We start from the raw sequence: 54,655 nt of genomic DNA on the forward strand, positions 1-54,655 counted from the left end.
GTGACCGCGGCGCGGTTGGGACCTGGCGCACGGGTGAGCACGACGACGTCGCGGGGCTCGACGGCTGCACGCGGGAGGTCGCCGACGGCCGCGTCGACCGCGGCGCGCGTGGGCTCGACCTCCCGGAGCCCGGCGACGTCGGGTGCGGTGCCGATGCCGAGCACGGTGCGTGCGCCCAGACGTTCGATCTCGGCCGGAACGGCGGGTCCGGGCAGCAGCATCGGCACGCCCAGGCGTCGCGCGGCCCGTTCGGCGAGCTCCTGGACCGCCGGGTCCGATGACGAGACGATCACCACCTCGGACCGGTCGAACAGGCGGCGACTCACCCCCAGGGCCGCGCTGGCGGGGGTCGCGACGTCGATGACGTCGACAGCCGTCGCGGGCGAGCGTGTGACCACCGGCCCGTCCTCGTCGCCCGCGGACCGTCCGCCGGTGCAGCCACCGACCACGAGAGCCACCACGACGGCGGCAGCCGTCAGCGTCGCGCCCGGGTATCGCATGCCCCGACCGTAACGACGCCGTCGCCGCAGGAGCGTGGCCGGGGCGGGTGGGCCGACGCGGGTACCCTCGGCACCGTGATCAGCGCCCTGTCGACCGCACTCGTGCAGTCCGCCACCTCCACGGGTCCCGACAGCGGCCTCGCCGGCTGGACCGTCGACCTGATGGACCGGCTCGGTCTGGTCGGCGCGGCCATCGCGGTGGGGGCGGACAACCTGTTCCCGCCGATCCCGAGCGAGATCATCCTGCCGCTGGCCGGCTTCGCCGCTGCGCAGGGGACGTTCTCCCTGGCTGGTGCGTTGTTCGCGACGACCGCGGGGTCGGTCATCGGTGCCGCGATCCTCTACTGGTTGGGTCGCGGCTACGGTCGCGACCGCACCGTGTGGGTGTTCGAGAAGGTCCCGCTGCTCAAGGTCAGCGACCTCGAGCGCACCGAGGCCTGGTTCGCCAAGCACGGGACGAAGGCGATCTTCTTCGGCCGGATGGTCCCGATCTTCCGCAGCCTGATCTCCCTGCCGGCGGGTGTCGAGAAGATGCCGTTCGCGCTGTTCCTCCTGCTCACGACGGCCGGCAGCCTGATCTGGAACAGCATCTTCGTCGTCGCCGGCTACCGGCTGGGCGAGAACTGGGAGCAGGTCGAGCCGTACGCCGACACGTTCCAGAAGGTCGTCATCCTCGGCGTGCTGCTCGTCATCGCGGTCTTCGTGGTCGTCCGGGTCCGCCAGCTGCCGCGCTTCCACCGGGAGCGCTGACCGTGGGCGACGTCGTGGCCGTCTCGCGGATCGCGTCGCTGCTGCCGTCGGCCACCGAGATCGTCTACGCCCTCGGCCTCGACGACCGGCTCGCAGCCGTCACCTTCGAGTGCGACGAGCCGGTCCGGGCGCGGCTGGACCATCGCGTGGTGGTGACCGGCGCCGACACCAGCGGCTGGACGCCCGGTGAGATCGACGCGTACGTCCGGGAACGCCGGGCGGCCGGGGTGGACCTGTACACGCTCGACGAGGGAGCCCTGGCCGACGTCGAGCCCGACCTGGTGCTCACCCAGGACCTGTGTCGGGTGTGCGCGCTGCCGACCGATCGGGTCGACGAGGCACTGGCGCACCTGGGCTGCAGCGCCGACGTGCTGACGCTGGACCCGCACACCCTCGAGGACGTGCTGGCCTCGGTGGAGCGGGTCGCCGCTGCGGCGGGGGTGCCCGGACGAGGGCGTGACGTCGTCGCCGGACTGCGTGAGCGACTCGCCGCGGTCGCCAGCGCGACGCAGGGTCGGCCACGGCCCCGGGTGGCCGTGGTCGAGTGGGTGGACCCGCTGTTCACGGGTGGTCACTGGATCCCCGACCAGGTCGCGGCAGCGGGCGGCGAGCCGGTGGGCATGCATCCGGGGACCCCGTCCGGACCGTCGGCGTGGGACGCCCTGCGGGCCGAGCGGCCCGACGTCGTCCTGGTGGCGCCGTGCGGCTACGGGCTCGACGGTGCGGCCGATCAGGCCGCGGTGGTCGTGCGGGAGCTGCCCGACGCCCAGGTGTGGGCGATCGACGGCAACGCCGTGGTGGTGCGGCCGGGTCCTCGGCTGGTCGACGGCGTCGAGGCCATCGCGTCGCTCCTGCACCCCGGTTCGATGCCTCCGTCGCACCTCGTCCGGCGTTGTTAGCCTGTCCCGGCGACGATCCGGCGTCACGCGCCTTCCCCACCGACACGAGGTTCCCATGGTCACCAGGTTCCCCCGAGCGCATCTCGTGGCCGTCGTCGCCGCGCTCCTCGCCGTCGCGGGCGTCGTCGGAGCGGCCGTCGAGACGTGGTCCGTCGTCGCGGTCGCGGTCGTGGGCCTGCTCTCGGTGCTCGTGCTGCTCACGTGGGAGACGCGCAAGGTCGCGCTCGTCGTCATGCGCCGCACCGAGAAGGCCCGCACGGTGCCTCAGCAGCTCACGGCCCTGCGCCACGACGTGGCCGGGGTCCGGTCCCTCCACGAGGAGACGGAGTCGCGCCGGGCCGCCGACTACTGGAACCTCACGGCCGTCGAGCTCGTCGAGGTCGTGCGGGACGTCGAGGCCATCCAGCAGCTGTACGCCGAGCTCCACCCACGGGCCGCGATGCCCCAGAGCGCCGGCTGGGCGCTGCGACCGGCGGACCTCCTCGTCCTCACCCAGCACCTGGCGGCCACACCCCCACGCCTCGTCGTCGAGCTCGGCAGCGGCACCTCGACGGTCTGGTTCGCCTACCTGCTCGAGTCGCTCGGGACCGGCCGCCTGGTCACGGTCGAGCACGCCGAGGAGTGGGTCGAGCGCACCCGCGGCGTCCTGGCCGACCACGGGTTCGCGGAGTCCGCGCAGGTCGAGGTGCGGCACGCTCCGCTCGGGCCCTCCGGCGTCCCCGGGCACGAGACACGCTGGTACGACCAGGCGGTCCTCGCCGACCTCCACGACATCGACATGCTCGTCGTCGACGGCCCGCCGGCCCGCACCGGACCCGGGGCGCGGTACCCGGCCGGTCCGCACCTGGTCGACCGCGTGCGGGTCGGCGGGATCGTGGTGGTCGACGACGCGGGCCGCGAGGAGGAGAAGTCGATGGTGGCCCGCTGGCTCCAGGAGCGCCCCGACCTCGAGCGGGTGCAGCTGACCGGCCCGTTCGGCAGCCACGTGGCGCTGCGCCGCACGGCCTGAGCGTCGTCGACGACGGCGTGCGTGGATCACGTCGGGGGCTAGCCTCGAACCATGACCTCCTCAGCCCTTCCTGACGTCCCCACGCAGCTCTTCATCGGTGGCTCCTGGCGCGACGCCGGTGGCGGATCGACGTTCGCGGTGGAGAACCCCGCCGACGGCTCCACGCTGGTGCAGGTGGCGGACGCGACGGTCGACGACGGCAAGGCCGCGATCGACGCCGCCGTGGCCGCGCAGGCGGGCTGGGCGAAGGTGCCGCCGCGCGACCGCGGCGAGATCCTGCGCTCCGCCTTTGAGACGGTCACGGCTCGCGCTGACGAGCTGGCCACGATCATGACCCTCGAGATGGGCAAGCCGCTCAGCGAGAGCAAGGCCGAGATCACCTACGGCGCCGAGTTCCTGCGCTGGTTCTCCGAGGAGGCGGTGCGCATCTCGGGCCGCTACTCGGTGGCCCCCAACGGCGCCACGCGGCTGCTCACGCTGAAGCAGCCGGTGGGCCCGTGCCTGATGATCACGCCCTGGAACTTCCCGCTCGCGATGGGCACGCGCAAGATCGCGCCGGCGATCGCCGCGGGCTGCACGATGGTCGTCAAGCCCGCCGGGCTCACGCCGCTCACCATGCTGTGGCTCGCGAAGGTCCTCGAGGAGTCCGGTGTCCCCGAGGGCGTGCTCAACGTCGTGACCACGAAGAGCACCGGCGAGGTGATGGAGCCGATCATCCGCGACCCGCGTCTGCGCAAGCTCACCTTCACGGGCTCCACCGAGGTCGGCCGGTCGCTGGTCGAGCAGAGCGCCGAGGGCTTGCTCCGGGTCTCGATGGAGCTCGGCGGCAACGCCCCGTTCCTGGTGTTCGGCGACGCCGACGTCGACGCTGCCGTCGAGGGCGCGATGCTCGCCAAGATGCGCAACATCGGCGAGGCGTGCACCGCCGCCAACCGGTTCATCGTCCACGCCGACGTCGCCGAGGAGTTCTCCACCAAGCTTGCCGAGAAGATGGCCGCGCTCAAGGTCGGTGACGGCCTCGAGGACGACGTCAAGGTCGGCCCCCTCGTCGAGGAGAAGCAGCGCGACAAGGTGGCCGAGCTCGTCGACGACGCCGTCGAGCAGGGTGCCACCGTGCTCACCGGTGGCCAGGTGCCCGACGGCCAGGGCTGGTTCTACCCGCCGACGGTCCTCACCGACGTCCCGCTGTCGGCGAAGGTCACCACCGAGGAGATCTTCGGCCCGGTCGCCCCGATCTTCACGTTCACCGACGAGGACGAGGCGCTGCGCCTGGCCAACGACACCGAGTACGGGCTCGTCGCGTACGCCTTCACCACCGACTACGCCCGGGCCGTCCGCGTGTACGAGGGCCTCGAGACGGGCATGGTCGGGATCAACCAGGGCATCGTCTCCAACCCCGCCGCCCCGTTCGGCGGCGTGAAGGCCTCCGGCTTCGGCCGCGAGGGCGGCGCCGAGGGCATCGAGGAGTACCTCGAGACGAAGTACGTGGGGCTCGGTGGACTCTGAGCCCGGCTCGGGGCACGTCCTTCGCCGTGAGCTGAGCTGGCGCGGGCGCACCGTGGCGTGGGACCGGTTCGGCGAGGGCCCGCCGCTCGTCCTGCTGCACGGGACCCCGTGGTCGTCGGCCCTGTGGCGTCCGATCGCGGACGCGCTGGCACGCGACTTCACGGTCCACCTGTGGGACATGCCGGGGTTCGGTTCCTCCTCGAAGCGGCCGGAGCACGCCGTCGACCTCGGCACGCAGGGTGAGCTGTTCGCCGACCTGCTCGAGGTGTGGGGTCTCGACCGGCCGCACGTCGTGGCCCACGACGTCGGTGGTGCCGTCGCCCTGCGCGCCAGGCTGCTTCACGACGCCCGGTACGCGTCGTTGTGCCTCGTCGACGTGGTCGCCCTGTCGCCGTGGGGGTCGGACTTCTTCACCCTCGTGCAGCAGCACGCAGACGTCCTCGAGCAGCTTCCGCCCGCGGTCCATCGAGGGGCGGTTGAGGCGTACGTTCGCGGCGCCGCGTCGCGATCACTGAGCGACGCCGACCTCGCCATGCTCGTCGACCCCTGGACCGGCGACCTCGGACAGCCGGCGTTCTACCGCCAGATCGCCGAGGCCGACGAGCGGCACACCGACGAGGTCGAGCCGTACTACGGCGACATCGACGAACCGGTGCACGTGGTCTGGGGGTCGGCCGACACCTGGATCCCCGTGGACCGGGCTCATCGGCTGGTGGAGCTCATGCCTCACGCCGGCCTCACCGTCCTCGACGGGTCGGGGCACCTCGTCCAGCTCGACGCACCGGAGGCGCTCGCCGTCGACCTGGCCCGTTGGCTGGCGTCGGTCAGACGCTGACGTCGGCCCGGCGCTCGTCGGGGCGGTGCGGCCCCCTGCCGGACTGGAACTGCTCGACGTAGAGCCGGGCGTACAGCCCGCCGGCGCTGAGCAGCTCGTCGTGGGTGCCCTGCTCCACGAGGACGCCGTCCTCGATGCCGAAGATGACGTCGGCGTCGTGGATGGTGGAGAGCCGGTGCGCGATGGCGATGGTGGTGCGGTTGGCGCGGGCCCGCTCGAGGGCCTGCTGCACGAGCCGCTCGGTCTCGGTGTCGAGCGCCGACGTGGCCTCGTCGAGGATGAGGATGCGGGGGTCGGCGAGGAGCACGCGGGCGATCGCGAGCCGCTGCTTCTCACCGCCCGACAGCCGGTAGCCGCGCTCGCCGGTGATCGTCTCGTAGCCCTCGGCGAAGCTGAGGATGCGGTCGTGGATGTTCGCGTCGCGGGCCGCCTGCTCGATCTCGGCGGCGGTGGCGTCGGGGCGGGCGTAGGCGAGGTTGTCGCGGATCGTGCCGTGGAACAGGTACGGCTCCTGCGTGACCATGCCGACGGAGCCGGTCACCGAGTCCAGGGTCAGGTCGCGCACGTCGTGGCCGTCGATCAGCACGGCACCGCGGGTGACGTCGTAGAACCGCGGCACCAGGTAGGTGGCGGTGGTCTTGCCCGACCCCGACGGCCCGACGATGGCCGCGAGCTGGCCGGGTCGGATCCGCAGCGACACGTCGCGAAGCGCCCAGGTGTCGTCGACGGACGGCGCCGTCGACCCGTCGGGTCGGGAGATCCGCACCGTCGACTCACCGAACCGGTCACCTCCGCGGCCACCGGTGAGGGACCTCGGCTCCGGGTAGCGGAACCAGACGTCCCGGAGCTCGACGTCGCCGCGCACCGTGGGCAGCGCCACGGCGTCGGGCTTCTCCGTCACGGCGGGCTCGAGGTCGAGGTACTCGAAGATGCGACGGAACAGCGCGAGCGAGGTCTGCACGTCGAGCGTCACGCGCATGAGCTGCAGCAGCGGCATCTGCAGGCGGGCCTGCAGCGTGGTGAAGGCGACGAGCGTGCCGGCGGTCAGCGCCTCCGACCCGCCCGGCAGGCCGCCGGTGATCATCAGCCCGGCCAGCAGGTAGATGAGCGCCGGCGTGATGGCGAAGAACGTCTGCACCGTCGCGAAGAACGTGCGGCCGGTCATCGCCTGCGCCACCTGGAGGCGCGCCTGCACCCGGTTCGCCTCGCGGTACCGCTCGGTCTCGGACTCGCCGCGCCCGAAGACCTTCGACAGCAGGATCCCCGAGACGCTCAGCGACTCCTCGGTGATCGCGGTCATCTCCGACAGCGACTCCTGCGTGCGTCGGGCCAGCTTCTGGCGGCGTCGGCCCACGCGCAGCTGGATGGCGATGAACGCCGGCATGAGGATCAGCGTGAGCACGGTGAGCTGCCACGAGAGCAGCACCATCGACACGACGGCCGCGATCACGGTGACGGTGTTCTGCAGGATCGTCGTGGCGGTGTCGGTGAGCACGGTGCGCACGCCCGCGACGTCGTTGGCCAGCCGCGACTGGATCGCGCCGGTCTTGGTGGCGGTGAAGAACGCCAGCTCCATCGTCTGCAGGTGCGCGAACAGCTGGCTACGCAGGTCGGCCATGGCCGAGTTCCCGATCGTGGCGGTCAGCCAGTTCTGGCCCACCGAGATGAGCGCGGTCACGACCGGGATGAGGCACATGAACGCGACGAGCTTCCCGAGCAGGCCGAGGTCGGCCGCGCTGCCGTCGGTCGGGAACAGGGCGTCGTCGAAGACCGCCCGGGTGAGGAACGGGATCACCGACGTGAGTGCGGCGGCGGCGACCACCGCCACGCACACGAGCACGAGCTGACCGCGGTAGGGGCGCAGGAGCGACGCGATGCGGCCGAGCACGGGTGCGTCGGCCGCAGCGATCTCCTCCTTCGTCAGGTGGGTGACCTGGGCGCCCCGCGGCATCAGGCGTCGACCCGCGACAACATCAGCTCCTCGCGGACGGAGACCAGCTCGGGCGTGCCCCACACGCCGACCTCGGTGCGCAGCATGGCCCACAGCCGCATGGCGTCGGGGTCGGGCACGAGCGCGGGGTCCGCGGAGAGCTCGAATCGGGTCGGGCCGTCGGTGGCGTTCACGGCGACGGCGGCCAGCACCTCGCCGTCGGGCGAGACGAGCTTGACCGAGAGCACTCCACCGCCGGGCAGGGCGATCTTCTCGCGGATCGCAGCGGTTCCGGTCACGGAGAGGACGTCGAGGGAGCTCATGGGTCGAGCCTAGGGCGTCAGCCCTGGGTGAACATCTCTGGCGCCGGGCGGTCCCGGCGTGGTCGGGTGGGGCATGGAACGGTGGCTGGTCCTCGGTGGCACGGCGTGGCTCGGACGCGAGATCGCCCGCGAGGCGCTCGCGCGGGGCCACGAGGTGACCTGTCTGGCGCGCGGCGAGAGTGGCGCGGTGGTCGAGGGTGCGCGGTGGGTGCGGGCCGACCGCGACGACGCCGACGCGTACGTCGACGTCGAGGGCCCGTGGGACGCGGTGGTCGACGTCGCCCGCCAGCCGGGCCACGTGCGGTCGGCGCTCGCCGCTCTCGGCGCCGACGCGCGGCGGTGGACCTTCGTCTCGACCGCCAATGTCTACGCCGACCCCGCCCTCCCGATGCACGAGGACGACCCGCTCCGTCCGCCCGCTTCCGACGACGTCGTCGACCCGGAGCTGTACGGCGAGGGCAAGGTCGCGTGCGAGCAGGCGGTGCGCGCCCACCCCGGCGCGCTCGTGCTGCGTGCCGGGCTGATCGCCGGACCGGGCGACCCGTCGGACCGCTTCGGCTACTGGTCCGCACGCCTCGGCTCCGCCGGCGAGGACGACGTGCTCGTGCCCGACCCGCCCGACGGTCGGTGCCAGGTGGTCGACGTCCGCGACGCCGCGGCCTTCGCCGTCGACGCCACGGAGCGCTCGGTCACCGGTGCGCTCAACCTGGCCGGGGAGTCGGTGCCGCTGGGCGACGCGCTCGTGCGGATCGCCGCTGCGGTGGGCCACCGGGGCAGGCTCGTGCCGATGCATCCGGCGCGGCTGGAGGAGCTCGGCGTGCAGCCGTGGTCGGGTGAACGGTCCCTGCCGCTGTGGCTCCCCGACGAGGACGGCGGCATGGTCCGCATGGACACCACCCGGGCCGAGCGGGCCGGGCTCCGTCGTCGGTCCCTCGAGGAGACCGCCGTCGACACCCTCGCCGACGAGCGGGCCCGCGGCATCGACCGGCCGCGCAGGGCCGGACTGACCCGGGCCGAGGAGCGGGAGCTGCTCGGACTCTCCTAGCGCGCGATCGCGTCCGCGAACGTCGTGGCCGGTCGACCGAGGAGGCGCGGGACGTCGTCGCTGACGGCAGCGAGCTCGCCGTCGCGGATCGCCGTGTAGGTGCTGATCCACGCGTCGAGCTGCCAGTCGGGCGCGCCGTAGTGGGCGCGGCTGGCGCGGGCCTCGTCGAGGGTCTCGTCCTCGAAGCGGTGCGGACGTCCGGTCACCTGGGTGAGTGCGGCGGCCACCTCGTCGAGCGTGAGCGCCTCGGGACCGGTCAGGTCGTAGGCGCGGCCGGCATGGCTCGCCGGGTCCTGCAGCACCTGCGCGGCCACGGCGGCGACGTCGCGCTGGGACACCGCGGCCACCCGACCTGAGCCGGCGGGTCCTCGGATCACGCCGTCGGCGTCGGCGAAGTGGGTGAACACCTCCGCGTAGAAGTTGTCGCGCAGGAACGTCCAGTCCAGGCCGGACTCGCGCAGCAGGTCCTCGGTGGCGCCGTGGTCGCGGCCTAGCGTGAAGGTGCTGTCGGCGGCCGCTCCGACGAACGACGTGTAGACCACGTGCCCGACGTGCGCGTCCTCCGCGGCCTCGATGACGGACCGGTGCTCGTCGACCCGCGCGTCGCTCTCGTGGGCCGACACGAAGAAGAGCGTGTCCACGCCGGCGAGCGCCTCGCGCAGGTTGGGGCCGTCGGAGTAGCTGCACTCCCACAGGCCGAACCCGAGCTGGGGGGCGCGGCTCGGGTCGCGCACGAGGAGCCGTACGTCGGCACCGCCGGTCGACGCCGCGTCGGCGAGGTGGCGGGCGGTGAGCCCGCCGAGGGTGCCGGTGGCCCCGGTGACGGCGATGGTGGTCATGCCCTGGTCAACGAGTGGCGAGCGTGGCCTGTTCCCGGCGTCAGTCGACGGCGACCGTCGCGAGCCGCTCGAGCGCCGACGTCAGCAGTGCGTCGAGCCGGGTGTCACGGGCGTAGGACGCGACCGCGGCGGCCGAGAACGCGGCCATCGTGCGCGCCCGCAGGACGGTGTCGTCGTCGACGCTGCCGTACTCGGCCCAGAAGGCCGCCCGGTGCTCGGGTGCCAGCGCGCTGAACACGAAGGCGAGGTCGACGCTCGGGTGCGCGACGCACAGGTCGCCCCAGTCGATGACGCCGCACGCCTGGCCGGCGTCGTCGACGAGCACGTGCCGGGCGTAGAGGTCGCCGTGGCTGGTGACCACGCGGTCGGGTGCGGGAGGCGAGTCGTCCGCGCGCTCCAGCAGGGCGTCGAGTGCGGTGTCTTCGCTCCAGACCCCGGCGGACCGCAGGTCCGTGAGCATGACCCGTGTGCGGTCGGCGCGGTCGACGGCGTCGGCCCGCCCCATGGGGTCGACCGGGAGGGTGGGGTCGAGTGGCACGTCGTGCAGGGCTCGCACGAAGCGGCCGAGTGAAGCGGCGACGGACTCGACGTCGGCGTGCGGGGTCACGGCGAGCTCGGTGCCGGGCAGCACCTCGGCGCCCCAGAACGGCCAGGGCGGCTCGCCGTAGGTGCCGTGGTGGCGGGGGATCGGGATCGGCAGCGGCAGCAGCGGTGCCAGACGCGGAAGGTGGAGCGCCTCCCGCTCCACCCCGGGCAGCGCGATCGAGCGCCGCGGGAAGCGGAACAGCCACGTGTGGTCGACGGCGACGATCGAGTTGTCCCACCCCGCCGCGACCTGGCGGACGTCGTCACCGGCGAGGCCCAGCCCGCGCACGGCAGCGGTGGCCTCGGCGACGGTGATCTCGCGCTCGGGACGCCACGGGTGGGTCATCGCGTCAGTATCCACCCGTCGAAGGTGCAGCGTCACGGATCCACCTGGCACGATCGCCCGGTGAGCATCGCCGACCTCCTCGTCCGTCCGGCCAGGGCCGCCGACGACGCCGCCCTGCTCGAGATCGACCACGGCACGTGGAGTCCCGAGGCCTCGCCCGGAACCCGACCGGACCGGGAACGGGACCCGGTGTTCTTCCGCGAGCAGCACGGCGGGCCCGAGGGCTTCCTGGTGGCCGAGCTCGACGGCGTCGTCGTCGGCTACGTCGCCCTGCATCCTGCGGGCGACCTGGCGACCCACGCCCACGTGCGGATCATCGACGGGCTGGGCGTGCTGCCGGCCTCGCGGGGCCGCGGCGTCGGCGAGGCTCTCGTGCGCGGCGCCGTCGAGCGGGCCCGCGCCGAGGGTGCGGCCAAGGTGACGCTGCGCGTCCTGGGCACCAACCCGACCGCCCGCCGCCTCTACGAGCGGTGCGGGTTCGGCGTCGAGGGCGTGCTGGTCGGCGAGTTCGTCATCGACGGCTCACCGGTCGACGACGTGTGGATGGCGCTCCACCTCGATCGGTGAGGCGTGCGGCCCGGTCTCAGATCGTCTGGGCGACGACGTCGAGCTCGAGCGGGACGGCGCGGGCGCTCGAGCCGGCGCTGATCCACAGGCCCACGGTGCGGGCGACGTCGGGCTCGCTCGGCATCCACTCGGCGATCCACGCGGCGACGGCGCGGTCGGCGGCGCCGGGCCACACCCGGTGCACGGTCACGCGCGCCGGGGTGTCGAGCTCGGGCAGTGCGACATCGGGCTCGATCTCCACGACCACCTGGCCGTAGACGTCGGACGGGAGCATCGCGAGCACCGACTGCAGGACCACCAGGTCGTCGGCGCAGCCGGCCAGCAGCACGTGCTGCAGCGGGGTGCGACGGCGGTGGGACCTCATGAGGTGAGTATAGGCTTACCTGCCTCGTGTGAGGCAAGGGTGGCCTATGTCACCTTCTGACTTCGGCCCAGGGTTGGTGGGGCCGGGCCGGGGGCGCGTCGTTCCGGCTGGTGCTGGGTCCGGGGCTGCGTCGATCCGGCTGGTGCCGGGCTCGGCCTCCGAAAGGGCCTCGACCGGATGACTCCATGCGGTCTCCTCGAGCCTGCGGGCTGCCGTCGGGCCGCCCCCTCCCTTCATCGGTGGATCCTCAACCGCAGGGCGCCGCGTGAGGTTGCAGATCCACCGACGGGTCGGCCTGGACCCACCCATCGGTGGATCCTCAACCGCAGGGTCGGTCCTGATGTTGAGGATCCACCGATGGGGGCGGAGGACGGGAAGCTCGACCGCACTGTGCGCCCCTGCTCCGTCGAGGCCCTTTCGGAGACCGACCCCAGTACCGGGCGAGGCGGCGCAGCGCCGACCCGCATCAGGCCGCAGCCGGCTGTGCCGAGGCAGGGGAAGCAGCTGCTGCTCGACCGCAACGCAGCGAGCCCGACCCGCAGCAGCGGATCGGGCTCGACGAGCGGGCGAGGCTCAGGCGGCGATGTGCGCCTGGAGCAGCCAGCGGTCCTTGGTGAGGCCGCGCTCGATCTCGATGGCGACGTCCTGGCTCGACAGGTCGATGTCGTCGAGGCCGGCCACGGCGGCGCGCACGGTCACGAGGGCCGCGTCGATCTGCGCGACGGTCTGCGCGACGGTGGTCTGCCAGGGCTGGAAGCCGTCGGACAGCGCCGGCAGCGTCGACTTGGCGGCGACGGTGGCCAGACGCGAGTCGAGCGGGAGGCCGAGGGCGACGATGCGCTCGGCGGCCGTGTCGGCGAAGTCCTGCGCGTGGGCGACGAGGTCGTCGAGCAGTGCGTGGACGCCGGCGAAGCTGCCGCCGCGCACGTGCCAGTGGGCCTGCTTGCCATCGACGACGAGGGCCTCGAGGTCGTGGACGACGGGGGTGAGGAACTGGGCGACGCCGGCCGCGATCTCCGACGTGGTCGCGAGGGCCGAGGGGGCGTCGGTGTGGGTGGTCGAGGTCATGGGGTGCACGTCCTTCTCAGTCAGGTTCTTCCTTCTACAACCACCACCCTCGCGGGAAATTCCATCGTGCGCAACGAAGATCAGGCTCCCCTCACGGAGCCCAGGCTCACCTGTCCTGGCCGCGGAAACGGCGCAGGCGGAGGCTGTTCGTGACCACGAGGACGCTGCTGGCGGCCATCGCCAGGCCGGCGATCATCGGGTTGAGCAGGCCGGAGACGGCGAGCGGGATCGCGGCCACGTTGTAGGCGAACGCCCAGAACAGGTTCGTCTTGATCGTCCGCAGGGTCGCGCGGGCCAGCCGGACCGCGTCGACCGCGGAACCGAGGTCGCCGGAGACGAGTGTCAGGTCGGACGCGGCGATGGCCACGTCGGTGCCGGTGCCCATCGCGATGCCGAGGTCGGCGGCGGCGAGCGCGGCGGCGTCGTTCACGCCGTCGCCGACCATGGCCACCACACGGCCCTCGGCCTGCAGCCGTTGCACGGCGCGCAGCTTGTCGTCAGGCGTCACCTCGGCCTCGACCCGCTCGATGCCCACCTCCTGCGCCACCGCGTCGGCGACCACCCGTGCGTCACCGGTGAGGAGGACGGGCTCCAGTCCCAGCTCGCGCAGGTCGGCCACGGCCTGGCGCGACGTGGGCTTGACCGTGTCGGCCACCGTCACGGTGCCGACCAGCGCGCCATCGGCCTCCACGGCGATGGTGGTGCCCACGTGCGCCGACGGCGCGACGTCGTGGCCGAGCCACCCCGGACGACCGGCCCGGACCATCACACCGTCCACGACACCGCTCACGCCCATGCCGGGGTGGTTGGCGAAGTCGGTGACCGGAAGCGGCTGGTCGACGAGCGCGGCGACGGCGCGCGCCACCGGGTGCTCCGACGCGTGCTCGACGCCGGCGGCGAGCGCCCGGAGTCGTCCGATCTCGACGCCCGGTGCCGGGGTAACGTCGACGACCCGCATCTCACCCGTCGTGACGGTGCCGGTCTTGTCGAGCACCACGGTGTCGATGCGTCGGGTCGACTCGAGCACCTGCGGGCCCTTGATGAGGATCCCCAGCTGCGCGCCGCGACCGGTGCCCACCATGAGGGCGGTCGGCGTGGCCAGCCCGAGGGCGCAGGGGCAGGCGATGATGAGCACGGCCACCGACGCGACGAACGCCTGCGTGAGGGTCCCGCCGACCACGAGCCACCCGGCGAAGGTCAGCAGCGCCAGGCCGATGACGCCGGGGACGAACCAGGCGGACACGCGGTCGGCGAGGCGCTGCACCTCGGCCTTGCCCTCCTGCGCCTCCTCGACGAGCCGGGCCATCTGCGCCAAGCGGGTGTCGGAGCCGACGGCGGTGGCGCGCACGACGAGCCGGCCCCCGACGTTCACGGTCGCGCCGGTGACGGCGTCGCTCTCCCCGACCTCGACGGGCACGGACTCGCCCGTGAGCATCGACTCGTCGACCGCCGACGCACCGTCGACGACCTCGCCGTCGGTGGCGATCGTCTCGCCGGGCCGCACCACGAACACGTCGCCGACCGCGACGTCGTCGACGGGGACCTGCTCCTCGCGGCCGTCCCGCAGGAGCGTGACGGTCTTCGCACCGAGGTCCATGAGGGCCCGCAGCGCAGCGCTGGACTGCTTCTTGGCGTTGGCCTCGAGGTAGTGCCCGGCGAGCACGAAGGTGGTGACCACGCCGGCGACCTCGAGGTAGATCTCGTGGGACCCGCCTCCGGTGAACGACCACTCCATCCGCATGCCGAGCATCCCGGCACCGCCGAAGAACAGCGCCCACAGCGACCACAGGTAGGCCGCGCCGACGCCGACGGACACGAGGGTGTCCATGGTCGCGGCGCCGTGTCGGGCGTTCGTCGCCGTGGCGCGGTGGAACGGCCAGGCGCCCCACGTGACGACGGGCGTGGCGAGCGCCAGGGCCACCCACTGCCACCCGGTGAACTGCGTGGCCGGGACCATCGACAGCACGAGGACGGGCAGGCTCAGGACGGCCGACACGACGGCCCGCCGCCGCATCGACGCCGCCCCGTGGAGGCCCTCGTGCCCGGCGTGGTCGCCGTGTCCGCGGTGGGCATCCGGCAGCGTGGCCTCGTAGCCGGTGGCCGCGACCGCGTCGAGCAGCACCTGGTGGTCGGTGCCCTCCGGCACGTGCACGGTGGCCTTCTCGGTGGCGTAGTTGACGCTCGCCTCGACGCCGTCGAGCTGGTTGAGACGCTTCTCGACGCGCATCGCGCACGACGTGCAGCTCATGCCGTGCACGTCGAGGCGGACGGTCTCGGTCTCCTGGGTGGTCACGACGCCGGTCCTTCCAGGGTGTAGCCCGCCTCGGCCACGGCCGACGCGACGGCGTCGCGCGACGGCTCGGCGGGGCTGGTGACCGTGACCTGCGACGTGCCGTGAGGCACGAGCGCGACGGCGACGTCGGTGACGCCCTCGACGGACGAGAGCTCCTGCGTGACCGCGGCGACGCAGTGCTCGCAGGTCATGCCGGTGACGGCGTAGGTGGTGGTCATGTTCTCCTCCTTCAGGAGCGGACGAGCCGGGCGATCGCGGCCGAGGCCTCGGCGACCTTGGCGTCGGCCTCGGGTCCGCCCTTGCGGGCGGCGTCGACCACGCAGTGCGCGAGGTGCTCGTCGAGCAGCTTGAGTGCGACGGCCTCGAGGGCCTTGGTCGTGGCGCTCACCTGGGTGAGCACGTCGATGCAGTAGGTGTCGTCCTCGACCATGCGGGTGAGCCCGCGCACCTGGCCCTCCACACGACGCAGCCGGGCCAGCACGGCCTTCTTGTCGTCGGAGTAGCCGGGGACGACGCCGGCCTCGGCGGTGGGATCGTGGGTCTCGGTCATGCCAGCAGCCTCGTCATCTCGGTGATCTCGGCGCGCTGGGCATCGATGATCGCCCGCGCGAGGGCCTTGGCGCGGGAGTCCTGACCGTCGGCGATCTCGGTCTCGGCCATCTCCACGGCGCCCTCGTGGTGCTCGATCATCATCTGCAGCCACATCCGGTCGAAGTCGGTGCCGGTGGCCTGCTCGAGGGCGCCCATCTGGTCGCCGCTCATCATCCCGCTCATGTCGCCCATGTCGTGTCCTTCGTGGTCGTCGGGCTCGACGCCCCAGCCGTCGAGCCAGCCGGTCATCTCGTCGATCTCCGGCTGCTGGGCGTCGCCGATGCGGGTGGCCAGGTCGCGGACCGGCTCGGAGGCCCCCCGCGACGGGTCGAGCGCCATCTCCGCCATCTCCACCGCCTGCTGGTGGTGCGGGATCATCTGCTGCGCGAAGGTCACGTCGGTGGGGTCGGCCGCGATGGTGTTCGGCGAGCCGCAGCCCGCGAGCGCCACGACGGCGAGAAGGGCGAGGAGGGGTCGGTACATGTCTCCTGTATACCCCTAGGGGGTAGGGGTTTCAAGTCGGCCGCCGCGCGCGACGCAGGAGGGAGGTCCTACGCTCGCCCCATGAGCGACGTTCCCGGCCTCGACGGTGTGCTCGGCGTGGAGCACGTCGAGATGACTCCCGACAAGGTGGTCGTGCGGTTCACGATCACCGAGCACCACCTCCAGCCCTTCGGCATCCCGCACGGCGGCATCTACTGCGCCGTCCACGAGTCGACCGCGAGCGTGGCGGCGCAGATCTGGCTGGGTGAGAAGGGCGTGGTGGTCGGCACCAACAACTCGACCGACTTCATCCGTCAGGCCAAGGTCGGCGACACCATCACGGTCACCGCCACGCCCATCCACCGCGGGCGCACGCAGCAGCTCTGGCACCTCGACTCGACCGGGGTCGACGGCAAGCTGATCGCGCAGGGCCAGGTGCGTCTGGCCAACCTCGACCAGCCGATCCCGCCCGAGACGCTGGAGAAGTTCGTGGGCGCGTACCGCACCCCGTAGACTGGGGTGGTCGGCGCGACTGGCGTTGAGGTGGACATCCACCAGGGAGCCCGACCTCCGCACGACTGCACCAGACAAGGGACCGTTCGCCTGGGCCCCGCGTCAGCCCCGACACCGCTGACCCGAGGACGTCCCCCATGATGATGACCGTGAACCCCCACGCCACCCAGCCGGCCACGACGATCGACGATGCCGACGTCAAGGTCCTGCTGCTCGAGAACATCCACGCCGACGGACGCGACTTCCTGCGCGGCAAGGGATACGACGTGCAGACGAACGCCGGCGCACTCGGCGAGGACGAGCTGATCGAGGCGATCCAGGGCGTCCACCTGCTCGGCATCCGCTCCACCACCTACATCACGCCGAAGGTGCTGGAGGCCGCTGAGGACCTCATCGCCATCGGCGCCTTCTGCATCGGCACCAACCAGATCGACCTGGAGGCCACGAGCGCCAAGGGCGTGGCCGTCTTCAACGCGCCGTACTCCAACACGCGCTCGGTCGTCGAGCTCGCGATCGCCGAGATCATCTCCCTCGCCCGGCGCCTGCACGAGAAGTCCACCGACATGCACCGCGGCGTGTGGAACAAGTCCGCGGCCGGCAGCCACGAGGTGCGCGGCCGCACGCTCGGCATCGTCGGCTACGGCAACATCGGCAGCCAGCTGTCGGTCGTGGCCGAGGCGCTCGGCTTCAAGGTCGTCTTCTACGACATCGACGACAAGCTCGCCCTCGGCAACGCCCAGCGCTGCTCGACCATCGAGGAGCTGCTCGAGCAGGCCGACGTCGTCACGTTGCACGTCGACGGTCGCCCCGGCAACGCGGGCCTCTTCGGTGACGAGCAGATGCGGCTCATGAAGCCGCGCGCGCTGTTCCTCAACCTCAGCCGCGGCATCGCCGTCGACACGACCGCGCTGCGTGCGCACCTGGAGTCCGGTCACATCGCCGGCGCCGCGCTCGACGTCTTCCCGGTCGAGCCCAAGCGCCAGGGTGACCCGTTCGAGTCCGAGCTGCGCGGCATCCCGAACGTCATCCTCACCCCGCACGTGGGTGGCTCCACCGAGGAGGCGCAGCAGGACATCGGCCGCTTCGTCGCCTCGAAGCTGCGCTCCTACGCGGCGTTCGGCAGCACGTCGCTGAGCGTGAACTTCCCGGAGATGAACCTGCCGGCGGACAACAGCCGGCAGCGGATCGCGCTCGTGCACCAGAACGCGCCCGGCGTGCTGGCCACCATCAACGGCCTGCTCGGCGAGCGCGGCGTCAACATCGAGGCGCAGTCGCTCTCGACCCGCGGCCAGCTGGGCTACGTCGTGACCGACGTGGCCGAGGCCGTCACGGCCGACGTGCTCGGCGAGCTCGCCGCGCTCCCCGAGACCGTCCGGCTGCGGCAGCTCAGCTGATCGGGTGAGCCCGCTGCCGGTGGCGCTGCGCCCCAACCTGATCGACCACTTCTACCGAGGTGGTGGTCGGATCGCGGCGCTGCGCGGCATCGCGACCACGTCGGACCACCAGCCGGAGGAGTGGATCGCCGCCACGGTCTCCCGCGAGGGCGACACGCGCCTCGGACTGTCCAGCACGCAGGACGGCACGCTGCTGCGCGACCTGGTGGTCGCCGACCCGCAGACGTGGACCGGAGGCGCCGGCGCCTGGCCCGGCGACGTCGGCCTGCTGCTCAAGCTGCTCGACGCCGGACAGCGTCTGCCCGTGCACGTGCACCCGGACCGCTCCTTCGCCGCCCGCCACCTCGACTGCCCCTACGGCAAGACCGAGGCGTGGCTGGTGCTCGACGCCGAGCCCGGTGCCGCGGTGCACCTCGGCTGGATCGACGACGTGGACCCAGCCGACGTGGTCCGCGCCCGCGACGAGCAGGACGGGGCGTGGATGCTGCGCCACATGCACCGCATCGAGGTGCGGCGCGGGGACGGGATCTTGGTGCCGGCCGGCATGCCGCACGCCATCGGCGAGGGCGTCTTCGTGGCCGAGGCGCAGGAGCCGACCGACTTCTCGATCCTGCTGGAGTGGTCGATCACGACGTCCACCCGCGACGAGTCGCACCTGGGGCTCGGCTTCGACCTGGCCATGCAGGCGCTCGAGCACGCCGCGACGTCGACGGGGCGTCTGGCCGAGCTGTCGGTGCACCGCGACCTCGACGCCGCCGCGGACCCGCTCACGTCGCTGCTGCCGGCGGAGGCCGACCCGTTCTTCCGCCTCGACCTCGCGGTCGACGGTGCTCTCGTCCCGGCCGGCTTCGCCGCCCTCGTGGTGCTCGACGGCGCTGGGACGCTTCGCTGCGCCGCCGGCGACCTGCCGATCGTCAGGGGTCAGACCTACGCCGTGCCCGCCGCGGCCGGCGACTGGCACCTGACCGGCTCGGCCCGCGTGCTGGTGGCGCGTCCCGGCACGGCCTGACCGCGAGGCGTCACCGCTTCCGCCGCTTCCGTGCCCTGACGACCAGCACGCCGCACAGCACGACCAGGGCGAGGACGACGACGACCACACCGAGGGCGATCTCTGCTGCAGTGGGCGCCAGCCGGGACTGCTCGACCGTCACCAGATGCTGTCCCACCAACGTCTCAGCGCAGGCTGAACGGCGGGTAGTCGTCGGTCAGCAGGTAGGCGTAGGCCGAGACGCGCTGGTTCCAGCGCAGGTAGCCGAGCACGAACTCGCGCAGCCCGTCCGGCCAGCGGCCCAGGACGATGACGGCGAAGAACGCGATGAACCAGACGACGCTCGCGGCGATCGAGACGAAGAGGAGCACGATCATCTGCGGGATCAGCATGAAGTACCGGAAGAAGATCGTGAGCCGGCTCCGGTCCTCCTCCTGCGGCACGACGTCGACGTGCACGTGCGGGTCCTTGCCGGGGTCGGCGGTGGACGAGTCGATCGCGAACGGCGGGTAGGTGCTGTGCAGGAACCCGGCGTAGGCGTTGACGCTCGCCGAGTAGCGCAGGTACATCGCGATGAGGTCGAGCAGCGTGCGGGGCACCTTGCCGAGGATCACGCCGGTGAACCAGGCGATGACCACGACGATGCCGGCGACCACGCCGAGCGCCCACAGCACCACGAAGTGCGGGATCGCCAGGATCCACTGGACCAGCGGACGCCAGCGCGCCACGCGATCCGGCAGGGCGAAGGTCATCGTGACCGGGTAGCCGCCGGGCGCCGACGACGTGGGCGGTGTGGTCGGGGGAGGGGGCGGCTGCATGCTCATGCTGGATCCTTCTCTCGGTTCACGCGAAGGCTATCGCCAGATCGCCGAGCGTCTCGGCACATCCGGCGTCGATCTTCACGGTCGCGAGCGGGTCGCCGCGCGTGGGCCCGCGGTTCACGACCACCACGGGGGTGCCGAGGGCCGCGGCCCGACGCACGAAGCGCAGCCCGCTCATCACGTGCAGGCTCGAGCCCAGCACCAGCACGGCCGAAGCCTGCGCGACGAGGTCGAAGCAGTGCTCGACCACCGGCTTCGGCACGCTGCCACCGAAGAACACGACGTCGGGCCGCAGCCGGCCACCGCACGCGAGGCACGGGGCGACGACGAAGCCGGACGTGTCCTCGAGCTGCACGTCGCCGTCGGGTCCGTGCACGACGGTCTGCTCGCTCCACCCGGGGTTGAGCTCCTCGTGCCGGCGCTGCACCTCCTCGCGCGGGGTGACGTCGCCACAGTCCATGCAGAGAACTCGATCCACCCGACCGTGCAGGTCGACGACGTCCCGGTGGCCGGCGCGCTCGTGCAGCCCGTCGACGTTCTGCGTGACGAGACCGACCAGCCGACCGTCGCGCTCCCACTCCACGAGGGTGTGGTGGGTCGCGTTCGGCTCCGCGTGCCCCATGCGCGCCCACCCGAGGTGCGCCCGCGCCCAGTAGCGCTGCATCGCCTCGGGGCCCGACCGCAGCTGCTGGATGGTCATCGGCGTGGGCGTCGCAAGGCGGCCCGGCCCCCGGTAGTCGGGGATGCCGGAGTCGGTGGACACGCCGGCCCCGGTCAGGACCAGGAGGCGCCCGGCGGACACGATCCGCGCGGCCTGCTCCACCCCACCGCGATCCGCGCCGACGTCCACGCCGTCGAGCCTACGTCCGGCCCGGCGTCAGCGCCCGGTCCACACGGGCGGTCGCTTCTCGGCGAACGCCGCCACCCCTTCGCGGGCGTCGTCGGACAGCAGCACGGGGCTGGCCAGCTCGCTCTGCCGCGCGAACCCCTCGTCGGGCGACCACCCGGGTGCCTCGTCGACCAGCCGCTTGCCCACGGCCACCGAGAGCGGTGCGTTGGCGGCGATCCGGTGCGCGAGGGCGAGGGCGCGCTCCAGCGCCTGGCCGGGTGGGACGACGGCGTTGACGAGCCCGACCTCGGCCAGTCGGCCGGCCGGGAGCGCGTCCCCGACCAGGGCCAGCTCGAGCGCGACGGCGCGGGGCAGTCGGGTCGACACGCGCCAGAGACCGCCCGCGGCCGCGAGCAGTCCCCGCTTCGCCTCGGGCAGGCCGAAGGTGGCGTCGTCGGCCGCGACCACGAGGTCGGCGCACAGGGCCAGCTCGAACCCGCCCGCCAGGGCGGCACCCTCCACGGCGGCGACCGTCGGCTTCGTCGGTGGCTCGGCGGTGAGCCCCAGCGGACCGCGCCGGTCCGTCACGGGCACCTCGCCCCGGTTCGCCCCGGCCAGGTCCATGCCCGCGCAGAACGTTCCCCCCGCACCGGTGAGCACGATGGAGCGGATGGTGCCGTCGGCCTCGGCGTCGTCGACGGCACGGTGCAGCAGCTGGGCGGTGAGCCGGTCGATCGCGTTGCGCACCCGCGGGCGGTCGAGCGTGACCACCCAGACGTCGTCGCCGTCGCGCTCGGTGCGCACGGGAGCCGGCGGCGGGTCGGGCAGCGGCTGCCGGTCGCCGACGAGAACCAGCCGGTCGTCCTCGATCCGGACCGTGCGACGCAGGGGATCGGCCGACGTGAGCAGGGCGATGTCGTCGGCGCTCTCGCGACGCAGCAGCACCCGGGCGCCGTCGGCGGTGAGCGCCGCGACGATGGCGGCCTCCGCGCTGCCGTCACGGCCACGCAGGACCGTCACCGCCTCGACGACCGCGTCCTCGTCCAGGTCGGTGAGGGCGGGCCGTGGTGCCGGTCGGTCGAACGCCGGACGCAGGTGCGCGAACCGTCGCTCCGGAGGCCGGGCGGAGTAGACGCCCAGGGCGTGCTTGGTGGCGTACCAGCCGAGCGAGCTCGACAGGCCGTACGCGTCGGTCTGCTCGCGGAGCAGCGGCACGAGGGACGCCACCGCGTGCAGTCCGTAGCCGTTGCCCGGTCCGCCGGCCGACGTCAGTCCACCGGTGACGCTGAGCGGACGGGTCGGGTCGTCCCACGGCAGGCCGAGCGCCTGCGCGCCCAGCTGCACCGCTGCGGGGAAGCACGAGTACAGGTCGACGGGTCCGAGGTCGTCGGCGGTGATGCCGGTGTGGTCGAGCACGGCGGCGCCTGCGGCCGCGATGGCCGGCGACGCGGCGAGGTCGGCACGTTCGGAGACGAACCACTCGTCCGTCGCGCTGGCCCCGGCGTGCAGGAAGACCCACTTCTCCTGGGCGATGCCGAGCGCGTGCGCGGCCGCGACGCTCGTGACGACGACCCCTGCGGCGAGGTCGACCTGAAGGTTCGCGCACATCAGCTTCGTGTACGGGTCGCTGACCGCGCGGTTGTCCGAGGTCGCGGTCGCGATCTCCTCGGCGCTGCGCTCGGTCGGGTCCCACGCGTACGGGTTGTCGGCGGCCACGGCGCTGTGCCGGGCCCAGAGGTCGGCGATGCGAGCGCGGTGCTCGGCCTCGTCGGTCCCGGCGGCACCACGCAGCGCCGACTCGATCAGTGCATAGGCATAGATGGGCGCCCCGAGTCCCACGCTGGTCTCGACCTCGTTGTTCGCGGGACGGTCGGTGCCGATGACCCGGTCCGGTGCGGCGTCGTCCGGCTGGCGGGTCCAGTCCGGCTCCCGCCCCTGCGCCTGCAGGGCGGCGACGGTGGCTCCGGCCTCCGCGCCGCTCACCAGCACCACGTGCGCACGACCCTCGGCCACCTCGTGGGCCGCGTCGTTCAGCGCGAGCTGTCCACCGTCGCCGCCGTACGGCGAGGTCTGGACGGTGCCGGCGTCGTTGGCCTCCACGAGCCCGGCCACGAGCCCGGCCTGGTCGGGGTAGGTCCACGAGGCGCTCGGCACGGCGTGCACCAGGTCGGCCCGGGCGAGCAGGTCGGGTCCGATGCCGCTGTCCTCGGCCGCGGCGCGCAGGGCCCGTGCCGCCATGGCCGCCGGTTCGATCGGGTCCGTCAGGTCCGGCGTGCGGACCACGACCTGGCCGACGCCGACGAGGACCGGCGTCGTCGGGTCGAGCAGTCGCCCGCTCGACTCGTGCAGCACGGGCTCGTCGGGGATGCGCGCGGGACCTCCGGCGCCGGTGAGCAGTCCGGCGAGCGCGTCGAGCGACGAGGCCAGTCCGGTCTCGACGCTGCGCACGGCGGTGAGGCCCACCGGCCCCCGCACCGGTGGTCCGTCGAGCGCACCGTCGAGCCGGACGGCCGAGCCGCCACCGTGCGCCACGACCGTGCACCACAGCCCGACGGTGATGCCCATCGGGCCGGTGCCGCGCAGGGCGAAGCCGTCGGCGTCGGCGCGCTCGACCCGCCAGCGCGCCTGCGCCGGGATGTCCATGAGCGAGATCTGCTGCACGAACTCCGCGCCCTCGAGCATCCGGTCCGGTCGGTCGCCGCGCCAGCTGAGGTGGAGGGTGAGCCACTCGTGGGCGCGGTCGAGATCGGTGGCGAGGGCGACCACGTCGGCCGGTGAGGCGGCCACGTCGCGCTGGGCGTGCACGTGCCGTGCGTATCCGTGGGCGCCGGCGGGCGCGGGAACGTCGACCGTCGGTGCCGGTGGGGCCGACGCCGGCCGCACGCGCGCGACCAGGTCGGTCGCCACCACCTTCGCGGTGCTCGCGAGCACCGGCGCGACCGTGCGTGCGCCCTCGATCCATCGCGTCCCACGGGACCTCGACGCCATGACCACTCCCTTGATTCCGTCCGACCAGACTGTTTTGTTGATCATCCCTGGTCGGCAGCCCGCGCGCAAGACGCCCGGCCCACGCTGCCCGGTAGGGTCGCGGCCATGTCGACGTCCCGGCGCCCCCAGCAGGAGCGGTCCGTCGCCACGCGTGAACGTCTGCTGGAGGCAGCCTTCACCTGCCTGCTCGAGCGCGGCTACGGAGCGACCACGGTCGGCCACGTGCAGCAGCAGGCCGGTGTCGCGCGCGGGACACTGCTGCACCACTTCCCGACCCGCAGCGCGCTCATGGGCGCTGTCGTGGAGGACGTGATCGAGCGGCGGCTCGAGCTGCTCACCACCGCACGTGAGGACGACCCGGCCCCCGCCAGCTGGGACGACGTGGTCGACCTGGTGTGGCGCGAGCTGCAGTCACCGGCCTTCGCCGTCGCCCTGGAGCTGTGGGTCGCCGCCCGGACCGACGACGACCTTCGCGCCGCGCTGCTGCCGCTGCAGGAACGCATCTACCGGACGGTCCACCGGGGCGTCACGCGTCTGGTCGGCGCCGACCACCCCCGGAGCCCGATGCTCGTGCAGTTCACGATCGACCTGCTCACCGGTGCGCACCTCGCCGGGATCCTGCACCCGCGGGCTGGGACCTCCGACGTCGTCGACGCCTGGAAGGTCTCACTGCGTGAGCTGGCGACCTCCGGTCAGTCGGAGGCGCGCCGGCTGTAGGCGATCGCCGCCGATCCGAGCGCCACGAACACCGCCGTCAGCACGACGCACACGACGGCCACGGCACCCGCGCTGGACTCGGCAGCGTCGAGGAAGCCGTAGGGCACCGGAGCGGTCTGGGTGGGCGTGAGCAGGAACGTCGGCTCGGCGACCTGCGCGCGGACGAGCGTGTAGACGAGCCACAGCACCGGGAACGCCAGTCCACCCAGCGCCGACCAGTCGAGTCGGGTGCGGGGTCGCAGCACGAGGAATCCGACGACCGTGAGGATCGGGACGGCATAGTGGAAGATCTTGTCGAGCCACCACTCCACGCCCGTCATGTCGACGTTGCCGGCCAGCACCGTCGCGTAGACGACGCCGGTGACGGTGATGCCCGTCAGGCTCGCCAGCCTGAGCATGCCGAAGACGCGGCCACCCCGGTCGGGCCGGATCGCGAGCAGCGTGCCCGTGACGACGACCAGGATGTTCGACTCGATCGTGAAGTAGCTGAACAGGTTCACGAGGCTGCGACCCTCGCTGGCCGTCAGGATCGTCTGCCCGACCAGGGCGACGAGGCCGAGCGCTGCGGTGGCGGCGTGCCAGAGGCGGGTCACAGCGCCACGGTCCCACGGATCCCGACGACGGTGCGTCCGCCGACCCACGTCGTGTCCCCGTCACGCTCCACGTGCACGCGACCGCGTCGACCGAGGGCGGTGCCCTGGGCGGCCACGTAGCGGTTGGGCAGGGTCCCTTCGGCGACGAGCCACTGGGCGACCGCGGCGTTGAGGCTCCCGGTGACCGGGTCCTCGCCGACCCCGCCGGGGAAGAAGGCACGGACCTCCAGCGCCACGTCGCCGTCGGGGTGCAGGCCGACGAGACCGACCTTGTCGTGGGCGCCGCTCGCCCCGAGCAGGTGGGCGCGGGCACCGTCGACGGCGAGCACGGTGGCGGCGTCACGCAGCAGCAGACCCATCCAGCCGGGGCCGTTGTCGCACCAGTGAGTGGCCACCACGTCGTGAGCGCGCAGACCGAGCACCGACGTGACGGCCTCGACCTCGACGGGGTCGACGGGTCCGGAGCGCATCCGCGGTGGTGCTGCGAAGGACAGCAGGTCGTCGTCCTGGCGCACCGTCACCAGGCCCACCCCACACTCCTGGACCACGGCGGCGCCGCGGGGGACGCCGCCCGCTTCCAACCACGCCCGAGCCGAGCCGAGCGTCGGATGGCCCGCGAAGGGCAGCTCATGTCCCGGGGTGAAGATCCGCACGCGGTAGTCGGCGTCCGGGACGGTGGGACTGAGCAGGAAGGTGGTCTCGCTCAGGTTGGTCCAGCGCGCGAATGCCGCCATCGCCTCGCCGTCGAGGTCGTCGGCGTCGTGGACCACGGCCACCGGGTTGCCGAGCCCGAGGGTGTCGGTGAAGACGTCGACCTGGGAGAAGGGGAGCATGCTCGAACCCTAGGCGTCCGCGAGCTCGACCAGCTTCGCGACGGTGAGCAGGTTGCGCCCGGTGCCGTGGTGCCCGAGCAGCTTCGCGATGCGGGCCGCTGTGAGCTTCGTGCCGGCCACGCCGTCGGAGTAGCGGATGTGCAGGTCGCGGCCGACCACCCGCACCTCGTCACCACCCCAGTCCGTGCTCTCGAAGGCCTCGATCGCGTCGGGAGCGGGCTCGGCGAGGAGGAAGTAGACGTGCGAGAACTTCGGCTCCACCACCTCGAACGGGTGGGCCTGCAGGGCCCTGCGGAGCTCGTCGACGTCGCGGGAGATGACCTCGCGGAAGAACCCGAACCGCTCCTGCACGGCCTGCTCGAGCGCCCGGTCGAACGACGCGGGATCGCCGGGTGGGCTGCACAGCAGGTTGCCCGACGCGATGTAGGTGCTGACGTCGGTCGCACCGAGGCCGGACGCGAGGTCCCGCAGCTCGGCCATGGGCAGCTTCGCGCCGCCGACGTTGACTGCCCGAAGCAGGTGGATACGCGTCACCGCCTCAGTATGCCCACCCCGGTACCGCGTGCGCCAAGATGCGGATCGCCGCGAAACCCGTACGTTGAAGGGCGCCCCACGACGAAATACGTCAGGGCAGAGGGAGGGAACCGCATGATCATCCTCGGAGTCATCCTGCTGATCCTGGGCGCAGTCCTGGACATCTCGATCCTGTACACGATCGGTGGCATCCTGCTGGTCGTCGGAGTGATCCTCTGGATCCTCGGCGCCACGGGTCGCGCGGTCGGCGGCCGGAACCATTGGTTCTAGGCCCGACGAGCACGACGACGCCCCCGCACCGAATCGTGCGGGGGCGTCGTCGTTGTGTCTGCTCAGGCGCGAGCGCGCACCTGACGGTAGATCAGCAGGGCGACGATGGCGCCGACGATCGACAGGATGAGACCGCTCGTGGAGAGGTCCGTGACACTGCGGTCGGACGAGAACAGCGCGCCGATGAGGCCGCCGACGAACGAGCCGACGACGCCGAGCACGATGGTGGCGAGGATGCCCATCGAGTCCTTGCCGGGGACGATGGCGCGGGCCAGGAGGCCGGCGACGAGACCGATGATGAGAAGCCAGATGAGGCCCATGATGGGGGTCCTTTCGGTTGGGTACGGACGGATCACGTCCGACGGTCAACGCTAGGGATTCCTGGCGAACTCGCACCTCGAGAGCTCGGGCGCGTGGGTGCGACGACGAGCTCGATGGCCTCGAGGTCGTCCGCCTCGGCACGAGCCGGCCCCCGTGAACCTCGACGAGGCCCGCCTGAGTCTCATGCGGCAGGTGCGTACTCGAGGTCGACGGGCGGGTGGAAGCGGTCGACGACGACGATCCCGGGGTCGGTCCTCCTCGTCCAGGCGCGGGTGAAGGCGGTGCGTCCCGTCACGGCGCGGGTGGGTAGGTGCCAGCGGGTGGTGCCGTCCTCGTCGTGGTCGACGGGGAGGGCTCCGCGGGTCTTGAGTCCGTGGTGGGAGCGACATCGTGGGTGGAGGTTCGCTGCGGTGGTGGGCCCGCGGTCTGGGTGGTCGGGATCCCAGGGTTGCTGGTGGTCGAGGTCGCACTGTTCGGCCGGTTTGTCGCAGGTGGGGATGTCGCAGACGCCGTCGACGAGCTCGAGGGCGCGGCGCAGTGGGGCGGTGGGGAAGCGGCCGAGCTCGGTGACGTCGAGGATCCCGCCGGCCTCGTCGGTCAGGAGGCGACTGAACAGGGTGCCGGGGGTGGTGGCGAGCTCGCGGACCAGGGCGGGGTCGATGGCGTGCTGGCCGTCGCCGGTGGTGGCGGGTTCGTCGTCCAGGCCCAGCAGGGTGGCCAGCGCGACGGTGATGCCGACGTGGAATCGGCCTCGGCCGGGGGTTTCGGTCGTGCGGCCCAGGAGCCGGTCGGTGAGGACGTCGGCGCGGGCCTGGGACAGGCGGCGTGCGTCATCGGGGTCGGTGGCGCGGGAGGTCTTGGCCGACAGGAACAGCTCGCGGTCGATGAGCAGCGCGTCGTGGGTGGGGATGACGGCCTGGAGCAGGCTCATCCCGTCGTCCATGGCCGTGATGGTCACGTGGCGCTGGGCGGTGGCCTCGCGGCGGCGGCGGGCAGCGTGGTCGGCCTCGACCCGGATCACGAACCGGCGCAGCCAGCTCTTGAGCTGGGACAGGGTGTGGTCCGTGGCGTAGGGGACGACGGACGCGTCGAGCAGCTCCACCGACGCGTCCTCGTGCAGGCGCCACCGGGCCGAGGCGATCGCGCGGGTCTTCGCCCGGTCGATCCGACCCTCGGAGTGCGCGGCCCACACGGTGGGCAGGTCGCCCGTGAGGGTTCTGGTCGCGGCGACGAGGTGCGCGACGAAGCCCGACGCGGTCTCGAGCTCGACCGCGACCTCCAGGATCGCGACCTGGCGGGCGTCCTCGGCCGAGGCAGCACTGCGCCCGGCCGCGACCGCGTCGGACCGACGCCCGTCCACGAACGCCAGCACTGCCGCGGCCTGTGCCGCCTCGGCCCGCCACAGCATCCGCGACGCATCGGTCGCGATGCCGAGGAGAGAGTCCGTCGAGGTCATGTATCGAACATACACACGACTCCGGACGTCGTCTCGACGCTCTCCACAGGCCCCGCCGAAGGGGTCAGCGGGTCGGGTCGTCCCCGACCTTGACCAGCAGCTTGCCGACGTTGCGACCGGTGAGCAGACCCCGGAACGCGTCGACGGCGTGGTCGAGACCCTCCACGACGTCCTCGAGGTAGGCCACCTCGCCGTCGGAGACCCACTGGCCCATCTCGCGGGCGAAGTCGGCGCCGTGGCTCTTCGTGAACTCGTCCTGGATGAAGCCGCGCACGGTGAGGCTGCGCGACAACACGAGGTTCATGAACCCCGGGAAGCTCAGCGACGACTCCGGTGCCGACGTGGCGTTGTAGTTGGCCACGAGCCCGCACACCGGCACACGCGCGTAGGTGTTCGTGCGGCGCAGCACCGCCTCGCCGACCGGTCCGGCCACGTTCTCGAAGTACACGTCCACGCCGTCCGGGGTCGCGGCCTTGAGGTCGTCGGCGAACGTGGGCGAGCGGTGGTCGAGCGCGACGTCGAAGCCGAAGTGCTCGCGCAGCAGACGCACCTTCTCCTCGCCGCCGGCGATGCCGACCGAGCGGGCGCCCTTGAGCCGCGCGATCTGCCCGACCGCCGAGCCGACCGGGCCGGCGGCCGCGGCGACGACGACCGTCTCGCCCTCCTTCGGCTTGCCGATCTCGAGCAGTCCCGCGTAGGCGGTGAAGCCCGGCATGCCGAGCACGCCCAGTGCCGTCGAGATGGGCGCGACCGACGGGTCCAGGCCCTTCATCTGGCGCGCGTCGACGACGGCGTGCGTCTGCCAGCCGATGAACGCGAGCACGAGGTCGCCGACCTTCCGGTTCTCGGCGCGGGACTCCACGACCTCGCACACCGTGCCGCCGAGCACCACGTCGCCCAGCGCGAGCGAGGCGGCGTACGACTTGGCCTGGCTCATCCGGCCGCGCATGTACGGGTCGAGCGACAGGTACACCGAGCGCAGCAGCACCTGGCCCTCCTGCAGCTCGGGCAGGTCGATGGTGACGGTCTCGAAGTCGCTGTCCTTCGGCTCGCCCACCGGGTAGGCGGCGAGGCGGATCTGGGTGGTCTGCCCGGAATGGTTCGACATGGTGTTCTCCCTCGATGTGGATGGTTCAGATGCGCGCGGCGAGCTCGGTCGCCTGCTTGATGGCGCGCTTGGCGTCCAGCTCGGCGGCGACGTCGGCGCCGCCGATCACGTGCGTGGTCACGCCGGCGGCCTCGAGCGGCTCGACGAGGTCGCGCACGGACTCCTGACCGGTGCACACCACGATGGTGTCCACCCGGAGCAAGAGCGGCTCCCCGGTCTCGTCCTTCTCGTCACGACGGACGGTCACGTGCAGGCCGTCGTCGTCGATGCGGTCGTAGGTGACGCCGCCGACGAACTCGACGCCGGAGTCCTTCAGGGTCTGGCGGTGCACCCAGCCGGTGGTCTTGGCCAGGCCCTTGCCGTGCGCGGAGTGCTTGCGCTGCAGGAGGTACACCTGCCGGCGCGGCGGCGCCTGCACCTTGGTCGTGAGCCCGCCCCGCTCCAGGGCGGGGTCGGTCACGCCCCAGCGCTGCATCCAGTGCTCGAGCGACTCGTGCACGTCGTGCAGCAGGAACTCCGACACGTCGAAGCCGATGCCGCCGGCACCGAGCACGGCCACCGTGTCGCCGACGGGCGCACCGTTCACGACCTCGTCGTAGCGGAGGACGGACGGGTGCTCGATGCCCGGGATCGACGGGATGCGCGGCTCGACGCCCGTGGCGAGGACGACCTCGTCGAAGGCGCCGCCGTTCTCCGCCTGTGACCCGGAGCCCCCGCCGGTCAGCGCCTCCACGTCGGCCCGACGCCCGAGGTGCACCGTCACGCCGCGGACCTCGAGCATGCGTGTGTAGTAGCGGAGGGTCTCGACGAACTCCTCCTTGCCGGGGATGCGTGCGGCGAGCTTGAACTGCCCGCCGATCGTCGCGTCGGCCTCGAACAGCTCCACGGCGTGGCCGCGCCCTGCCAGCTCGACCGCGGCGGCGAGCCCGGCCGGCCCTGCGCCGACGACGGCCACGCGCTTGGCCCGCTTCGTTGGCAGCAGCACCAGCTCGGTCTCGTGTCCGGCCCGCGGGTTGAGCATGCAGGTGGCGCGCTGGTTCTTGAACGTGTGGTCCAGGCAGGCCTGGTTGCAGGCGATGCAGGTGATGATCTCGTCGCTGCGGCGCTCGGCGGCCTTGGCCACGAAGTCGGGGTCGGCGAGCAGCGGGCGGGCCATGGAGACCAGGTCGGCCTGGCCGGACGCGAGCACCTGCTCGGCCACCTCGGGGGTGTTGATCCGGTTGGACGCGACGACCGGCACCGCGGCGCCGTGCTCGGCCAGTGCCTCGCGCAGGCGTCCGGTGAGCGGCGCGAAGGCCGCGCGCGGGACCGACGTGACGATGGTGGGCACGCGGGCCTCGTGCCAGCCGATGCCGGTGTTGATGATCGAGACGCCGGCCTCCTGCACCTTGAGGGCCAGCTCGACCGTCTCGTCCCACGACTGGGCGTCGTCGACGAGGTCGAGCAGGCTCTGGCGGTACATGATGATGAAGTCGTCGCCGACCAGCTCGCGGGTGCGCCGCACGATCTCGACGGGGAACCGCATGCGCTTCTCGGCGGTGCCGCCCCAGGCGTCGTCGCGCGTGTTCGTGCGGGCGGTGATCATCTGGTTGATCAGGTAGCCCTCGGAGCCCATGATCTCGACGCCGTCGTAGCCGCCGCGCTGCGCGAGCGCCGCGGCCTTCGCGAAGTCGGTGGCCGTGCGGTCGATCTCCTTGGCCGAGAACGCGCGCGGCCGGAAGGGGCTGATGGGCGACTTGCGGCGCGACGCGCTCTTGACCAGCGGGTGGTAGCCGTAGCGGCCGGCGTGCAGGATCTGCATGGCGATCTTGCCGTCGTGCTCGTGCACGGCGTCGGTGACCACGCGGTGGGCGTCGGCGAACGAGCCGTTGTTCATCGTGCCGCCGAACGGCAGCAGCCACCCTGTGCGGTTGGGCGAGAATCCGCCCGTGACCGACAGTGCCACGCCACCCTTCGCGCGCTCGGCGAAGTAGGCGGCGAGCTTCGGCAGGTCCTTGCGCCGGTCCTCGAGCTTGCTGTGGATCGAGCCCATGATCACCCGGTTGCGCAGCGTCGTGTGGCCGAGGTCGAGGGGGCTCAGAAGGTGCGGGTAGTCCGGGTGGTCGGGCTGCGTGAACGGGCTGCTCATACTGGTCCTGTGATCTCGAGGGTGTCGGCGTGGGTGCTGGTCGTGGCAGGCGTGTTCAACGTGGTCATCTGGCCGCGGTTCGCGAAGGCGATCGTCGACGACGAGCGCGCGTGGGCCGGCGAGGCCTGGAGCAGCGCGCCCACCGCGTTCTTCTGGGTGCACGCGGTGCTCATCGGCACGGCGGTGACCCTCGGACTCTGCGTGCTCGTCATCGGCTTGCGCGCCCTTCGAGCCGGTCGAGGATCTCGTCGCACCAGCTGATCGCGGTCTGCTCGCCGAGCATGCCGCCGCGCAGCACGAGCCACGGGCCGACGTCGGCGGCCTCGAGGGCGTCGGGGTCGGGGTAGAAGCGCTCGGCGCTGGCCTCGTAGTAGGCGAGCTTCTCGGCGTGCTGGGCGCGCTTGCGGTGCACGTCGGCCAGGATCGCGTCGCGGTCGCCGTGCTGGAGGGCACGCAGCTTGACCGCGAAGGCCGAGCGCAGCGGCTCCATGGTCGACGGCTCGGTGGTGAAGCGGGCCAGCTCGGCGCGGCCGGCGTCGGTGATGGCGTAGACCTTCTTGTCCGGCCGTCCGTCCTGGGCCACGACCTGCGACGTCACGAGGTCGTCGGCGTCCATGCGGCCCAGCACCTTGTAGATCTGCTGGTGGCTGGCCTTCCAGAAGTTGCCGATCGAGGCATCGAAGCGGCGCGCCAGCTCGTAGCCCGTGGCGGAGCGTTCCGCGAGGGACACGAGGATCGCGTGCTCGAGCGCCATGGTCTGAGAGTACATATGCAACCAGTTGCACAGCAACTGCGACGCCTAGAGTGAGGTGCATGTCGATCTTCGCCGTGACCTACACCTACGGAGCGCCCGAGGAGCAGCTCGCGACGCTGCGCACCGAGCACCGCGACTACCTCGCGAACCTGCCCGAGCTGCTGATCAGCGGCCCGGCGTCCGACAGCCGCGAGGCGGTGCTGGTGTTCCGCGCCGACTCGCGCGAGCAGGTCGAGGCCCTCGTGGCCGCCGACCCCTTCGTGGCTGCAGGGTTCGTCGGTGAGCACGTGGTGCGCGACTGGAAGCCGATCCTCGGCTCACTGTCCGGGCACTTCACGGCCTGACGACGGGCGCGCCGTACGATTTCGCCCATGCGCCTGACCCCCCTCCCCATGGCCGCTGCTGCCGCTGCTGCAGCCACGCTCGCCCTCGCCACCGCCTGTGCCCCCGCCGACGAGTCGGACTCCTCCGACGACTCCGCCGGCGCCGTCTCGCTGGACCAGTGCCAGGGCGACGACCTCGACCTCCACGAGGCCGGCACCCTGACGATCGCCACCGACACCCCCGCCTACGAGCCGTGGTTCACCGACGACGACCCGACGAACGGCAAGGGGTACGAGGGTGCCGTGGCCCGCGCGGTCGCCGAGAAGCTCGGCTTCGGGCCCGACGAGATCACGTGGATCACCCAGGGCTTCAACGAGGCCGTGAAGCCGGGCGACAAGGCCTTCGACTTCGACATCAACCAGTTCTCGATCACGAGCGAGCGGGAGAAGGTCGTCGACTTCTCCAGCCCGTACTACAAGGCCCAGCAGGGCGTCATCACCCTCGAGGACTCCGACTACGCCGACGTCACGAGCCTGGCCGACCTGAAGGACGCGAAGGTCGGCGCCCAGGTCGGCACGACGTCGCTCGAGGCCACCGAGCAGCTCGACCTGGCCTCCGACCCGCTGGTCTACGACGACACCTCCAAGGCCGCGCAGGCCCTGCAGAACGGCCAGGTCGACGCGATCATCGCCGACGTCCCGACCGCGTTCTACCTCGTGGGCGCCGAGCTCGACGGCGCGACGCTCGTCGGTCAGTTCGAGCCGCGCACGGGTGAGTCCGAGGAGTTCGGCCTGCTGCTCGACAAGGACTCGCCGCTGACCCCGTGCGTGAGCGCCGCCGTCGACGCGCTCGCCGACGACGGCACCCTCGAGAAGCTGCAGACGCAGTGGCTGTCGACCGAGGTCGACGTGCCCGAGCTGAGCCAGTCCTGAGCACCCACCACCAGACCAGCGAGCGCCAGCAGGCCCGCGAGCGGTTCCGCCGCGCGCGGGCCCTGCGGCGTGGTGGTGTGGCCGCGGGCTCCACGCTCGTGGTGCTTGCCGTGCTGGCGGTCGTGGTGCTGAACGCGCCGGGCTGGGAGCGGGTGCAGCGCACCTTCTTCGACTGGCAGGACGCGAAGGACTCCGCCGGGCCGATCGCCGAGGCCTTCTGGCTCAACGTGCGGCTGTTCCTCGTCTGCGAGGTGCTCATCCTGGTGGTGGCCCTCGTGGTCGCCGTGGTCCGCGTGGTCCCGTCGCCGGCGATGGCGCCGCTGCGCCTCATCGCGACGGTGTACACCGACGTCTTCCGTGGTACCCCGACGCTGCTGGTCGTGCTGCTCGTGGGGTTCGGCGTCCCGGCGCTCAACCTGACCGGACTGCCGACCAGCCTGTTCTGGCTCGGTGTCGTCGCCCTGACGCTCAGCTACGGCGCCTACGTGGCCGAGGTGATCCGCGCCGGCATCCTGTCGGTCCACCCCACGCAGTGGGCGAGCGGCCGCGCGCTGGGACTGTCGTACGGGCGCACCCTGCGCCACGTGGTGCTGCCGCAGGCCTTGCGCCGCCAGGTGCCGCCGCTGCTCAACGACTTCGTGTCGCTGCAGAAGGACACCGCTCTGCTGTCGACCATCGGCCTGGTCGAGGCGCTGCGGCAGGCCAACATCATCTCGAACCGCGACTTCGTGTTCACGCCGCTCGTGGTCTCCGCCGTGCTGTTCATCGCGGCGACCATCGTCATCGCGCGGGTCGCCGACTGGCTGTCGATCCGCAGCATGCGCAGGGAGGCGGGTGCCTGATGCTGAGGATCGAGCAGCTGCGCAAGTCGTTCGGCTCCACCGAGGTGCTGAGGGGCATCGACCTCGTGGTCGAGCCCGGCCAGGTCGTGTGCCTCATCGGCGCGTCCGGCAGCGGGAAGTCGACCTTGCTGCGGTGCATCGACCTGCTGGAGACCGTCGACGACGGGACCGTCTGGCTGGCCGACGACGCCGGGTCCGAGCAGGACGTCACCGATCCCCGCGTGGACGTCGACGCGATCCGACGCCGCATCGGCATCGTCTTCCAGGCCTACAACCTCTTCCCGCACCTGAGCGTGCTGCAGAACCTCGTGCTCGCACCGACGAGGGCAGGGGGCGTGTCGAAGGGCGACGCCCGGACGCGGGCCCTCGCCCTGCTCGACCGCGTCGGTCTGGCCGACAAGGCGTCGGCGTACCCGGACTCCCTGTCCGGTGGCCAGCAGCAGCGGGTCGCGCTGGCCCGCGCCCTGGCGATGGATCCCGAGGTCCTGCTGCTGGACGAGATCACGTCGGCCCTCGACCCCCTGCTGGTCGGTGAGGTCCTCGACGTCGTCCGCGGTCTGCGCGCCGACGGCATCGCCGTGGTCATGGCCACGCACGAGATGTCGTTCGCGCGCGAGGCGAGCGACGTCGTGGCCTTCCTCGCCGACGGCGAGATCGTCGAGATCGGCCCGCCCGAGCAGCTCTTCGACGCCCCGCAGGACCCGCGCACGGCGGCCTTCCTCGCGCGGTTCCGCGCCTGACCTAGCCTGACGGCATGGAGGATCTCGAGGACCTGCTGGGCGCGGGAGCGCACGGCTACTTCGCGGGCGGGGCGGGCGACGAGATCACGCTGCGCGCCAACGAGACCAGCTGGAGCGACGTGCGCCTCGCACCGCGGGTGCTCGTCGACGTCGGCGAGCGGGACCTGTCGGTCGACCTGCTGGGCCGACGTCGCGCGCACCCGGTCGTGGTGGCGCCGATGGCCTACCAGCGGCACGCCCACGAGGACGCCGAGCGCGGCACGGCCCGGGCCGCGGCCGCCACCGGCTCCACGTTCGTGCTGTCGTCGCAGACCACCACGTCGCCGGCCGACGTCGCCCAGGTGGCGGGCCCGGACCGCTGGTTCCAGCTCTACGTGTTCAAGGACCGGCAGGTCTCGCTCGACCTGGTGGCCGAGGCGAAGGAGTCCGGCTACGAGGCGCTCGTGCTCACGGTCGACTTCCCCGTGGCGGGGTGGCGCGAGCGCGACAAGCGCACCGGGTTCAGCGTCACGCACCCGATCGCGCTCAACCCCGGCGGCGCCCCGCTCACCACCGAGCAGATCTTCGCCATGCACGACCCCACGCTCACCTGGGACGACGTGCACACCTTCGCCGAGGCCGCCGGGATGCCGCTGCTGCTCAAGGGGATCCTGCGCCCCGACGACGCCGCTCGGGCGGTCGACGTGGGGGCGGCCGGCGTGATCGTGTCCAACCACGGCGGTCGCCAGCTCGACACCGTGCTGACCGGGGCCGAGGCGCTGCCCCCGGTCGTCGAGGCCGTCGACGGTCGGGCCGCGGTGCTCGTCGACGGAGGCATCCGGCGGGGCTGGGACGTGGCGAAGGCGCTGTGCCTCGGTGCCGACGCGGCGCTGGTCGGACGGCCCGTGCTCTGGGGCCTGGCGCGCGGGGGTGCGGCGGGCGCGCAGGCCGTGCTGGACCAGCTGGTGGCCGAGCTCGACTCGACGCTGGCCCTGCTGGGCTGCCCTCGCGCCGAGGACCTCGACCCCTCCTTCCTCGTCAGGCGCTGAGCCGCTCGCCCGACGCGGTGTCGAACACGTGCACCGCCGCGGGGTCCGCGACGAGGGTGACCTTCTCGCCGGGGGCGATCCCGGCACGCCCGTCGATCCGGGCCACGACGCGTTGACCGCCGGCGGGCGGACGGCCGTACAGGTAGGCCTCGGACCCCAGCTCCTCGACGAGGTCGACCACGACGTCGAGACCGGTCTCCTCCGGCCCGGCGAGCCGCAGCGCCTGGGGCCGCAGCCCGAGCGTCACGCCGTCGGCACCCGCGCGGGCGACCGCCGCGCGGTCGAGGGGCAGGTCGAGGACGTCGGGCTGGAGCAGGTTCATCGACGGTGACCCGATGAACCCCGCGACGAACAGGTTCGCCGGCCGGTCGAACAGCGCGAGCGGGGTGTCGACCTGCTGCAGCACGCCGTCGTTCAGCACGGCGACCCGGTCGCCCATGGTCATCGCCTCGACCTGGTCGTGGGTGACGTAGACGGTCGTGGTGCCGAGGCGACGCTGCAGGGCCGAGATCTGGGTCCGGGTCGAGACCCGCAGCTTGGCGTCGAGGTTCGAGAGCGGCTCGTCCATGCAGAACACCTGCGGCTGCCGCACGATCGCCCGGCCCATCGCGACCCTCTGGCGCTGGCCGCCGGAGAGGGCCTTGGGCTTGCGGTCGAGGACCTTCGTGAGGTCCAGCATGGTGGCGGCCTCGGCCACCCGTGCGGCCCGTTCGGCCTTGGGGACGCCGGCGACCTTGAGGGCGAACGCCATGTTCTCGCCCACGCTCAGGTGGGGGTACAGGGCGTAGGTCTGGAAGACCATGGCGATGTCGCGGTCCTTCGGCGCCACGTGGGTCACGTCCCGGTCACCGATCCAGATGCTGCCGCCGCTGATCTCCTCCAGCCCGGCCAGCATCCGCAGCGACGTGGACTTCCCGCAGCCCGACGGACCCACGAGCACGAGCAGCTCGCCGTCGTCGACCGTGAGGTCGAGGTCGTCCACGGCCGGGCGCTCGGCACCCGGGTACGTGTGTCGGGCCTGGACGTACCGCACCTGTGTCATGGCTCACAGTGCATCACATCGGGCGGCGAAGTGGAAGCGCTTCCATTCATTTTGTGGTGAGCGTTGACAAATCCCCGTCGAGCGCGGCACAGTGACGGCCATCACATCATGGAAGCGCTCTCACCCGACTGGGCGAGGGGTGTTTCCCCACCCCGCCCCCAGGAGACCATCGTGCGCACAACCACCCACCGACTCGCCCTCGGGCTGGCCACGGCCGCCCTCGGCCTGACCGCCGCCTGCGGTGGTGGCGGCGGCGGAGACGACGCCACCGGCACCATCGAGCTCACCACGTTCGGGGAGTTCGGCTACGACGACCTCGTGAAGCAGTGGAACGAGGACAACCCCGACACCCCGGTCAAGCAGACCAAGGTCTCCAAGTGGGACGACTGGAAGAACGAGCTCAACACCATGCTGCAGGCCGGCACCGGCCTGCCCGACGTCGTGGCGGTCGAGGGCGACTTCATGCCCGCGATCGTCGCCGCCCCCGACCGCTGGGTCGACCTCGCCAGCGACGACGTGAAGGGCCGCTGGCTCGACTTCAAGGAGAAGGAGGCCACCACCGCCGACGGCGCCCTGCTCGGCTACGCGACCGACGCCGGGCCCGAGGCCATCTGCTACCGCGCCGACCTGTTCGAGGAGGCCGGCCTCCCGAGCGACCGCGAGGAGGTGGCCGCCCTGATGTCCACCTGGGACGACTACTTCGCCCTCGGCGAGCGGTTCACGAAGGCCAGCCCGGACGTCGCCTGGTACGACGCGTCCGGCTCGATCGCCCAGGCCATGCTCAACCAGGTCGAGTACCCGTTCGAGCAGGAGGACGGCTCGGTCGACGTCGACAACCCCGAGCTCGAGAAGGTCTGGGAGGACGTCACGAGCCGCTCGGACTCCCTCTCCACGCAGACGGCGCAGTGGAGCGACGACTGGAACGCCGGCTTCGCGCGCGACGGCTTCGCGACGATCCCGTGCCCGGGCTGGATGCGCAACCCGATCAAGGACAACACCGGCGACCCCGCCCCCGACGGCGTCGTGTGGGACATCGCCGACGTGTTCCCCGGCGGTGGTGGCAACTGGGGCGGCTCCTACCTGGCGGTCCCGCAGACGTCGAAGAAGCAGGACGCGGCCCGCGAGTTCGCCGCCTGGATCACGGCGCCGGAGCAGCAGCTGACGATCTTCGAGACCCTCGGCAACTTCCCGTCGCAGGTGGAGGCGCTCGAGAGTCCCGACCTGCTGTCGGTCACCGACGAGTACTTCAACGACGCGCCGGTCGGTGAGATCTTCTCCTCGCGCGCCGACGCGATCGACGTGCAGCCGTTCCACGGACCGCTCTACTCCGACATCCTGACCAAGTTCCAGGACGCCATCAACCGGGTCGACCAGGGCACCGACCCCGACGAGTCGTGGGCCTCGTTCGTCTCGGAGGTGAAGGCACTCCAGTGACCACGACCCTCGAGCGCCCGGTGGAGGAGCGACGTCTCCTCCGCCGGGCGCGGCGGTCCCAGTGGGACGTGCGCCTGGCGCCGTACCTCTACGTCTCGCCCTTCTTCGTCCTGTTCGGGCTCGTCGGCCTCTTCCCCCTCGTCTACACCGGCTTCCTCGCCGTGCACGACTGGGACCGGCTCGCGTACTCGCGCGGTGAGTTCGTCGGCCTCGACAACTTCCGGTTCGTCCTCGCCGACCCGGTGTTCCGCCGGTCCATGGTCAACACCTTCAGCATCTTCGTGCTGTCGACGATCCCGCAGGTCGTCATCGCCGTGCTGGTGGCCGCCCTGCTGAGCACCCGGCTGCGGGCGAGCGGGCTGTGGCGCATGAGCGTGCTGCTGCCCTTCGTGGTGGCCCCGACCGCGGCGGTCCTGATCTTCGGCAGCCTGTTCGCCGACCGGTACGGCCTCGTGAACGCCGCCCTCACCGAGCTGGGCCTCGAGCCGATCCGCTGGCACGTCGAGCGGCTGTGGAGCCACGTCGCCATCGCCGGCATGGTCAACTGGCGCTGGACCGGGTACAACGCGCTCATCTTCCTGGCCGCCATGCAGGCCATCCCGCGCGACCTCTACGAGGCGGCTGCGCTCGACGGCGCCGGTCGGGTCCGCCAGTTCTTCTCCGTCACGCTTCCGCTGCTGCGCCCCACGATGATCTTCGTCATCGTCACCAGCACGATCGGCGGACTGCAGATCTTCACCGAGCCGCGGCTCTTCGACGACACCCCGGCACGCGAGGGCGGCCCGAGCCAGCAGTACATGACGACGACGCTCTACGTGTACGCCCGCGGGATCGAGGACCAGTTCTACGGACGTGCCTCCGCGGCCGCCTGGGTGCTGTTCCTCGTGATCGTCGCGATCGCGCTGGTCAACTTCCTCGTCGTCCGAGCCGCCACGCGAAGGAGCGAGCGATGACCAGGCGTCCGGGCTTCCTCACCTACGGCCTGCTGGCCGCGTTCGTCATCGGCTCCGCGCTGCCGCTCTACTGGTCCGTCGTCATCGGCTCCCACACGCGGGAGCGCGCCACCTCGTTCCCGCCGCCCCTGCTGCCCGGCGGGCACTTCCTCGAGAACGCCGCCCGCGTGCTCGACACCGTCGAGTTCTGGCAGGCCATGGTGAACAGCCTCGTCGTGTCCACGGCGTGCGCGACGTCCGTGGTGTTCTTCTCCACGCTCGCCGGCTACGCCTTCGCCAAGCTGCGGTTCCGCGGCAGCAACGCGCTCATGGGCTTCGTGGTGCTGACGATGGCCGTGCCGACGCAGCTGGCGATGGTGCCGCTGTTCATCCTGATGCGCGACTACGCGCTGCTCGACACGCTCGTCGCGGTGGCGCTGCCCACCTTGGTGACGGCCTTCGGCGTCTTCTTCATGCGCCAGTACCTCGTGGACGCCGTGCCCGACGAGCTGCTCGAGGCCGCCCGCATGGACGGCTGCTCGATGCTGCGGACCTTCTGGACGGTGGCGGTCCCGGCGGGGCGGCCTGCGATGGCGATCCTGTTCGTCTTCACGTTCATGACGGTCTGGACCGACTACCTGTGGCCGCTCGTCGCGCTGCAGCGGACCGAGACCCTGCAGCTGGCGCTCGACCGGCTGGCCCTGACCGGGCAGGGGCAGTCGACCGACTACGCCCTGGTGCTCGCCGGGTCGGCCATGTCGACGGTGCCCCTCCTGATCCTGTTCGTCCTCGCCGGCCGACAGCTCGTCGCCGGCATCATGCAAGGAGCCGTCAAGGGATGACCGAGACACCTTTCCCCACCAGCTTCCTCTGGGGGTCGGCCACCGCCGCCTTCCAGATCGAGGGAGCCCACGACCAGGACGGCCGGACGCCGTCGATCTGGGACACGTTCGCGCGGGTCCCGGGAGCCGTGCTCGACGGCGACACCGGCGACGTCGCGTGCGACCACTACCACCGGGTCGAGGAGGACGTCGACCTCATGGCATCGCTCAACCTCGACGCCTACCGCTTCTCCACGTCGTGGGCACGCGTCCGGCCCGACGGCGGGGAGCCGAACCAGCGCGGTGTCGACTTCTACGCCAGGCTCGTGGACACGCTGCTCGACCGGGGCATCACCCCGTGGGTGACGCTCTACCACTGGGACCTGCCGCAGGTGCTCGAGGACGCCGGCGGCTGGACGAACCGCGACACCGCGCACCGGTTCGCCGACTACGCCCTGACACTGCACGACGCCCTCGGCGACCGCGTGCCCTACTGGACCACCCTGAACGAGCCGTGGTGCTCGGCCTTCCTCGGCTACACCGGCGGCCAGCACGCGCCAGGACGGCAGGAGGGTGTGGCGGGACTCGTGGCCGCGCACCACCTGATGCTCGGCCACGGCCTGGTCGTCGACGAGCTGCGCCGCCGCGGGGTCGACGGGCGGGAGGGCGGGCAGGTGGGCATCACGCTCAACCTCACCGTGCCGGAGCCCTTCGACCCGACCGAGCCGGCCGACGTGTCCGCGTCGCACCGGGTCGAGCACCTGTTCAACCGGGTGTTCCTCGACCCGATCTTGCGCGGCTCCTACGCCGAGGAGATCCACGAGCTCACCGAGGGCCTGTGCTGGCGCGGGCACCCGTGGCAGTCCGCGATCCGCGACGGCGACCTCGCGCTCATCGGTGCACCGATCGACGTGCTCGGCGTGAACTACTACCACGGCGACGCGGCGTCGGGCCGTCCTCACCGCGACGCCGACCTCCTCGGCTCCCGCATCCGGCACCCCTCCCGGGAGACCACGTCGCCCTATCCCGGCGGCGAGGCGATCACGTTCCCGCGGCGGGGGCTGCCCGTGACCGGTCTGGACTGGGAGGTCCAGCCCGAGGGACTCACCGACCTGCTCGTCGCGCTGAACGACGACTACGACCTGCCGGCCGTGTACGTGACCGAGAACGGCGCCGCCTACCCCGACGTCGTGGCCGACGACGGCACGGTCGACGACCCCGAGCGCCTGGCGTTCGTGGCCGGACACCTGCGGGCGGTCCACGCGGCGATCGAGAAGGGGGTCGACGTGCGCGGCTACTTCGTGTGGTCGCTGCTCGACAACTTCGAGTGGGCCTACGGCTACGACCAGCGGTTCGGCATCGTGCACGTCGACTACGAGACCCAGCAGCGCACGCCCAAGTCGAGCGCTCTCTGGTACTCCCGCGTGGCGGCGGAGGGAATCCTCTAACGTGCGACGGGTGAGCGAGGACCTGACGGCACCCGGTGGTGCCCCGACGCTCGACGAGGTCGCCCGGCTCGCGGGCGTCTCGCGTGCCACCGCGTCGCGCGCCATCAACGGCGGTCATCGGGTGTCGCCACGGGCGCTGACCGCCGTCGAGGAGGCGGTCCGCACCCTGGGCTACCGGCCCAACCCGGCCGCGCGCAGCCTCGTGACGCGTCGCACCGACGCGGTCGCGCTCGTGGTGCCGGAGCCCGACGAGCGCGTGTTCGCCGACCCGTTCTTCGGCCACACGCTGCGCAGCGTGAACCGCGTGCTCGACGAGCGCGACCTGCAGCTCGTGCTGCTGCTCGCCCGCCCCGGCGAGGAGGGCCGCCTCCTGCGGTACCTGAGCCGACGCAACATCGACGGCGCCCTCGTCGTCTCGCACCACCGGCACGACCGGCTGGCCGAGCACCTCAGCGGTCTCGGCCTCCCGGCGGTCTTCGTGGGTCGGCCCTGGGCCGCGGTGCAGACCCTGTCGTGGGTCGACACCGACAACGTCGCGGGTGGACGGCTTGCGGCGCAGCGACTGCTCGACGGCGGTCGGCGCCGGCTCGCGACGATCGCCGGACCGGCGGACATGGCCGCGGGCGCCGACCGGCTCGCCGGGTGGTGCGAGGTCGTGGAGGGCGCCGGTCTGTCGGCCTCGGCCGTGCGGCGTGGCGACTTCACCGAGTCCGGGGGCCTCGCGGCGGGTCGCGCGCTGCTCGCCGAGCACCCCGACCTCGACGGCCTGTTCGCCGCCTCGGACCTGATGGCGGCCGGTGCCCTGCGCGCCCTCGCCGAGGCGGGCCGCAGCGTTCCCGGTGACGTCGCCGTGGTCGGGTACGACGACCTCGAGGTGGCCGAGCGGACCTCGCCGACCCTCACCACGGTGCGCAACCCGGTGGGCGAGATGGTCGAGCGAGCCACCCGGCTGCTGCTCGACCAGCTCGCCGACGTCGGGGAGCGCGAGCCCGAGCAGGTCGTCTTCCCTCCCGCGTTGGTCTCCCGCGACAGCGCCTGAGCCCCTACGATGCGGGCGTGAGCACGTCCGACCAGCCAGCGTTCGACCCGAGCCTGCTCATCGACGTCGCGGCCGACTTCCTGTTCGACGGCGGCCCGACGCTCACGCAGCGCGAGGTGGCCGAGCGGTCCGGCATGGACCTCGACCTCGCGAACGACCTGTGGCGCTACCTCGGCTTCCCGGAGGTCGAGGACGACAAGGTCGCGTTCACCGAGGCCGACGTCGCGGCGCTGAAGGTCACGAAGCGACTGATCGACCTCGGGGTGCTCGAGGAGGACCGGCTGCCGCAGTTCGTCCGGTCGCTCGGGCGCACCTTCGCCCGGCTCGCCGACTGGCAGACGCGGCTCCTGCTGGGGGTGCTGCAGACCGAGGACGGGGGTCAGCCGCCGCTCGACGTGCTGGCCGAGGTGATCCCGATGGTCGAGGAGGTGCAGGGCTACGTGTGGCGGCGGCACCTGCTGGCCACCGCGTCGCGGATCGCGCTGCGCGACGTGCGATCGGAGTCCGAGCGCCAGCTCGTCGTCGGGTTCGTCGACATCGTCGGGTACACCTCGCGCAGCCGGCAGATGAGTCCGCGCGCGCTCGGTGCGATGGTCGAGTGGTTCGAGCGGGTCGTCACCGAGCTGGTGGTGCAGCACGGCGGACAGGTGATCAAGACCATCGGTGACGAGGCCCTGTTCACGGTGGACGACCCGACCGAGGCCGCGCTGCTCGCGCTCGAGCTGGTCGAGCGTGCCGAGGCCGACGAGCAGTTCCCCGACGTCCGCGTCGGGCTCGCCCACGGGCCCGTCCTCGCCCGCCTGGGCGACGTGTTCGGCTCGACGGTCAACATCGCTGCGCGGCTCACCTCGGTGGCGCGCCCGGCGCGCGTCCTCGTCGACCACGACCTCGCCGAGCTGCTCGACCACGACGACTTCCGGCTGCGTCGCACGCGGCGGGTCTCGGTGAAGGGCTACGAGCACCTGGAGCCGTGGTCGCTCAAGCGTCCACGCGAGAGCTGAGCGTCCGCACCACCGCGTTCGCGGCCGCGCGTCCGGCGCGGTTCGCCCCGATCGTCGAGGCCGACGGGCCGTAGCCGACCAGCTGCACCCGCGGGTCGGCCGTGGACGTTGTCGACGTGGCGAGCGAGGCACCCAGCTGGATGCCACCCCGGGGTGAGCGCAGGTGCAGCGGCGCCAGGTGGTCGACGTCGGGGCGGAAGCCGGTGGCCCAGAGGATCACGTCGACGGGCTCGAACCTCGTCGTCTGCCGCCCGCGGCCCGGTGGTTCCTGAGCTCCGTCGAAGGGCACCCCCGCCGGGTGGTCGCCCCACACGGCGCCGTCCGCCACGAGCCGGTCGAACATCGGCAGCCGCTCGTAGGCGCCGAGCCGCTCGGCCTCGGCCTCCTGCTCGCGCAGCATCAGCCCGGTCACGCTCACGACGCTGCGTGGCGGGAGCCCGGCCCGGACCCGCTCCTCGACCATCGCCACAGCCTCGCGGCCCGCCTCGGGGTCGAAGGGCTCGGTGCGCCACACGGGCTCGCGGCGAGTCACCCACAGGGTGTCGGTGACCGGCCGCAGCGCGCCGAGGAACTGCACGGCCGAGGCGCCGCCGCCGACCACCATGACGCGCCGGCCGCGGAAGTGCTCCGGTCCGGGGTAGTCGACCGTGTGCAGCTGCTCGCCGGCGAAGACCTCCTGGCCGGGGTAGCGCGGCACGAACGGCCGCCGCCAGGTCCCGGTGGCGTTCACCAGGGTCCGGGTGTGCCAGGTGCGGTCACCGGCGTGGACGACCAGGAGGTCGCCCCCTGCTCCTGGTACCGACTCGACCCGGTCGACCGCCACCGGTCGCTCGACCGGCAGGTCGTGCGCCCGCTCGTACGCGGCGAAGTAGGCGGGCACGAAGACGTTGGCCCGCTCGTGACCCTCGGCCGGGGGCACGGGCGCGTCGGGCAGGTCGGCCACGCCGTGCACGTCGGCCATGGTCAGCGCGTCCCAGCGGTGCTGCCACGCACCGCCCGGCGCGTCGTCGGCGTCGAGCACGACGTGCCGCACCCCGCGTCGGGCCAGGTGGTACGACGCGGACAGCCCGGCCTGGCCGGCGCCGATCACCACGCTCTCGAGGACCTCCACGTCCACGAGAACACCCGCCGATGCGGGTCTATGCCCGTCAGCCGTGCAGTCGGGAACCCTTCAGCGACTTGTCGACCGCGTTCTTCGGCCCGTGCACCGCGATCCCCACGAGGTCGAGCGCGTCGGTCGGCACGGCCGCGACGGCCGCGCGGTTGGCGGCGTCGTGGCCGGTCGAGAACATCGCGTGGGTGTAGACCGCGAGGGGCAGTCCTCGGGACACGACCTTCGCGTGGGCGCGCGACAGGGTCGCGGCGTCGGCGGTCAGGACGACGACGGGCTGGCGCAGCAGCGGCAGGTAGCGCTGCCCGTCGGCGTCCTCGTACGGCTCGCCGAGGAGCTCGGGGTTCGCGGCGATCCCGCTCACGAGGAACGCGGTCACGTTGAGCTCCTGCCAGGGGAGCAGGTCGTCGCGCAGGACGACGGCGATCTTGGTGTCGAAGCGGATGTCCTCCATGACCACCACGATCCGCCCCCGACCCGGGTGCGGTCTTGTACGTTCCTGACATGGCCGAGCAGGTGCGTGCCTGGGCGCCGCAGGCCCCCCTGGTCCGCGAGGTGTTCCACGCGACGATGATCTCGCACGCCTACCCGGCGCACACCCACGACACGTGGACGGTGCTGCTGATCGACGAGGGATGCGTCGCGTACGACCTCGACCGGCACGCGCGCACGGCGCCCGAGCGGCACGTCAGCCTGCTGCCGCCGCACGTCACCCACGACGGGCGGTCCGCCTCGCAGGACCACGGCTTCCGCAAGCGGGTCCTCTACCTCGACGCCGCCTGGCTGCCGGCGTCGGTGACCGGCCACGCCGTGGACCGTCCGGTGCTGCCCGGTGCCGCGGCCCGGGCACTCACCGAGGAGCTTCACGAGGTGCTCGCCCGACCCGAGGACACCTGGCAGGCGGAGTCGCTGCTGCTGGGTCTGCGCGACGTCGTGCTCGGCTCGGGCCGGCAGGCGATCCCCGCTGCTGCCGACGTCCCGGCCGCGCGGGCACTGCGCGACGTGCTCGACGACCACGTCGTCGACGGGATCACCCTCGAGGAGGCCGCGGGTCTGCTCGGCCGCTCACCGGCGCACCTGGCGCGGGCGTTCCAGCGGGCCTACGGTCTGCCGCCGCACCGCTACGTCGTGGGCCGACGGGTCGACCGGGCCCGCGCGCTGCTGCTGCACGGCGTCCCCGCGGCGGAGGCCGCCACCGCATCCGGGTTCTGGGACCAGGCCCACCTCACCCGGCACTTCCGTCGGACGGTCGGCACCACGCCCGCCCGATTCGCCGGGCAGGCCTAGTGCAGCTCGGCGTGGTGGTGTGATGCGTCCCGGCGGCTCCGGTATGCGGTAGGTAAGGTCGGCTCGTGCAGACCTGGGACGCGCAGTTCTTCCGGCGCCTCCTCATCGCCATCTGCATCGTCTTCGCACTCGTCGGCGTGGTCCAGCGAGACGGTTTCCAGGTCGCGGTACGTCTGATCGGTGGCGTCGCCACGTGGTTCTTGAAGCCTGACGAACGTTGAATGGGTGCCATGGAGCGTGACCCCGGGGGCCCTCGCTTTGGCCGTGGGGGGCCGTGAACGTCCGCGTCGGTACGGGAATGAGGCGCTAGGGCCTCCTGCATGTCTAGACCGCGGTCTGGCGGATCAGCCTCAGGACGAGCTCGGGGTCGTCGGCCATCGGCACGTGACCGCAGCCGGGCAGGGGCTCGTGACGGGCCTGGGGCAGGCGCGACTTCGCGACGGCGGCCTGGGCGTAGGGCAGCAGCCTGTCCTTCGTGCCCCACGCGACGGTGGTGGGGACCGGCACCTGTCGGTCGAAGCGGTACACGACGCCCTCCTTCGCGGTGCGCTCGAAGGCCGTCGCGTGCTTGAGGGCCAGCGAGTCGCCGTAGGTGTGGTCGGCGTCGTGGCGCTCGGGCCGGGCGTACAGGATCGCGCCGATGGCCCGCCGCCCGCGCAGGTCGGCGGCCAGGCGCTGGAGCAGTCGAGCCGGCGTGAGGAGCGCCGACAGCCGCATGAGCAGCAGTGGCAGGAGGGCCTGGAACCGGTTGACGGGTCCGAAGAACCCGGCGGGGCTGAGCGCCGTGACCGACGAGACGAGACCGCGGGACCCCAGCTCGAGCGCGATGGCGCCCCCGAGCGAGTTGCCCACGACGTGCGGCTTGGAGACGCCCCACCGCTCGAACTGGCTGAGCATGTGCTCGCACGCGTTCTCCATGGAGTACCGGACGCCGCCGGCGAAGGCGGGGGACTCGCCGAACCCGGACAGGTCGGGGGCGATCACGTCGTAGTCGCGGGCGAGGTCGTCCAGGACCGGGTCCCAGGCCTGGCGACGGTGGCCGATGCCGTGCAGGAGGACGAGCGGGGGAGCGCCGGGCGTGCCGCGTCGGGTGTAGGCGAGATCAGGATGCACGGCAGCATGGTGCCACATACCGACGGTATCTCGACACCCTCTCGACACTGTGACAGTAGAACTGTCACAATGGTGCTGTGACGATAAATTCCGGTACAGGGCCTCTGCAGGGCGTGCGCGTCGTCGAGATCGTGGGCATCGGCCCCGGCCCCTTCGCGGCCATGATGCTCGCCGACCTCGGCGCCGACGTCGTCCGGGTGCACCGCCCCGGCGGCGGTGGCCTCCAGCTCACGACCCCCGAGCAGGACCTGCTCGGCCGCGGTCGACCGTCCGTCGCGCTGGACCTCAAGGACCCCCGCGGCGTCGAGACGGTGCTGCGGCTCGTGGAGTCCGCGGACGTGCTGCTCGAGGGCTTCCGCCCCGGCGTGACCGAGCGGCTCGGCATCGGCCCCGACGCCTGCCTGGCCCGCAACCCCGCGCTCGTCTACGGCCGCATGACCGGGTGGGGCCAGGACGGACCGCTCAGCCAGACCGCGGGCCACGACATGAACTACATCGCCGTCGCCGGTGCGCTCGACCCGATCGGCCGCCGACCCGGCGACGCCCCCACGTTCCCGATGAACCTCCTCGGTGACTTCGGCGGCGGCTCCCTCTACCTGGTGGCCGGCGTGCTGGCCGCGGTGCTGCACGCACGCCGCACGGGCGAGGGCCAGGTCGTCGACGCGGCCATCACCGACGGCACGGCCCACCTCATGACCATGGCCGTCACGATGCAGCAGTCGGGCAGCTGGGACGGGCGCCGAGGCACCAACCTGCTCGGTGGGGCCGCTCCCTTCTACGACGTCTTCGAGACCTCCGACGGGCGCTGGATGTCCGTCGGGCCGCTGGAGCCGCAGTTCTTCGCCGCGTTCACCGACCTGCTCGGGGGTGAGTTGCCCGGCCAGTACGAGCTCGAGCGCTGGCCCGAGCTGCGCGAACGGATCGAGCAGCGGTTCGCCGCCCGCACCCAGGCCGAGTGGGTGGAGGTCTTCGAGGGCAGCGACGCCTGCGTGCACCCGGTGCTCCCGCTGGCCGAGGCCTACGAGCACCCGCACAACGTCGCGCGGGGCACCTACGTGGAGCACCACGGCACCACGCAGCCCGCGCCGGCCCCACGCTTCTCGCGCACCGAGGCCCGACTCGGGTCCGCGCCCGAAGCCCCGGGTGCCAGCACCCGTGACGCCCTGACCGCCTGGGGCATCGACGACGTCGACGCCCTCATCGCCGACGGCGTCGCCGTCCAGGCCTGAACGCCCCATCCCGCAGCAGAGACCGAAAGAGGACCCCATGAAGCGCACCATCTTCGACGCCGACCACGACTCCTTCCGCGACACCGTCCGCACGTTCTGCGAGAAGGAGATCGCGCCGCACCACGACCAGTGGGAGAAGGACGGCATCGTCCCCCGCGAGGTCTGGGAGAAGGCCGGCGAGCTGGGCCTGCTCGGCTTCATGATGCCGGAGGAGCACGGCGGAGGCGGCATCGACGACTTCCGCTACAACGCGATCCTGTCCGAGGAGATCACCCGGGTCGGCGCGAGCGGCATCGGCTTCGTCATCCAGACCGACCTCGTGTCCGGCTACCTGCTCTCCTACGCCAGCGACGAGCAGAAGGCGCGCTGGTTCCCGAAGTTCTGCAGCGGCGAGATGATCACGGCCATCGCCATGACCGAGCCCGGCACCGGCTCGGACCTGCAGGGCATCAAGACCCGCGCGGTCCTCGAGGGCGACGAGTACGTGATCAACGGCTCCAAGACCTTCATCACCAACGGCATCAACGCCGACCTCGTGCTGGTCGTCTGCCAGACCGATCCCGAGGCGGGCGCCATGGGCTTCTCGCTCATCGCCGTGGAGCGGGGCACGCCCGGCTTCGAGCGTGGCCGCAACCTCGACAAGATCGGTCTGAAGGCCCAGGACACCGCCGAGCTCTACTTCGAGAACGTCCGCGTCCCCAAGGAGAACCTCATCGGTGAGCCCGGCCAGGGCTTCATCTACCTGATGGAGAAGCTGCCGCAGGAGCGCCTCTCGATCTCCGTGGTCGCCGCGGCCGCGTGCCGCGCCGCGATCGACATGACGCTCGACTACGTCAAGGAGCGCAAGGCGTTCGGCAAGCCGGTCGGCTCCTTCCAGAACAGCCGCTTCGTGCTGGCCGAGCTGGAGACCGAGGCGCGGATCGCGCAGGTGTTCGTCGACGAGTCGATCACGCAGCACAACCGCGGCGACCTCACCGTCGCCGACGCCGCCATGGGCAAGTGGTGGACCACCGAGCTGCAGAAGAAGACCGTCGACAAGTGCCTCCAGCTGCACGGCGGCTACGGGTACATGAGCGAGTACCCGATCTCCAAGGCCTACCTCGACACCCGCATCCAGACGATCTACGGCGGCACCACCGAGATCATGAAGGAGATCATCGGTCGCGGCATGGGCCTCTGACCCCACGTTCGACGACGGCCGCCACGCAGTGCGTGGCGGCCGTCGTCGTGGGGAGCGCGGAGGCTCAGACCAGGGGCTCCTCGCCCTCCTGGACGGCGGCGTCCTTCTCCTGCGCCTTCTCGCGACGGTAGGAGGGCAGGGAGGCCAGCACGCCGGCGCCGAGGATCAGCACCACGCCACCGAGCGACCACTCGGGGCCGACCTTGCCGAAGATCTCCCCGTAGGTCATCTTCGCGGCGATGAACACGAGCAGCGCGGCGAGCGCGGCCTTGAGGTGGCGCAGCCGCGCCACGAGCTCGGCCACGAGGAAGAACAGCGGCCGCAGACCCAGCAGCGCGAAGGCGTTGGCGGCGAACACGACGTAGGTGTCGGTGGTGATGCCGAGGATCGCGGGCACCGAGTCGACGGCGAAGATGATGTCGACGATCGCGATCGCCACCAGCGCAGCACCGGCCGTGGTCAGCATGCGCTTGCCGTCGACCTTCGTGAGGAGCTTGTCGCCGTGGTCGCCCTCGGCGATCGTCATGCGGCTCTTGACGCCCTCGATCAGCTTCTCGTCACCGTCGTGGTCGTTGCGGTGCTTCCACAACCGCCAGCCGGTCCAGCCGAGCAGGGCGGCGAACGGGTACGTCAGCCAGGAGGCGGCGTCGAGTGCCGCGGCACCCACCAGGATGAAGATCAGCCGCAGCACCAGGGCGAGCACGATGCCGTACGTCAGCAGACGCACCCGCTTCGGGGTCGGGATGGCGAAGGCGCCGAACACGACGAGGAAGACGAACACGTTGTCCAGCGACAACGACTTCTCCACGAGGTAGCCGGCGAAGTAGGTGGCCGACTGCTCGGTCGTGCCGAAGAGGTACAGCACGCCGCCGAACGCGAGCGCGATCGCGATCCACACGATGCTCCAGACCGCGGCGACGCGGGTGGGCATCTCGCCGCGGCCGCGTACGAGGAGCAGGTCGACGACGAGCAAGGCCACCAGGGCGGCGATCAGCAGGGTCCAGTCCAGGGGGGAGCCAAGAGGCATCGGGGAGTTCCTTCGCGGTGCAGTGCCAGAGGTCTGGCAGGGATCGCGAAGGTTTCTCCACCCGGGAGGGCCACCTGGTGCGGGTCCGGATGGCCGGACCGTGCTGACGCACGCAGGTCGACGGGATACTTCCCTTCGATGTGCACGAGTTTACCGACTGCCGCGAAACGTCGCAGCGCGAACGGACGTGACGTCAGTCGCGGTCGTTGGCCTTGCGCCGCACGGTCCGACGCTTCTCGTCGTCGACGGCCTCCTCGTACGCGGTGACCAGTGCCTGCACCGTCAGGGGCTTGAACCGCTCGATCATCGCGGTCATCAGCTCCGGCGGCTGGCCCGACGCCACCAGCTGCGGCCACACGGACGTGCGGAACAGCTCGGTCAGCTCGATCGCGAGCGCGCGCCCGTGCTCGGTGACCATCCGCCGAGCGGCAAGGGCGGCGTCGACGGGCAGGCCCGCGTCGAGGAACCCCATCCCGACGGCGAGGTGGGCCGGCGCGAGGCGGAACACGTCCTCGGTCGGGGTGGGCTCGACCACGCCGATGGCCACGAGGACCTCGAGGTCGTCGTCGCTCAACCCGCGTCCGGCGCGCTTCTCGAGCATCGTCCGGTCGAGCGTCTCGGGCATCTCGGGCGTCCAGGGTGCGAGCAGCGTGCGGTGCAGCGCCACCTGCTCGGGCGTCGCGTCCGTCGGGATCTGCTCGAGGTAGCCCTCGATCGCCGCGAGCGTGAAGCCGTGCGCCTGCAGCTCCTTGACAAGCTCGAGGCGGGCCAGGTGGTCGGGGCCGTAGTAGCCGTTGCGACCCTCCCGGCGGGGCGGTGGGATCAGCCCGCGCCCGGCGTAGAACCGGACCGTGCGGACGGTCATGTCGACACGCGTGGCGAGCTGCTCCACGCTCATCGTCTCCGTTGCCTGAGGACTCACCCGGCAGAGCGTAGTACCCGGCATGCGAGATCGATGGATGCGAATGAGGCGTTCGTTCCACTACGTTCCCTGGCATGGACAGGCTCTCGGGGAGGAACTCGGCACTGCTGATGGTCGTCGTCCTGGTGCTGGGCGGGGTGCTCTGGGCGACCGGGCTGACCGACAGGATCACCGGCGCGACGAAGCGCTCGTCGTCGGAGTCGTCCTCGGGGGCGGACCGTCCGTACGACGCGATCGAGATGCGGGTCCGGAACGTGGCCGACAGCGGCACGTTCACCGCCACGGTCGTCACCACGTCCCGCTACGCGGACCAGGGGCTGGAGGCGTACGGCGACGGCCGCGTCACGGTGCGGCTCTACGGGGTCGACACCCCGGGCGCCAGCTACCGCCAGGAGTGCTACGCCGAGGAGGCCAAGGAGTCCCTCGAGAAGCGACTCTCGGAGTCCTCGCAGCGCATCTGGGTCAAGCCCGGTCGTGACGACCGCCGGGGCCGTGCCCTGGCCTGGGTGTGGACGAAGGACGGCGAGCTCCTGCAGGAGAGCCAGCTGGCCGACGGTGCGGCGACCCTGCGCGACGACGCGACGTTCGCCCCGTACGAGGAGCAGGTCACCGCAGCGCAGGACGAGGCCGAGAAGGCGAGGACCGGCCTGTGGGGTGCGTGCGCGTCCTGACCGCGGTGGTCGCCGCGCTGCTCCTGGTCGGGTGCAGCGGCGGCGGGCCGGCGGCGCCGACGGACGTGCAGCGCAGCGAGGCCGTGGCGTCGGTCGCCGAGCTCGGGCCCGACGCGCTCGGCCTCGGCGAACCGCTCGCGACGGCCTCGCAGGACGTCTGCCAGGAGGGCCAGCAGAACTCTAAGGTCACGGAGGTCGAGTCGGCCTGCACCGTCGGTCGCTCGTGGATCCTGCCTGCCGCCGAGGGCCGGGCCGACGTGGCCGGGGCGATCGACGCGCTCCGTGACCGGCTGGCCGACCGGGGCTGCGAGAGCGTGCGCAAGGGCGGTCTCGACCTGGCCGCCCGCTACTGGTCCGACGGCGTGCAGGAGGAGCCGGGCATGCTGCCCGGCTCCACGTTCGCGTGCGGGACGACGGAGGTCGAGGTCTCCTCGGTGAGCCCGGCGGAGCCGCGGGTGAGCCCCATCAGCCTCGTGGGGGACCTGACCGGCGGCGACGTCGGCGAGCCCGACACCGAGGCGTTCCCGTCCGACGTGGAGCAGCGTGTGGAGGACAGCGGCCAGGTCCTGCTGTGGCAGATCACGGTCACGCAGCAGTACGCCGTGCGACCCTGAGGGCGGCGTGACCCGCATCACGATCCGGCAGGCCCCTAGCAACTCTGACAGTTGTGGTGTCACAATCGGCACCGAAGGTTCTACACGAAGGACACTGAGGACACTGACATGACCGAGGCATTCATCTACGACGCGATCCGCACCCCGCGCGGACGCGGCAAGAAGACCGGCTCCCTGCACGAGGTCAAGCCGATCTCGCTGCTCAACGGGCTGCTCGACGAGATCCAGACCCGCAACCCCGCCCTCGACGCCAACCAGGTCGACGACGTCGTCCTCGGCGTCGTCTCGCCCGTGGGCGACCAGGGCGCCGACATCTCCCGCACCGCGGTCCTGGCAGCCGGCTTCGGCGAGCAGGTCGCCGGCGTCCAGCTGAACCGCTTCTGCGGCTCCGGCCTCGAGTCGGTCAACCAGGCCTCAGCCCGGGTCAAGTCCGGCTGGGAGGACCTCATCGTCGCCGGTGGCGTCGAGTCCATGAGCCGTGTGCCCATGGCCTCCGACGGTGGCGCCTGGGCGATGGACCCCCGGACCGCGCTCGACACCGACTTCGTGCCCCAGGGCATCGGCGCCGACCTCATCGCGACCCTCGAGGGCTTCAGCCGCGACGACGTGGACCAGTTCGCCGCCGAGTCGCAGGCGCGCGCCGCCAAGGCGATCGCCAACGGCTACTTCGCGAACTCCGTCATCCCCGTCAAGGACGTCAACGGCATGACGATCCTCGACCACGACGAGTTCGTGCGCGAGGGCACGACGGCCGAGTCCCTCTCGGGCCTCAAGCCGTCGTTCAAGGACCTCGGCGACTTCGCCGGGTTCGACGCGGTCGCGCTCGAGAAGTACACGACGGTCGAGAAGATCAACCACGTCCACCACGCCGGCAACAGCTCCGGCATCGTCGACGGTGCGTCGCTCGTGCTGATCGGCAACGAGAACGCCGGCGAGCGTCACGGGCTCACGCCCCGCGCCCGCATCGTCTCGACCGCCGTCATCGGCTCGGAGCCGACGATCATGCTGACGGGCCCCGGCCCCGCCTGCCGCAAGGCGCTCGACAAGGCCGGTCTGTCCATCGAGGACATCGACCTGATCGAGATCAACGAGGCCTTCGCCGCCGTCGCCATGAAGCTCATGCGCGACCTCGGCGACTACCCCCACGAGCAGACCAACGTCAACGGCGGCGCGATCGCCATGGGCCACCCGCTCGGCGCGACCGGCGCGATGATCCTCGGCACGCTCGTCGACGAGCTGCACCGCCGCGAGAAGCGCTACGGCATGGCCACGCTGTGCATCGGCGGCGGCATGGGCATCGCCACCATCGTCGAGCGCGTCTGACCAGGAGAAGAGAGACATGACTGAAGCAGTGCGCTACGAGGTCGAGGGCGGCATCGTCAACCTCGTCCTCGACGACCCCGACCAGAACGCCAACACGATGAACGACGCCTACGCGTCGTCCATGGCCAAGGCCGTCGACCGTCTGGTCGACGACATCGCCAAGGACGCCGACGCCGTCAAGGGCGTCATCATCTCCTCGGCGAAGAAGACCTTCTTCGCCGGCGGCGACCTCAAGCTGATGACGCAGGCCACCCCGGCCGACGCGCAGAAGCTGTTCGACAACGTGGAGGGCATCAAGGCCACGCTCCGCAAGCTCGAGACCTCCGGCAAGCCCGTCGTCGCCGCCATCAACGGCGCCGCGCTCGGCGGTGGCCTGGAGATCGCGCTCGCGGCGCACCACCGCATCGCGGCCGAC

The 54,655-nt window shown here is 71.9% G+C and carries 61 protein-coding genes (1 of these 61 cut by a window edge); 32 read left to right on the forward strand and 29 right to left on the reverse strand.

Annotation, left to right across the window (positions count from 1 at the left end):
• Window positions 1-500, reverse strand: a 500-nt coding sequence (locus NUV38_RS05165) for a hypothetical protein (RefSeq protein WP_257728093.1), incomplete at its 3' end; no start/stop codon positions are given.
• 75 nt (window positions 501-575) lie between these two features.
• Here NUV38_RS05165 and NUV38_RS05170 point away from each other — a divergent pair.
• Genes NUV38_RS05170 through NUV38_RS05190 form a run of 5 tightly spaced genes read left to right on the forward strand, consistent with a single transcriptional unit; the run spans window position 576 to window position 5,499 of the window.
• Window positions 576-1,250, forward strand: coding sequence for a DedA family protein (locus NUV38_RS05170; RefSeq protein ID WP_257728094.1), 675 nt, complete (start codon window positions 576-578; stop codon window positions 1,248-1,250).
• A gap of 2 nt (window positions 1,251-1,252) precedes the next feature.
• The gene (locus tag NUV38_RS05175) at window positions 1,253-2,149 is read left to right on the forward strand and encodes an ABC transporter substrate-binding protein (protein WP_257728095.1); all 897 of its coding nucleotides are present in this window, start codon (window positions 1,253-1,255) and stop codon (window positions 2,147-2,149) included.
• 55 nt (window positions 2,150-2,204) lie between these two features.
• Window positions 2,205-3,158, forward strand: a complete 954-nt coding sequence (locus tag NUV38_RS05180) for a class I SAM-dependent methyltransferase (protein ID WP_257728096.1) — start codon at window positions 2,205-2,207, stop codon at window positions 3,156-3,158.
• 51 nt (window positions 3,159-3,209) lie between these two features.
• On the forward strand, window positions 3,210-4,664 hold the full coding sequence (locus NUV38_RS05185) for an NAD-dependent succinate-semialdehyde dehydrogenase (RefSeq protein ID WP_257728097.1): 1,455 nt from the start codon (window positions 3,210-3,212) through the stop codon (window positions 4,662-4,664).
• Window positions 4,654-5,499, forward strand: a complete 846-nt coding sequence (locus NUV38_RS05190; RefSeq protein ID WP_257728098.1) for an alpha/beta fold hydrolase — start codon at window positions 4,654-4,656, stop codon at window positions 5,497-5,499. The genes NUV38_RS05185 and NUV38_RS05190 overlap by 11 nt, the downstream gene beginning before the upstream one ends.
• Here the strand turns inward: NUV38_RS05190 and NUV38_RS05195 are convergent.
• Window positions 5,489-7,450 carry an ABC transporter ATP-binding protein gene (locus NUV38_RS05195; protein WP_257728099.1) on the reverse strand — a complete coding sequence of 654 codons (1,962 nt, stop codon included), beginning with the start codon at window positions 7,448-7,450 and terminating at the stop codon, window positions 5,489-5,491. The two genes, NUV38_RS05190 and NUV38_RS05195, sit on opposite strands and share 11 nt — an antisense overlap.
• Window positions 7,450-7,752 carry a YbaY family lipoprotein gene (locus tag NUV38_RS05200; protein ID WP_257728100.1) on the reverse strand — a complete coding sequence of 101 codons (303 nt, stop codon included), beginning with the start codon at window positions 7,750-7,752 and terminating at the stop codon, window positions 7,450-7,452. Before NUV38_RS05200 ends, NUV38_RS05195 begins: the two co-directional genes overlap by 1 nt.
• A 73-nt stretch (window positions 7,753-7,825) precedes the next feature.
• Between NUV38_RS05200 and NUV38_RS05205 the strand changes: the two genes are divergently transcribed.
• Window positions 7,826-8,797 (forward strand): NAD-dependent epimerase/dehydratase family protein, encoded by a 972-nt coding sequence (locus NUV38_RS05205; RefSeq protein ID WP_257728101.1) that lies wholly within the window; start codon window positions 7,826-7,828, stop codon window positions 8,795-8,797.
• Here the strand turns inward: NUV38_RS05205 and NUV38_RS05210 are convergent.
• Together NUV38_RS05210 and NUV38_RS05215 are read right to left on the reverse strand one after the other, a co-directional pair.
• Window positions 8,794-9,636, reverse strand: a complete 843-nt coding sequence (locus NUV38_RS05210; protein WP_257728102.1) for an SDR family oxidoreductase — start codon at window positions 9,634-9,636, stop codon at window positions 8,794-8,796. The genes NUV38_RS05205 and NUV38_RS05210 overlap by 4 nt on opposite strands.
• A gap of 40 nt (window positions 9,637-9,676) precedes the next feature.
• Window positions 9,677-10,567: a phosphotransferase gene (locus NUV38_RS05215; RefSeq protein ID WP_257728103.1), complete on the reverse strand. Its 891-nt coding sequence runs from the start codon at window positions 10,565-10,567 to the stop codon at window positions 9,677-9,679.
• Window positions 10,568-10,627: 60 nt separating this feature from the next.
• On the opposite strand from NUV38_RS05215, the gene NUV38_RS05220 reads away from it, so the two are divergent.
• Window positions 10,628-11,134: a GNAT family N-acetyltransferase gene (locus tag NUV38_RS05220; protein WP_257728104.1), complete on the forward strand. Its 507-nt coding sequence runs from the start codon at window positions 10,628-10,630 to the stop codon at window positions 11,132-11,134.
• A 16-nt stretch (window positions 11,135-11,150) separates the two neighbouring features.
• Here NUV38_RS05220 and NUV38_RS05225 read toward each other — a convergent pair whose 3' ends face one another.
• From NUV38_RS05225 to NUV38_RS05250, 6 genes are all read right to left on the reverse strand, one after another.
• Complete coding sequence (locus NUV38_RS05225; RefSeq protein ID WP_257728105.1) at window positions 11,151-11,498, reverse strand: hypothetical protein; 348 nt, start codon at window positions 11,496-11,498, stop codon at window positions 11,151-11,153.
• A 573-nt stretch (window positions 11,499-12,071) separates the two neighbouring features.
• Window positions 12,072-12,566 (reverse strand): Dps family protein, encoded by a 495-nt coding sequence (locus NUV38_RS05230; protein ID WP_055962296.1) that lies wholly within the window; start codon window positions 12,564-12,566, stop codon window positions 12,072-12,074.
• Window positions 12,567-12,672: 106 nt separating this feature from the next.
• Complete coding sequence (locus NUV38_RS05235; RefSeq protein WP_257728106.1) at window positions 12,673-14,859, reverse strand: cation-translocating P-type ATPase; 2,187 nt, start codon at window positions 14,857-14,859, stop codon at window positions 12,673-12,675.
• Complete coding sequence (locus NUV38_RS05240) at window positions 14,856-15,077, reverse strand: heavy-metal-associated domain-containing protein (RefSeq protein ID WP_257728107.1); 222 nt, start codon at window positions 15,075-15,077, stop codon at window positions 14,856-14,858. The genes NUV38_RS05235 and NUV38_RS05240 overlap by 4 nt, the downstream gene beginning before the upstream one ends.
• 11 nt (window positions 15,078-15,088) lie before the next feature.
• Complete coding sequence (locus NUV38_RS05245; protein WP_257728108.1) at window positions 15,089-15,409, reverse strand: metal-sensitive transcriptional regulator; 321 nt, start codon at window positions 15,407-15,409, stop codon at window positions 15,089-15,091.
• Window positions 15,406-15,933, reverse strand: coding sequence for a DUF305 domain-containing protein (locus NUV38_RS05250; protein WP_257728109.1), 528 nt, complete (start codon window positions 15,931-15,933; stop codon window positions 15,406-15,408). Before NUV38_RS05250 ends, NUV38_RS05245 begins: the two co-directional genes overlap by 4 nt.
• Window positions 15,934-16,014: 81 nt before the next feature.
• Between NUV38_RS05250 and NUV38_RS05255 the strand changes: the two genes are divergently transcribed.
• The 3 genes from NUV38_RS05255 (at window position 16,015) to NUV38_RS05265 (ending at window position 18,849) form a co-directional block, all read left to right on the forward strand.
• Entirely contained in the window at window positions 16,015-16,446 is a 432-nt protein-coding gene (locus tag NUV38_RS05255; RefSeq protein WP_257728110.1) for a PaaI family thioesterase, read from the forward strand.
• A gap of 137 nt (window positions 16,447-16,583) precedes the next feature.
• Window positions 16,584-17,840 carry a phosphoglycerate dehydrogenase gene (gene serA / locus NUV38_RS05260; protein WP_257728111.1) on the forward strand — a complete coding sequence of 419 codons (1,257 nt, stop codon included), beginning with the start codon at window positions 16,584-16,586 and terminating at the stop codon, window positions 17,838-17,840.
• A gap of 4 nt (window positions 17,841-17,844) precedes the next feature.
• On the forward strand, window positions 17,845-18,849 hold the full coding sequence (locus NUV38_RS05265) for a class I mannose-6-phosphate isomerase (RefSeq protein WP_257728112.1): 1,005 nt from the start codon (window positions 17,845-17,847) through the stop codon (window positions 18,847-18,849).
• A gap of 10 nt (window positions 18,850-18,859) precedes the next feature.
• Here NUV38_RS05265 and NUV38_RS05270 read toward each other — a convergent pair whose 3' ends face one another.
• Genes NUV38_RS05270 through NUV38_RS05285 form a run of 4 tightly spaced genes read right to left on the reverse strand, consistent with a single transcriptional unit; the run spans window position 18,860 to window position 23,466 of the window.
• Window positions 18,860-19,006, reverse strand: coding sequence for a hypothetical protein (locus NUV38_RS05270; RefSeq protein WP_257728113.1), 147 nt, complete (start codon window positions 19,004-19,006; stop codon window positions 18,860-18,862).
• Window positions 19,007-19,013: 7 nt separating this feature from the next.
• Window positions 19,014-19,652, reverse strand: a complete 639-nt coding sequence (locus NUV38_RS05275) for a DUF4389 domain-containing protein (protein ID WP_257728114.1) — start codon at window positions 19,650-19,652, stop codon at window positions 19,014-19,016.
• Window positions 19,653-19,671: 19 nt separating this feature from the next.
• Window positions 19,672-20,499, reverse strand: coding sequence for an NAD-dependent protein deacetylase (locus NUV38_RS05280; protein ID WP_257728115.1), 828 nt, complete (start codon window positions 20,497-20,499; stop codon window positions 19,672-19,674).
• A gap of 27 nt (window positions 20,500-20,526) precedes the next feature.
• Entirely contained in the window at window positions 20,527-23,466 is a 2,940-nt protein-coding gene (locus NUV38_RS05285) for a crotonase/enoyl-CoA hydratase family protein (RefSeq protein WP_257728116.1), read from the reverse strand.
• Window positions 23,467-23,571: 105 nt separating this feature from the next.
• Between NUV38_RS05285 and NUV38_RS05290 the strand changes: the two genes are divergently transcribed.
• Window positions 23,572-24,183 (forward strand): TetR/AcrR family transcriptional regulator, encoded by a 612-nt coding sequence (locus NUV38_RS05290; protein WP_257728117.1) that lies wholly within the window; start codon window positions 23,572-23,574, stop codon window positions 24,181-24,183.
• Here NUV38_RS05290 and NUV38_RS05295 read toward each other — a convergent pair.
• Genes NUV38_RS05295 through NUV38_RS05305 form a run of 3 tightly spaced genes read right to left on the reverse strand, consistent with a single transcriptional unit; the run spans window position 24,159 to window position 26,143 of the window.
• Entirely contained in the window at window positions 24,159-24,776 is a 618-nt protein-coding gene (locus tag NUV38_RS05295; protein ID WP_257728118.1) for a Pr6Pr family membrane protein, read from the reverse strand. The genes NUV38_RS05290 and NUV38_RS05295 overlap by 25 nt on opposite strands.
• Complete coding sequence (locus NUV38_RS05300; protein ID WP_257728119.1) at window positions 24,773-25,609, reverse strand: PhzF family phenazine biosynthesis protein; 837 nt, start codon at window positions 25,607-25,609, stop codon at window positions 24,773-24,775. The genes NUV38_RS05295 and NUV38_RS05300 overlap by 4 nt, the downstream gene beginning before the upstream one ends.
• Before the next feature lie 9 nt (window positions 25,610-25,618).
• On the reverse strand, window positions 25,619-26,143 hold the full coding sequence (locus NUV38_RS05305) for a DUF1697 domain-containing protein (RefSeq protein ID WP_257728120.1): 525 nt from the start codon (window positions 26,141-26,143) through the stop codon (window positions 25,619-25,621).
• A gap of 114 nt (window positions 26,144-26,257) precedes the next feature.
• Here NUV38_RS05305 and NUV38_RS05310 point away from each other — a divergent pair, with 114 nt between their 5' ends.
• Window positions 26,258-26,413: a DUF6131 family protein gene (locus NUV38_RS05310; protein ID WP_164468785.1), complete on the forward strand. Its 156-nt coding sequence runs from the start codon at window positions 26,258-26,260 to the stop codon at window positions 26,411-26,413.
• 62 nt (window positions 26,414-26,475) lie between these two features.
• Here NUV38_RS05310 and NUV38_RS05315 read toward each other — a convergent pair whose 3' ends face one another.
• The 4 genes from NUV38_RS05315 to NUV38_RS05330 all read right to left on the reverse strand — a co-directional run bounded on the left by NUV38_RS05315 (window position 26,476) and on the right by NUV38_RS05330 (window position 31,426).
• Window positions 26,476-26,733, reverse strand: a complete 258-nt coding sequence (locus NUV38_RS05315) for a GlsB/YeaQ/YmgE family stress response membrane protein (RefSeq protein ID WP_055962257.1) — start codon at window positions 26,731-26,733, stop codon at window positions 26,476-26,478.
• Window positions 26,734-26,915: 182 nt separating this feature from the next.
• A complete protein-coding gene (locus NUV38_RS05320) occupies window positions 26,916-28,190 on the reverse strand; it encodes a 13E12 repeat family protein (protein WP_257728121.1) in 1,275 nt (424 codons plus the stop codon).
• Between the two features lie 64 nt (window positions 28,191-28,254).
• Window positions 28,255-29,298 carry an NADP-dependent oxidoreductase gene (locus tag NUV38_RS05325; RefSeq protein WP_257728122.1) on the reverse strand — a complete coding sequence of 348 codons (1,044 nt, stop codon included), beginning with the start codon at window positions 29,296-29,298 and terminating at the stop codon, window positions 28,255-28,257.
• 25 nt (window positions 29,299-29,323) lie between these two features.
• The gene (locus NUV38_RS05330) at window positions 29,324-31,426 is read right to left on the reverse strand and encodes an NADPH-dependent 2,4-dienoyl-CoA reductase (RefSeq protein ID WP_257728123.1); all 2,103 of its coding nucleotides are present in this window, start codon (window positions 31,424-31,426) and stop codon (window positions 29,324-29,326) included.
• 60 nt (window positions 31,427-31,486) lie between these two features.
• On the opposite strand from NUV38_RS05330, the gene NUV38_RS17145 reads away from it, so the two are divergent.
• Entirely contained in the window at window positions 31,487-31,687 is a 201-nt protein-coding gene (locus NUV38_RS17145; protein ID WP_374626229.1) for an SCO4848 family membrane protein, read from the forward strand.
• Here the strand turns inward: NUV38_RS17145 and NUV38_RS05340 are convergent.
• Window positions 31,635-32,180, reverse strand: a complete 546-nt coding sequence (locus NUV38_RS05340) for a PadR family transcriptional regulator (protein ID WP_257728125.1) — start codon at window positions 32,178-32,180, stop codon at window positions 31,635-31,637. The two genes, NUV38_RS17145 and NUV38_RS05340, sit on opposite strands and share 53 nt — an antisense overlap.
• Before the next feature lie 59 nt (window positions 32,181-32,239).
• Between NUV38_RS05340 and NUV38_RS05345 the strand changes: the two genes are divergently transcribed.
• The 5 genes from NUV38_RS05345 to NUV38_RS05365 are packed head-to-tail and all read left to right on the forward strand — an operon-like array spanning window position 32,240 to window position 36,046.
• Window positions 32,240-32,524, forward strand: a complete 285-nt coding sequence (locus NUV38_RS05345) for a YciI family protein (RefSeq protein WP_257728126.1) — start codon at window positions 32,240-32,242, stop codon at window positions 32,522-32,524.
• A 27-nt stretch (window positions 32,525-32,551) separates the two neighbouring features.
• Entirely contained in the window at window positions 32,552-33,436 is an 885-nt protein-coding gene (locus NUV38_RS05350) for an ABC transporter substrate-binding protein (RefSeq protein ID WP_257728127.1), read from the forward strand.
• Window positions 33,391-34,278, forward strand: coding sequence for an amino acid ABC transporter permease (locus NUV38_RS05355; protein ID WP_257728128.1), 888 nt, complete (start codon window positions 33,391-33,393; stop codon window positions 34,276-34,278). Before NUV38_RS05350 ends, NUV38_RS05355 begins: the two co-directional genes overlap by 46 nt.
• A complete protein-coding gene (locus NUV38_RS05360; protein ID WP_257728129.1) occupies window positions 34,278-35,018 on the forward strand; it encodes an amino acid ABC transporter ATP-binding protein in 741 nt (246 codons plus the stop codon). Before NUV38_RS05355 ends, NUV38_RS05360 begins: the two co-directional genes overlap by 1 nt.
• A gap of 14 nt (window positions 35,019-35,032) precedes the next feature.
• Window positions 35,033-36,046, forward strand: coding sequence for an alpha-hydroxy acid oxidase (locus NUV38_RS05365; protein WP_257728130.1), 1,014 nt, complete (start codon window positions 35,033-35,035; stop codon window positions 36,044-36,046).
• Here the strand turns inward: NUV38_RS05365 and NUV38_RS05370 are convergent.
• On the reverse strand, window positions 36,036-37,088 hold the full coding sequence (locus tag NUV38_RS05370) for an ABC transporter ATP-binding protein (RefSeq protein WP_257728131.1): 1,053 nt from the start codon (window positions 37,086-37,088) through the stop codon (window positions 36,036-36,038). The genes NUV38_RS05365 and NUV38_RS05370 overlap by 11 nt on opposite strands.
• 171 nt (window positions 37,089-37,259) lie before the next feature.
• Here NUV38_RS05370 and NUV38_RS05375 point away from each other — a divergent pair, with 171 nt between their 5' ends.
• The 6 genes from NUV38_RS05375 to NUV38_RS05400 are packed head-to-tail and all read left to right on the forward strand — an operon-like array spanning window position 37,260 to window position 43,763.
• Window positions 37,260-38,522: an ABC transporter substrate-binding protein gene (locus NUV38_RS05375; RefSeq protein ID WP_257728132.1), complete on the forward strand. Its 1,263-nt coding sequence runs from the start codon at window positions 37,260-37,262 to the stop codon at window positions 38,520-38,522.
• Window positions 38,519-39,475, forward strand: a complete 957-nt coding sequence (locus NUV38_RS05380; RefSeq protein WP_257728133.1) for a carbohydrate ABC transporter permease — start codon at window positions 38,519-38,521, stop codon at window positions 39,473-39,475. Before NUV38_RS05375 ends, NUV38_RS05380 begins: the two co-directional genes overlap by 4 nt.
• Window positions 39,472-40,296, forward strand: coding sequence for a carbohydrate ABC transporter permease (locus tag NUV38_RS05385; RefSeq protein WP_257728134.1), 825 nt, complete (start codon window positions 39,472-39,474; stop codon window positions 40,294-40,296). The genes NUV38_RS05380 and NUV38_RS05385 overlap by 4 nt, the downstream gene beginning before the upstream one ends.
• Window positions 40,293-41,723 (forward strand): GH1 family beta-glucosidase, encoded by a 1,431-nt coding sequence (locus NUV38_RS05390; protein ID WP_257728135.1) that lies wholly within the window; start codon window positions 40,293-40,295, stop codon window positions 41,721-41,723. Before NUV38_RS05385 ends, NUV38_RS05390 begins: the two co-directional genes overlap by 4 nt.
• A 10-nt stretch (window positions 41,724-41,733) precedes the next feature.
• Entirely contained in the window at window positions 41,734-42,762 is a 1,029-nt protein-coding gene (locus NUV38_RS05395; protein WP_257728136.1) for a LacI family DNA-binding transcriptional regulator, read from the forward strand.
• A 17-nt stretch (window positions 42,763-42,779) separates the two neighbouring features.
• Window positions 42,780-43,763, forward strand: a complete 984-nt coding sequence (locus NUV38_RS05400; protein ID WP_257728137.1) for an adenylate/guanylate cyclase domain-containing protein — start codon at window positions 42,780-42,782, stop codon at window positions 43,761-43,763.
• Here the strand turns inward: NUV38_RS05400 and NUV38_RS05405 are convergent.
• Window positions 43,741-44,874, reverse strand: a complete 1,134-nt coding sequence (locus NUV38_RS05405) for an NAD(P)/FAD-dependent oxidoreductase (protein WP_257728214.1) — start codon at window positions 44,872-44,874, stop codon at window positions 43,741-43,743. The two genes, NUV38_RS05400 and NUV38_RS05405, sit on opposite strands and share 23 nt — an antisense overlap.
• 37 nt (window positions 44,875-44,911) lie before the next feature.
• On the reverse strand, window positions 44,912-45,328 hold the full coding sequence (locus tag NUV38_RS05410; protein WP_257728138.1) for a DUF2000 domain-containing protein: 417 nt from the start codon (window positions 45,326-45,328) through the stop codon (window positions 44,912-44,914).
• 50 nt (window positions 45,329-45,378) lie between these two features.
• Between NUV38_RS05410 and NUV38_RS05415 the strand changes: the two genes are divergently transcribed.
• Both NUV38_RS05415 and NUV38_RS05420 read left to right on the forward strand, forming a co-directional pair.
• Window positions 45,379-46,161: an AraC family transcriptional regulator gene (locus NUV38_RS05415; protein WP_257728139.1), complete on the forward strand. Its 783-nt coding sequence runs from the start codon at window positions 45,379-45,381 to the stop codon at window positions 46,159-46,161.
• Between the two features lie 65 nt (window positions 46,162-46,226).
• Window positions 46,227-46,382, forward strand: coding sequence for a hypothetical protein (locus NUV38_RS05420; protein WP_257728140.1), 156 nt, complete (start codon window positions 46,227-46,229; stop codon window positions 46,380-46,382).
• A gap of 103 nt (window positions 46,383-46,485) precedes the next feature.
• Here NUV38_RS05420 and NUV38_RS05425 read toward each other — a convergent pair whose 3' ends face one another.
• A complete protein-coding gene (locus tag NUV38_RS05425) occupies window positions 46,486-47,274 on the reverse strand; it encodes an alpha/beta fold hydrolase (RefSeq protein WP_257728141.1) in 789 nt (262 codons plus the stop codon).
• Between the two features lie 77 nt (window positions 47,275-47,351).
• On the opposite strand from NUV38_RS05425, the gene NUV38_RS05430 reads away from it, so the two are divergent.
• Together NUV38_RS05430 and NUV38_RS05435 are read left to right on the forward strand one after the other, a co-directional pair.
• Window positions 47,352-48,503 (forward strand): CaiB/BaiF CoA-transferase family protein, encoded by a 1,152-nt coding sequence (locus tag NUV38_RS05430; protein WP_308219656.1) that lies wholly within the window; start codon window positions 47,352-47,354, stop codon window positions 48,501-48,503.
• Window positions 48,504-48,540: 37 nt separating this feature from the next.
• A complete protein-coding gene (locus tag NUV38_RS05435) occupies window positions 48,541-49,683 on the forward strand; it encodes an acyl-CoA dehydrogenase family protein (RefSeq protein ID WP_257728142.1) in 1,143 nt (380 codons plus the stop codon).
• Between the two features lie 64 nt (window positions 49,684-49,747).
• Here NUV38_RS05435 and NUV38_RS05440 read toward each other — a convergent pair whose 3' ends face one another.
• Together NUV38_RS05440 and NUV38_RS05445 are read right to left on the reverse strand one after the other, a co-directional pair.
• Entirely contained in the window at window positions 49,748-50,710 is a 963-nt protein-coding gene (locus tag NUV38_RS05440; protein WP_257728143.1) for a TerC family protein, read from the reverse strand.
• 193 nt (window positions 50,711-50,903) lie between these two features.
• Window positions 50,904-51,632, reverse strand: a complete 729-nt coding sequence (locus NUV38_RS05445; RefSeq protein ID WP_257728144.1) for a MerR family transcriptional regulator — start codon at window positions 51,630-51,632, stop codon at window positions 50,904-50,906.
• Window positions 51,633-51,706: 74 nt separating this feature from the next.
• On the opposite strand from NUV38_RS05445, the gene NUV38_RS05450 reads away from it, so the two are divergent.
• From NUV38_RS05450 to NUV38_RS05465, 4 genes are all read left to right on the forward strand, one after another.
• Complete coding sequence (locus tag NUV38_RS05450) at window positions 51,707-52,303, forward strand: thermonuclease family protein (protein ID WP_257728145.1); 597 nt, start codon at window positions 51,707-51,709, stop codon at window positions 52,301-52,303.
• Window positions 52,291-52,917, forward strand: coding sequence for a hypothetical protein (locus tag NUV38_RS05455; RefSeq protein ID WP_257728146.1), 627 nt, complete (start codon window positions 52,291-52,293; stop codon window positions 52,915-52,917). The genes NUV38_RS05450 and NUV38_RS05455 overlap by 13 nt, the downstream gene beginning before the upstream one ends.
• Before the next feature lie 108 nt (window positions 52,918-53,025).
• A complete protein-coding gene (locus tag NUV38_RS05460; RefSeq protein ID WP_055962191.1) occupies window positions 53,026-54,240 on the forward strand; it encodes an acetyl-CoA C-acetyltransferase in 1,215 nt (404 codons plus the stop codon).
• A gap of 16 nt (window positions 54,241-54,256) precedes the next feature.
• On the forward strand, window positions 54,257-54,655 hold the beginning of the coding sequence (locus NUV38_RS05465) for a 3-hydroxyacyl-CoA dehydrogenase NAD-binding domain-containing protein (RefSeq protein ID WP_257728147.1). Its footprint extends 1,788 nt past the window's final position; the window shows 399 of its 2,187 coding nt (coding positions 1-399); the start codon lies at window positions 54,257-54,259; its stop codon lies off the right edge, out of view.

Origin of the sequence: Aeromicrobium sp. 50.2.37, assembly GCF_024655735.1 — a bacterium.
In the GTDB taxonomy this organism is placed as follows: Bacteria; Actinomycetota; Actinomycetes; order Propionibacteriales; family Nocardioidaceae; genus Aeromicrobium.

What these genes read in the sequence shown, in the direction of transcription:
- NUV38_RS05300 (WP_257728119.1), bottom strand. Translation starts at nt 25,609, where the DNA reads ATGCTCCCCTTCTCCCAGGTCGACGTCTTCACCGACACCCTCGGGCTC.
- NUV38_RS05230 (WP_055962296.1), bottom strand. Translation starts at nt 12,566, where the DNA reads ATGACCTCGACCACCCACACCGACGCCCCCTCGGCCCTCGCGACCACG.
- NUV38_RS05360 (WP_257728129.1), top strand. Translation starts at nt 34,278, where the DNA reads ATGCTGAGGATCGAGCAGCTGCGCAAGTCGTTCGGCTCCACCGAGGTG.
- NUV38_RS05275 (WP_257728114.1), bottom strand. Translation starts at nt 19,652, where the DNA reads ATGAGCATGCAGCCGCCCCCTCCCCCGACCACACCGCCCACGTCGTCG.
- NUV38_RS05215 (WP_257728103.1), bottom strand. Translation starts at nt 10,567, where the DNA reads ATGACCCACCCGTGGCGTCCCGAGCGCGAGATCACCGTCGCCGAGGCC.
- NUV38_RS05200 (WP_257728100.1), bottom strand. Translation starts at nt 7,752, where the DNA reads ATGAGCTCCCTCGACGTCCTCTCCGTGACCGGAACCGCTGCGATCCGC.
- NUV38_RS05460 (WP_055962191.1), top strand. Translation starts at nt 53,026, where the DNA reads ATGACCGAGGCATTCATCTACGACGCGATCCGCACCCCGCGCGGACGC.
- NUV38_RS05450 (WP_257728145.1), top strand. Translation starts at nt 51,707, where the DNA reads ATGGACAGGCTCTCGGGGAGGAACTCGGCACTGCTGATGGTCGTCGTC.
- NUV38_RS05390 (WP_257728135.1), top strand. Translation starts at nt 40,293, where the DNA reads ATGACCGAGACACCTTTCCCCACCAGCTTCCTCTGGGGGTCGGCCACC.
- NUV38_RS05250 (WP_257728109.1), bottom strand. Translation starts at nt 15,933, where the DNA reads ATGTACCGACCCCTCCTCGCCCTTCTCGCCGTCGTGGCGCTCGCGGGC.
- NUV38_RS05410 (WP_257728138.1), bottom strand. Translation starts at nt 45,328, where the DNA reads ATGGAGGACATCCGCTTCGACACCAAGATCGCCGTCGTCCTGCGCGAC.
- NUV38_RS05315 (WP_055962257.1), bottom strand. Translation starts at nt 26,733, where the DNA reads ATGGGCCTCATCTGGCTTCTCATCATCGGTCTCGTCGCCGGCCTCCTG.
- NUV38_RS05365 (WP_257728130.1), top strand. Translation starts at nt 35,033, where the DNA reads ATGGAGGATCTCGAGGACCTGCTGGGCGCGGGAGCGCACGGCTACTTC.
- NUV38_RS05320 (WP_257728121.1), bottom strand. Translation starts at nt 28,190, where the DNA reads ATGACCTCGACGGACTCTCTCCTCGGCATCGCGACCGATGCGTCGCGG.
- NUV38_RS05325 (WP_257728122.1), bottom strand. Translation starts at nt 29,298, where the DNA reads ATGTCGAACCATTCCGGGCAGACCACCCAGATCCGCCTCGCCGCCTAC.
- serA (WP_257728111.1), top strand. Translation starts at nt 16,584, where the DNA reads ATGATGATGACCGTGAACCCCCACGCCACCCAGCCGGCCACGACGATC.
- NUV38_RS05210 (WP_257728102.1), bottom strand. Translation starts at nt 9,636, where the DNA reads ATGACCACCATCGCCGTCACCGGGGCCACCGGCACCCTCGGCGGGCTC.
- NUV38_RS05415 (WP_257728139.1), top strand. Translation starts at nt 45,379, where the DNA reads ATGGCCGAGCAGGTGCGTGCCTGGGCGCCGCAGGCCCCCCTGGTCCGC.
- NUV38_RS05195 (WP_257728099.1), bottom strand. Translation starts at nt 7,450, where the DNA reads ATGCCGCGGGGCGCCCAGGTCACCCACCTGACGAAGGAGGAGATCGCT.
- NUV38_RS05185 (WP_257728097.1), top strand. Translation starts at nt 3,210, where the DNA reads ATGACCTCCTCAGCCCTTCCTGACGTCCCCACGCAGCTCTTCATCGGT.
- NUV38_RS05350 (WP_257728127.1), top strand. Translation starts at nt 32,552, where the DNA reads ATGCGCCTGACCCCCCTCCCCATGGCCGCTGCTGCCGCTGCTGCAGCC.
- NUV38_RS05205 (WP_257728101.1), top strand. Translation starts at nt 7,826, where the DNA reads ATGGAACGGTGGCTGGTCCTCGGTGGCACGGCGTGGCTCGGACGCGAG.
- NUV38_RS05180 (WP_257728096.1), top strand. Translation starts at nt 2,205, where the DNA reads ATGGTCACCAGGTTCCCCCGAGCGCATCTCGTGGCCGTCGTCGCCGCG.
- NUV38_RS05435 (WP_257728142.1), top strand. Translation starts at nt 48,541, where the DNA reads ATGAAGCGCACCATCTTCGACGCCGACCACGACTCCTTCCGCGACACC.
- NUV38_RS05240 (WP_257728107.1), bottom strand. Translation starts at nt 15,077, where the DNA reads ATGACCACCACCTACGCCGTCACCGGCATGACCTGCGAGCACTGCGTC.
- NUV38_RS05310 (WP_164468785.1), top strand. Translation starts at nt 26,258, where the DNA reads ATGATCATCCTCGGAGTCATCCTGCTGATCCTGGGCGCAGTCCTGGAC.
- NUV38_RS05290 (WP_257728117.1), top strand. Translation starts at nt 23,572, where the DNA reads ATGTCGACGTCCCGGCGCCCCCAGCAGGAGCGGTCCGTCGCCACGCGT.
- NUV38_RS05345 (WP_257728126.1), top strand. Translation starts at nt 32,240, where the DNA reads ATGTCGATCTTCGCCGTGACCTACACCTACGGAGCGCCCGAGGAGCAG.
- NUV38_RS05255 (WP_257728110.1), top strand. Translation starts at nt 16,015, where the DNA reads ATGAGCGACGTTCCCGGCCTCGACGGTGTGCTCGGCGTGGAGCACGTC.
- NUV38_RS05385 (WP_257728134.1), top strand. Translation starts at nt 39,472, where the DNA reads ATGACCAGGCGTCCGGGCTTCCTCACCTACGGCCTGCTGGCCGCGTTC.
- NUV38_RS05370 (WP_257728131.1), bottom strand. Translation starts at nt 37,088, where the DNA reads ATGACACAGGTGCGGTACGTCCAGGCCCGACACACGTACCCGGGTGCC.
- NUV38_RS05440 (WP_257728143.1), bottom strand. Translation starts at nt 50,710, where the DNA reads ATGCCTCTTGGCTCCCCCCTGGACTGGACCCTGCTGATCGCCGCCCTG.
- NUV38_RS05225 (WP_257728105.1), bottom strand. Translation starts at nt 11,498, where the DNA reads ATGAGGTCCCACCGCCGTCGCACCCCGCTGCAGCACGTGCTGCTGGCC.
- NUV38_RS05285 (WP_257728116.1), bottom strand. Translation starts at nt 23,466, where the DNA reads ATGGCGTCGAGGTCCCGTGGGACGCGATGGATCGAGGGCGCACGCACG.
- NUV38_RS05330 (WP_257728123.1), bottom strand. Translation starts at nt 31,426, where the DNA reads ATGAGCAGCCCGTTCACGCAGCCCGACCACCCGGACTACCCGCACCTT.
- NUV38_RS05245 (WP_257728108.1), bottom strand. Translation starts at nt 15,409, where the DNA reads ATGACCGAGACCCACGATCCCACCGCCGAGGCCGGCGTCGTCCCCGGC.
- NUV38_RS05340 (WP_257728125.1), bottom strand. Translation starts at nt 32,180, where the DNA reads ATGGCGCTCGAGCACGCGATCCTCGTGTCCCTCGCGGAACGCTCCGCC.